This is a genomic window from Cohnella hongkongensis, from assembly GCF_042654645.1.
Classification (GTDB): domain Bacteria; phylum Bacillota; class Bacilli; order Paenibacillales; family Paenibacillaceae; genus Cohnella; species Cohnella hongkongensis.
The window spans coordinates 57,672-115,342 of the sequence record NZ_JBHSEP010000020.1; the positions used below are offsets into that span (position 1 = coordinate 57,672).

Below are 57,671 nucleotides of genomic sequence, written 5' to 3' on the forward strand. Positions count from 1 at the left end.
TGCGGCTATTATGGTTATCGCCTTCGTCATTCGCCGCTTGCCCTATACGATCCGATCAAGCGCGGCCATTCTGCATCAAATCAGCGGCGGCATCGAGGAGGCGGCGATCAGCCTGGGCGCGTCCCAGATGAAGACGTTCTTCAAGATCACGCTGCCGATGATGCTCGCCGGCGTCGTGTCGGGGGCGATTCTGAGCTGGGTAACGATCATTACGGAGCTTAGCACCTCGATCATCCTGTACACCGGCAATACGCGCACGATGACCGTCGCGATCTATACGGAGGTTGTAAGGGGCAATTACGGAGTGGCGGCCGCTCTGTCTTCGATCCTGACCGCCATTACGGTAGTCTCGCTGCTTCTTTTCCTGCGGATGACCGGGAAGAAGGAATTTACGCTATAATACGCTATAATACGGGGACGGGACGGGCAAGTCGGACTCGCGGCAATCGCGGGGCCGACTTGTTTTAGCATCTTCGCACGAGCGCTTGTCCGGGAGGGACCGCCATGAGGCCAGAGAAAAAGCGCAATTTTCAGGAATCGACCCGCCGGCTGTTCCGGCTGTACACGCTGATCCCGTTCGGGATTTTAATCGCGCTTTTCTTCGCCTTTACGATCGTCAACGGGAGGGTGGCGGTGGAGAAGCGCTCCGCCCAGGCGACGCAAGCGATGGCCGATTCGATCGGCGAGGTGTACCGGAATTACGAGGAAGAGACGCTGCGCATGGAGAATTCGCCCGCGGTGCTCGCCTATTTGCGCACGAAGCTGGGCAGCGAGAAGGTATATGCGGAGTTCTACGAGTTCAACAACCGGCAGAAGGTGAAGAGCGTCTTCCATCTCGTCAGCGCCAACGGTGTGTTCCTGGCGTCTTCCGCGCCGCCGGACGCGCTGGGCTCCGACCAGGCCTTCGGCAATCTGCTGCACCGCATCTCGGTTCGGCCCGAGTCGCTGCTCGCGGAGACGAACGGCTTTCGCTATTCGCACGACCGGGTCACGAGCTATACGTTCGGCAAGGCCGTCGTGGACGAAGGACGAACGCTCGGCTACCTCGTCTATCAGCTGTTCGAGACGGATTTGCAGAAGCTGATTTTCCTGCGCAACAACGAAGTGGCCGTCGTCACCGCCGAGCACAACACGATCGTCGCCACGACGAGCAATATTACCAAAGGCCTTCTAAACAAGTTCCAGCCCGGCGCGGAGGGAAGCGGGAAGGTGCTGCTGAACGGCGGAGAATACGGCATGCACACGAGAGAAATTGCCGGAACGCCGATCAAGGTGCATGCGCTGAACTCTCTGGAATCGGGCCGCGATACGGTGATCACGCTGTCGATTTTCGTCGCCGCCGCCAGCCTGCTGCTGTGGATCGTCATTCATTTTCTGGCGAAAAAAATGTCCTCCCGCAACGCCGAATCGATCGACAAGCTCGTTCACGCCTTTCGCCATCTGCGCGTGGGCAACCTGAACGAATACGTCGACATCCGGACGGGCGACGAATTCGAGACGCTGGGCGAGAAATACAACTATATGCTGGACCGCCTGCGGGAGCTGATGGATAAAAATCAAGAGCTGTCCCGCATCAGCAATCTGGTCGAGATCAAGCAGCTGCAATCGCAGTTTCATCCCCATTTTATTTTTAACGTGCTGGAGACGCTGCGCTATGCGATCAGGGCGGACGCCGGCAAGGCGCAGGAGATCGTTATGCTGCTTTCCCGGCTGCTGCGGTACAGCGTCGGTCACGAAAGAAGCGTGAAGCTGGGGGACGATCTGGGGTACGTGCGCGACTACTTGAAGCTGCAGCAGATCCGTTTTAACGAACGGCTGCAGTATCGGATCCGGATGTCGGGAGAGGTCGGCAATCCGTACGTGCCCAAGCTGATCCTCCAGGCGGTCATCGAGAACTCCATCAAGTACGGCTACCGAAGCCAGAGCCGCTTGCATATCGAGATCTCCGTCTTCACGGACGACGGTCGACTCGTGCTGGAGGTGGCCGACGACGGCCAAGGCATGACGGAGGAAAGGCTGGAGCAGGTGAACCGGATTCTCGCCAGCCGGGAAAATACGACGGAGCATATCGGGCTGTACAACGTTCATCGGCGCCTCGTGCTGCTCTACGGAGAAGAGTACGGAATCCGCATCGAGAGCGAGCCGGGGGTCGGAACGCGGGTGCTGCTGACCATACCCTACAAGGAGGGCGAGGAGCATGTATAAAGTGTTGCTGGCGGAAGACGAAGACATGATCCGCAACGGCATCAAGTACAGCATCGACTGGCTGGAGATCGATTGCGTCGTCGTCGGGGAGGCGTGCAACGGGGAAGAGGGGCTGGAGAAAATACGCGAGCTTCGCCCGGACATTGTGCTAACCGACATTAATATGCCGATCATGGACGGAATCGAGATGATCAAGCAGGGGCAGAAGCTTCACACGTTCAGCAGCATCATTATTTCCGGATACAACGAATTTCATCTGGCGAAGCGGGCGATCCATCTGGGCGTGAGCGACTTTCTGGTGAAGCCGCTGGAGGAGGAGCAGCTGATCCAAGCCCTCGAATCGGCCAAGAGCAAGGTGGAGCTGATGCTGAAGTACGAGAAGCTCGCCAGCCGCTCCGAGGAGACCGCTCGCGAGCTCCCGGCCGTCGCGCTGCTGGACGACAAGCTGAAGACGTCCAAGCACGTCGCCAAAATGATCGAGTATGTGCAGGAGAACTACCATCGCAAAATTAGCATCCACCATCTGGTGAACCTTCTGGACGTCAGCGCCTCTTACCTGAACCAGAAGTTCAAGGCCGAGACCAGCTACACGTTTAACGACTTTCTGAACCGCTACCGCATCCACAAGGCGATGGAGATGCTGAAGGCCGGCGACGGCAAGGTGTACACGATCGCCCAGGACTGCGGCTTCAGCGATTACAAATACTTCATCAGCATCTTCAAGAAGTACGCCAACTGCACGCCTAGCCAGTACCAGGAGTTTTGCGGGCGGTAGATCGTGGAGGTGGCCTTTTCTTCGATTATCCCCCCGCGAAACGGATCGCCCGGCTGATGAGTCCGGGCAGCAGCGAGACGTGATTGTCGTCCTCGAACGAGCGGAATTCTACGTGCAGATCAGGCCGCCCAAGAGCGGCCAGCCGTTCGCTAAGCTCTCTGGCGTGATCGACCATCCTGCTCTTGTGATTTTCCTCCAGCGACCCGACCGCAATCAGCAGCCGCAGCTCGTCCTCCGCATCGCCTCGGGCGGCGAAAGCCGCCTCTTCCGCCCGAATGGAGTCTTTATTCCAATGAACGGACGGGCTCCCGGCGATATAGGTGCGGAAGGTCCCCGGTGCGGCGAACAAGGCGTACAGCGTGAACAGCCCCCCGAGCGAATGCCCGAATAGCGTCTGCTTGCGAGCATCAACGGAAAAGTCTTGCGCGATGGCCGGTTTCAGAGAGTGCTCGAGAAACGCCAGAAATTGCCGGGCTCCCCCTTGGGGAGGCCATTGGGCGCCGCGTGGATGGGAGGGCAGCGCCGACGGGTCGCTCTCCAGAGTGAAATCGTAATGCCGGTCTGGAGGAAACGGCTCCTCCGACGGATAACCGATCCCTACGACGAGAGAGGGAGCTACTCCGGTCTTGTCCGAGCGGCGCCCTTGAACGTTCACGGCTTCCGCGGCCGTGCCGAACACGGCATTGGCGTCGAGCACGTAGAGGACAGGATAACCCGAAGGCGGGGGAGGCTGCGCCGGCCTGGCGATCCGGATCCGGTACGTCCGGGCGCCGTCCTCCGACTGCATAAGCTTCTCTTCGATGTGCATGGCTTACATTCTTCCTTTCCGGCGATACAGCAAATAGACAAAGCTCGGCACGCCGAGAATGGCGACGATGATGCCTGCGGGCAGCTCGACCGGACTGAAAATCGTCTTGCCGATGAAGTCCGCGGTCAGCACCAGCAGCCCGCCGACGATGGCGCAAATCGGCAAAATGCGCTGATGGGCGCTGCCGACCAGCCGCTTGGCGATATGCGGCGCGATCAGTCCGATAAAGCCGATGCCGCCGGCCACCGATACGCACGCGCTGACGAGTCCGATGCCGCTTAGCAGCAGAATCGCCTTCTGCCTCTCCAGACGAACGCCGACGCTGCGAACGCTGTCGTCGTCCAGCTGAAGCAGATTCAGCGTATGCGATCTGGCGTAGATGACGGGCATCAGCGCCGCGAACCAGGGCAAAACGGACACGATATATTTCCAGTTGGCGTTGTAGATGCTGCCGGACGTCCAGACGGCGACCATCTCGAAGTCCTGGGCGTTCATGCGCAGCGTCAGGAACAGCGAGATCGCGCTAAGGCCGGAAGCGATCGCGAGTCCGGTCAGCAGCAGTCGCTGAGGCTCCAAGCGGCCGTGCTTCCAGGCGAACAAGTAGATCAGCAGCGCCGCCAGCAGTCCCCCGAACAGACCGAACAGCGGCATGGCCATGACGGACAGCCAGGTGACCTCGCGGATTTGGCCCTGATAGAAGTACAGGAAAATGACAATCGCGACGCCCGCCCCGGCGTTAATGCCGAGCATGCCCGGATCGGCCAGGCCGTTGCGGGTCACGCCCTGAATGACCGCGCCCGCGACGCCGAGCCCCATGCCGACCAGCACGGCGATGACGATGCGCGGCAGACGGAACTCGAAGACGACGAGATCGTAATCGGGATTCGGGTTGACGCGCAGCAGGGTGCGGACGATGTCCTGAACCGTAATGTCGAATTCCCCGTTCGTCAGACTGACGTACACCATCGCCGCGATCAGTCCCAAGCCGGCGAGAAGCAGGATGGCGAAGGCTCCTTTAATTTTTGCGAGCACGCATACCGCCCCCCTTCGTTCGGATCAGATAGAGGAAGATGGGCACGCCGAAGATAGCCGTGACGACGCCGATCGGCATCTCGAACGGATAGTTCATGAAACGGCTGCCGACGTCGCACAGGACGAGAAAAAGTCCCCCGAACGCCGCGGACAGCGGCACGATCCAGCGATAATCGACGACGCGCGCGAGCATGCGGACGATATGCGGCACGAGCAGGCCGACGAACCCGATTCTTCCCGCCAGCGCTACGGCAATCCCGGTCAGGAGCACGACGCTTAGCATCGCCGTCAGCTTCACCGCGGTCGTCTTCACGCCCAAGCCGGCGGATACGTCCTCGCCCAGGGAAAGCATCGTGACCGACTTAGCGACGAGCAAAGCGAGCAGAAGGCCCGCGATGGCAAAAGGAATCGCCAGCTTGATCATATCGGGCTCCAATTGGTGCAGACGCGCGTTGTACCAGAAGCTGACGTTCTGGGATACCTGAAAATACATCCCGACCGCGGCCGCCACGCTGCTTAGGAAGGTGCCGATGACGGTGCCGAGAATGGCCAGAGACACCGGCGAGAGCCGGGCGAACACGGATGCGGCCAGTCCGAAAACGACGATGACGCTGAAGGCCGAGCCGAGCAGCGAGTAGAAAATCATCGTAAGCATCGGGGCGTTGGGAGCGACGACCATGCAGATCGTAATGGCGAACATCGAGCCGTCGGTTACGCCCAATATAGAAGGGGATGCAAGGTAATTCCTTGTCATCCCCTGCATAAGCGCACCGGATACGGCCAGGAAGGCTCCGATCAAGAGGGCCCCGGCCGCCCTGGGCAGCCGGGAGTGTCTGACGATCTGATGATCTACATTGTCCGGATCGAAGTGCAGCAAGGCGTCGCGAATCGTGTCCAGCGGAATGGCCTTGGATCCGTATGCGACGGACAGCGTCAGCGCGATCGCGATGGCGACCGGAGACAATGCGAGCAGCAGAACCGGCAGAGTGGCTTTGGATGTCATGTTGTTCTTCTCACTTGCCTTTGTAGAGCTTGGTTTGCTTCAAAGCTTGAAGGAAGGAAATTTTGCTGTAAGCCGTTCCGCCTTGAGCGAGCGGGTCGACGGTGTTGACGTAGACGTGGCCGTTTTTGACCGCTTTAAGGCTTTTCCAGATCGGATTTTTTTGCAGCTCTTCGAGCGCCTTCGGCTGATCCGCATTCTCTTCCGGAGAGAACTGAAGGAACAGATAATCCGGGTTGATCTCAGCGAACTTCTCCAGGGAGATGTTTTGCTGCGCTTTCGCTGCTGCAACTTCCTTCGGTACGGATGCGCCCAAATCTCTGTACAGGGAAGGGTTAAAGAAAACGTCCTTCGGGTAGATAAACAGATTTCCCGCACGGATGCGGACCGCCATCACCGTCTTGTTCTCGAGTTTCGGAGCGAGCGTCTTCTTGACCAGCGCCAATTCTCTTTGATATTGCAGAACGGCTTGCGTAGCCGCTTTTTTGTTGCCGATCAGATCGCCGAGCAGCTTCAAGTTGTTGACCCAGTCAGTCGAGATGTGCGAGACGGGAATCGTCACGGCGATTTTGCCCAGCTTCTCGTTCGTCTCGGCCGGGAATTTCGTGCTCGTCAGAATAACGTCCGGCTTCAGCTTAAGGATCTTTTCCAGATTAGGCTGCGTTTTCTCCCCGATGCCTTGAACGCCCTTCGTAATCCGGGAATACAGAGCCGGGAATTCGCCGCCGGTCGTCGGCGCGCCCAGCGGCTTGAAGTTCAAGACCAGCGCGTCTTCCATCGCCTCCAGCGCGCCTACGATGACGATTTTATTCGTTTTGACCGGTACGGTATAGACTTGACCTTTGTACGTAATCTCTCTCGTCTTCGTATTTGCGGCCGACGCCGCTCCCGCGACTGACACCAGGCTGAATACAAGCGCGCAGGCCATTGCCAGCGCGGTGATCTTTCTGAACATTGCTCGAACACTCTCCATTCCTTTGAACAGTAATGATAATCATTCTCAACAAAGATTATAGACGACACCCCGAACGGTGAACATGGATAATCTCCGGAATTAATCTGGACGATCTCCGCATAAGCGCCGCGCCAGATCGTCCGTCATTCGGCTTGCAGCATGGGCGGAATATTCGCGCCATGGATCGGAGGGGACATCGTAGACTTTGTTCCGGCGCACCGCCTTCAAATCCTGCCACAGCGAAGACGCCTGACGAATTCGCCACTCGGCGAGCGTCTCGGGCTCCTGGCAGACGTTCAGCAGGATGCGGTCGGCATCCAGCTCCGCGACTTTTTCCGCGGAGATCGGCGTATTATACCGAATCTCCTCGAAGGCGCAGATCAGATTCAGCTGCAGCTCTTGGCGCACGACTTCCGTCATTCCGCGAGTGGGGCAGTAGTAGAATTGCCCTTTGAAGAAGCTGAGCGGGAGAATCGTCTCGTCGCCGAGCTCCCGGCGAACGCTCTCTCGGACGGGCTTGAGCTTGCGTTCGAATTGCGCGAGCCAGGCTTCCGCATCTCCGTCGGCGTTCACGAACCGGGCGATCATCCGCAATTGCTGGCGCCAGTCCGCCTCCTTGGACGGGATGACGAGCAGCGGGCCGATGGCTTCCAGCCGCTGTTTTTCTCCCGGATGCAGGTAATCGAGCGTGATGATCGCGTCGGGACGAGTATCCGCCAACGCGGCGATGTTGGCTTCCCAGTCTTCATTGAAGCGGTAGGCGCTCAGATGAAACGGTATGTCCGTCCGGTAGATATTGTAATAGTAGGGCGTCCATTTCGGATGGAGAGGAGCGGCGAAAGGCATCAGGTTGAGCGCCAGCAGGTGGCCGATGACCGGCGACATGTAGGCGGCGACTTTGCTCCGGCGGTTTTTCGCGTAGGCGGAAGGCGTCAAACCGGTCGCCTGCTTGAATTTGCGGCTGAAGTAGAACTCGTCCTGATAGCCGACCTGATGCGCGATGTCGCTCAGCTTCATGTCCGATTGCGCGATCAATCGCTTGGCATGGTTCAGCCGCGCCTCCGTCACGTAATCGATCGTGCTGAGACCGTATGTCTTCTTGAACAGATCGGCGTAATATTTCGGGCTGAGCTCGGCGATTCGCGCAAGCTGCTCGATGGTCAGATTTTCGTGATAATGGCTGTCGATATAGGCTTTGGTGCGCTCCAGCGCCGCTCGAGAGCCGGCCGGGGATGTCCGCGGAATCGGCTTCATGAGCCAGTACAGCCACTCCTGGAGAACGGATTGTGCCCGGAATCGCTCCAGCGGACCGCCTTCCGTCCAATACTGGTGCAGCGCTTCGCAGCTCGTCCCGGATTCGGCGCGCAGGGGGGCGGTCAGCATGCCGTTCGCCGGGAAGCCCGCTTCGGAACCGTCCTCCCGCTTGACCCGGAACCGGATCAGATAGAGGGAGAATGCCTCCTCGCCTTCCGGATGGGCGGCAATCGTCTGGCCAGGGGATAGGACATAAGAGACGCCGGCATCCGCCCGGCAATGCTGCAGGTCGATCGTCAAGCGGCCCTTGCCGTGTTTGACGGCCAGGATCGCATGAGAATCGACAAGCTGCGGCGCGATTTGTCCGCGGGGAATCCACTCCACGTCGGTCAATTTGACCCAGAGGGAGTCCAGTTCGTGGAACGGCAGCAAGCTGCTCGGGCGGAGGTCGTGCACCGGAATCGTCCTTTCCCATTGACGTCGTTGAGAATCATTATCAATAACGTAGCATGAAGGCGATTGAGGGGTCAAGGGCTGGCGAAAATAGCGGTGCGGCAGATCGTAATCGGCTCGAAAATAGCGATGGCCCGAACCGGGACTGCGCAGAGGAACGCGGTCTCGGGTCCGGGCCAAGCCGGTCTAGTCCTTCTTCTTTTCCATCGCGGCCTTCAACAGGTCCCCGAGGCTCGTGCCGAGAGGCTCCTGCTGCTTGGAATACTGGCTGACAAGCCGCTGCTGCTCCCGCTTGTTCATGTGCTTGCTGTCCTTGTTCAGCGTCTCCGTCAAGCCGCAAGGCAGGCATTGCACGTATTTACCCGCCTTGCCCTCCTTCAGCACCATTTTCTTATGGCACTGAGGACAACGCCGGTTGGAGAGCTGCTGTCCGTCTGAGCGGCGGTAGCCGCAGTCGTCGTTGGGGCAGACAAGCAATAGACCGCGCTTCGTCTTCTTCTCCAGCATGCGAGTGCCGCAGTCCGGGCAGTGGCTGGCCGACACGTTGTGCGGCACATAGGAGGCGTCGCTGTTCTTGACGCCGGTGACGAGCTCGCGGGCCATGTCGCGAATGCCCTTCAGGAATGGATCGGGCTTGCCCTGTCCGCGGGCGATGCGCTCGAGCTCGGCCTCCCAGCGCGCCGTCAGCTCCGGCGTGCGCAGGTCGGAGGGGGCGAGCTCGATCAGCTGCTTGCCTTTGCCGGTCGGATGTAGCAGGTTGCCCTGCCGCTCGATCGTATCGGAGCTGACCAGCTTCTCGATAATATCCGCGCGCGTGGCGGGAGTGCCCAAGCCGTGCTTCTCCATCTGCGTCAGCAGAGCCGCTTCGGTATACCGCTTCGGAGGGGAGGTTTTTCCGGTCTGGATGCGGCACTGCCTCACTTCCAGCGTCTCGCCCTCCCGAAGCTCGGGCAGCAGCGTATCCTTGTCTTCGACGGCATCGTCGTTTTCTTCGTCCTCCATCGACTGTCCGTCATAGACGGCTCGCCAGCCCGCGTCTTTAATTGTCGTTCCTTTGGCCGACAGCGTCTCCCCGGCGGCATCGACGGTCACGGCCACCTGATCGAAGCGGGCCGGTCCGTAGAATAGGCTGATGAACCGCCGCACGATCAGATCGTACAGCTTCCTCTCCTCGTGGCTGAGCGCGTTCAGCATAACGACCTGCTCCGTCGGGATAATGGCATGGTGGTCGGTCACTTTGCTATCGTCGACCACCCGTTTGCTCAGAGGCAGCGGGCCGCGAAGCAGCGGCCGGGCCAGCGGCGCATACGGTCCGACGGCAACGGCGGACAACCGCTCCTTCAGCGTATCCGTCATATCGGAAGTCAAATAGCGGGAATCGGTCCGTGGATACGTGACCAGCTTATGCTGCTCGTACAGCCGCTGCAGCACGTTCGAAGTCATTTTGGCGGAGAAGCCGAGCAGCCGGTTCGCGTCCCGCTGAAGCTCCGTCAGGTCGTAGGCGAGCGGGTGCGGCACCGATTTCTCGCTTTTCTTAAGCGCGACGATTTTTCCTGTTTTACCGGCAAGCTTCTCCTGCAATACCTTGGCCCTGGCAGCGTCGAAAATCCGCGAATCCCCGTTCGGTCCGCGCCACAGCGCCTCGAACTTGCCGAGGTTCACGCGGAGCTGGCTGAACTCTTCCGAACGGAACGACAAAATCTCCTTCTCCCGCTGCATGATCATGCCCAGCGTAGGCGTCTGCACGCGGCCGGCGGACAGCGGCGAGCCGAACTTGCACGTCAGGGCGCGCGTGACGTTCAGCCCGATCATCCAGTCCGCCTCGGCGCGGCAGCGGGCGGACTGGTACAGCCGCTCGAACTGGCTGCCCGGCTTTAGCGAGGCGAAGCCCTCCTTGATCGCCTTGTCGGTCTGCGAGGAAATCCACAGCCGTTGGAACGGCTTTTTCCACTTGACCATGTCGATGATCCATCGGGCCAGCAGCTCGCCTTCCCGCGCCGCGTCGGTCGCCACGATCAGCTCGCCGATGTCCGGCCTGCGCATAAGCTGCTGCACCGCCTTGAACTGGTGGCTGCTCTCTCGCAGCACCTTCAGCTTCATGCTCTCGGGCAGGATCGGCAGATCCTCCAGCGCCCAGCTTCCGAGCTTGGCGTCGTAATCCTCCGGCTCGGCCAATCCGACGAGATGCCCCAGCGCCCAGGTCACGACATATTTCGGCCCTTCGATATAGCTCTTATTTTTATTATGGCTGCCCATCACCCGCGCGATTTCGCGCGCGACCGACGGCTTTTCGGCCAATACCAATGTTTTCATAGGTTCGTTGGACACTCCTTCCTGAGTCTATTATAACGATTCAGGAAACGAAATTGAAAAAAGTTATTGGGAGCGGTTGCAAAGACAGAAAGATCACACTATAATGTGGGTGTCGGGATATATAGGGGGTGGCTAAGCAATGCCGAAAAAGGTCACTATCCTCGACGTGGCCCAATTTTCGAACGTGACCAAATCAACGGTATCCCGCGTAATCAACGATTCGCCGCTCGTGAACGAGAGGACCAAACAGCGCGTGTGGCAAGCGATCAAGGAACTGGGCTACACGCCCAACCGCACTGCCCGCTCGCTGGCGCTGGGGAAAAATCATGTCATAGGGATGGTTGTCTCCGAGCAGCAGATCAGCGATGTGGTGCTCAACCCCTTTTTTCCGACGGTGCTGAAGGGAATTACTACGGTCGCCAATCAACAAGGCTACAATATTTTGCTGCTCAGTCTGAGCGGTCAGGATGCGCAGTCGTACACGGAAATTTTGCAGCGGCATACGGTGGATGGTTTTCTGATTTTGGGGGGGCCGTCGGATGTCAATCTCGGTCGCGATCTGGACAGGATGAAGGTACCTTACGTCTTTATCGGCAAGCATGATCCCGAGGCGCAGCACAGCTTTGTGAGCACGGACAACGAAGAGGGCGGGTATATTGCCGGAAAGCACTTGATCGATCTGGGGCATCGGAATATCCGCTTGATGGTCGGAGAAGTGAAGGGCAGCATCCTGGTGCATAACGTGGAGCGGATCGCCGGCTTCAGAAGGGCGCTCGGAGAAGCGGGCATTCCGTTCGAGGATCGGCTTGTGGTCAAGATGCCGACGGATATGGAAAACAGCTATTATTTTCTCAAAACCTATTTGGAGCGCGATCGACCAAGTGGCCTGATTCTGTCCAATGAAGTCACCTCCATGTCGTGTCTGAACCTGCTGTTGGACGAAGGCATCGCGGTGCCGGATGAAATTTCGCTGGTTTCGTTTGGCGATCCCCAGTTTTTTCGCAATACAAGGCCCAGCTTGACGACAGTTAGTCAAAGCGTGGAATGGCTTGGCCGAACGGCGATGGAGATGCTGCTGAAGCGGGTGACCGGAGGGGAATGGCTGCCGCCCAAAATTATTCGCAAGCCGGAGATCGTATTGCGGGGCAGCACTAAAAAATGCGGCGTATAAGAGGTTGTTCAAAAAGTCCAATTTTGATCACGAAGTGATTCAGGAAGCGGATTCGACGTCGAATCTTGAATTCAGCCGGTTCTTCCGGTACTCACGTAGATTTGACTACGCTCCGTTCCTCATCACCGGTCTTCATCCAACCTTCCCGGACGCATGGGCGAATGACCAGCCTCGGTGCTGAAAATCGGACTTTTTGAACACGCACTGTAGGTCCCCTTTTTTTTGAACCAATTGGGAACGTTCCCAATAAATCGCTTTCACAATACGGAAATTTTGATAAATTCCAGCAGTTTCATCCCATAATAAAAGAAATCAAATTTCATTTACAAAATATACAACCGGTTTCATTTTGTGAGTAATGAAAGGGGGGATTGCATGCTCATAACGCGAGTATGAAATCGGTAAAGGAAGAGCAAGGGCATGAGCAAGTCCATCAAAAGATGTTGGAGGGGATTGCTTTGCAAACAGGCTTTAGAAAGATATTGATGTGGATTGGCGCGATTATTGTCATTGCCGGCTGTTCCAATTCGGCTACCGAGCCGGTCGGCAGCACTCAGCCGTCTTCCGCGAGCGGCGGGCAGGCAGCGTCAAGCAAAGCGAACGATGGGGAAGCACAAACGGAAATTACGGTATTGTCCTGGAAGTTCGACCCTGAGAGCGATTTGTGGAATAACATTGTATCCGCCTTCAATGAAAAGCATCCGAATATAAAAGTTCACGCGGTCAACGCCCCGACTTCCGAGATCGATCAGAAGATTACGTCGATGATCGCGGGCAAGCAGCCGCTGGACGTGCTGTTTACCGATTCGACGCGTAACTTGTCGTTTTCGTCCAAAGGGCTGCTTGAAGACTTGGGGCCTTACTTAGAAAAGTCGGATATCGACCTGGAAAACGATTATTACGTCAAAAGCCTGTCCGATCACATGTACCAGGGAAAATTGCACGGTCTGCCGATTCTGAACATGTCCTATTTCGTTTTCTACAACAAGGATCTGTTCGATGCTGCGCAAGTGCCTTATCCGACGAACGACTGGACCATTGAAGAGTTTAGAGAAACGGCTTTGAAGCTGACGAATGCGGACAAAAACCAATACGGCTACAACCTGCGGCCGTGGGTAGGCACGCATTTCCTGGCTTGGGCTTATGCGATGGGCGGGGAATATTTCTCGGAAGACGGCAGCGAAGCTTTGGTCACGAGTCCGGGTACGGTGGCCGCCATGCAGTTTTTGAAGGACCTGGTCTATACGGATCGCTCTGCGCCGGCGCCTACCGCGCAAGCAGCGTCGCAGGCTGGAGGCGTTGCCTTCGAATCCGGTAATCTGGCGATGAATTGGTCCGGCTCTTGGGATATTGCGGGCACGGAGAAGACGCCTTCCAAGTGGGCGTTTAATTGGGGAGTGGCGATGCCGCCCAAAGGTGAAAGCGGTTCCTTTCCGATCGTCATCTCCAATGCGTGGGGGATTTACTCCAAATCTCCCAACAAGGATGCCGCCTGGAAATTTATTGACTGGTGGATGAGCGACGAAGGGCAAATGGTATTAGCCCGTAACGGAGAGTTCCCGAGCAAGAAGAACATTGCCCTGGAGCATGCATTCACGCATCTGGACGAGGAGACGCGGAGCACTGTCTTTATGACCGTCGATCAGGGCGTATCGCGCCCGACCCAGTTCCCGGCCATGCCGCGCAGCGAAACGACGTTCGGAGCCCGGATGGAAGAGGTTTTGGCCAGCAAAAACTCGGACGTAGCCGCCATTATGGAGACGGCCAATCAAGAGCTGAACCAATTGATTAAAGATATTGCGGCAGGAAAGTAAACCCGAATTGTAAGCGATGTCAATAAGCTTAGACTGCGGGCGCGAAGGGGGCGCCGAGCTTCGGCGCTCTTTCGCGGTCCGCCCAAAAGGGGCGACAGGTGATGAAGCGTTCCAAGCGTGCCCGGCGCGAAGAACTGACCGGATGGCTGATGGCGTCGCCGTGGATTATCGGTTTTCTGTTTTTGACGCTGGGAGCCATGTCTTTTTCCTTGGGGATGAGTTTTACCGATTACGATTTCTTTAATCCTCCGAGCTTTGTAGGGCTGGAGCATTACAAACAGATGCTGTTCGAAGACGATCTGGTGTGGCACGCCCTCAAGATCACGACGCTGTACGCCTTGTTCAGCGTGCCGCTTGCGCTCGTGCTGGGGCTTATGCTGGCGGTGCTGCTCAATCAGAAGCTGAGGGGGATTGCGCTGTTTCGCACGGTGTTTTATTTTCCGTCCGTATTGCCCGAGATCGCCACGATCTTCTTGTGGATTCTGGTGTTCGATCCGAGCTTCGGGCTGTTCAACTCCGTCTTGAAGTGGTTTCATGTCGCCGGACCCAACTGGCTCGGCAGCATGGAGTGGGCGTTGCCGTCCTTCGTCATTATGAGCTTATGGGGAGTCGGAGGGGGAATGCTCATTTATTTGGCCGGTCTGCAGGGCATTCCGACCGAATTGTATGAAGCGGCGACGGTGGACGGCTCCAACCGGCTCACGACATTCTTCCGCATTACGCTGCCGATGCTGTCGCCCGTCATTTTCTTTAATTTGGTCATGGGGGTAATCGGAGCGCTGCAGGTGTTCAATCAGGCTTACATTATGACCGGCGGCGGCCCGGCGCGCTCCACTTACTTTTTCATGCTTCATATCTTCTACACGTCCTTCCAGGAATACCGGATGGCTTACGCCAGCGCGCTGTCGTGGCTATTGTTCGCGTACATCGGCCTGCTGACCTTTATCGTATTCCGGTTTGGCGAGAGGAAAGTATTTTATGGATAAAAAGAGGTGGGGTTGTTGCGGGCATATCCGAACAACGGGACGGCGAGCGTGAGGCGAAGCAGGCGGATCACGAACAGCTTGCTGTACGCGCTGCTGACAGCGGGCGGATTTATCATCCTGATTCCGTTCGTCTGGATGATCAGTACCTCCTTGAAAATACCCAGTCAGGTGTTTGCCTGGCCGATTGAGTGGATACCGCGCCCGGTCCGCTTCAGCAATTATATCGAGGCGATGTCGATGCGGCCGTTCGGGCGTTACTATGCGAATACCTTTTTGATTACCGCGCTTGCCGTAGTCGGCCAGGTGCTGTCCTCGTCGATCGTCGGCTATTCCTTGGCTCGTCTGCGCTGGAGAGGCAGCCAGGTTGTATTTGCGCTGATCCTGAGTACGCTGATGCTTCCCGAAATCGTGCGCATGATTCCGACGTTTGTCATTTTCAGCAAGATCGGCTGGGTCGATACGTTTATCCCGCTCATCCTGCCGCACTTTTTTGCCGGAGCTTTTAACGTCTTTCTGTTTCGTCAATTTTTCCGCAGCTTGCCGAAGGACCTGGACGAGGCGGCGACGGTGGACGGGGCAACGCTGTTCGGAATCTATTGGAGAATCATTATGCCGCTGTCTAAACCGGTTATCGGCATCGTAGCGATCAATACGTTCCGCTACAGCTGGAACGACTTTCTGCATCCGCTCATTTATTTGAACGATACGAAGCTGTGGACGATCACCTTGGGTCTGCGGGCGTTCCAGCAGGAGTTCAATATTGACTGGAACCTGCTGATGGCGGCCAGCGCCACGGCAATGATTCCAATCATCGTGCTGTTCGTCATTGCTCAGAAGTACTTCATACAAGGCATTGTGTTTACCGGCGTGAAAGGATGATGAAATTGTTGTTGCATGAAGCGATCTATCATGCGCCCAAGGACGAATATTGCTATGCCCTGGATTCGGAAACGATTCGGGTTACCGTTCGGGTGCGCCGCGGCGACGTATGCCGCGGAGAAGTATGGCTCACCGACCGTTATTCGTATGAGGGTCTGGCTCCGCGTATGAGCGCAACGGCGCTGCGTTTGGCGGGGAATGACAGGCTTTACGACTATTGGTATGCGGACGTTTCCATCGAAACCAGGCGGCCCAAATATATTTTCCGGCTGTTTGAGGGCGAAGGCGAAAGCAGCGGCAGCTGGTTCGGCGAACTGGGCTTGACGGAGGCCAGACCGGAGGAGGGCTGGTTCGAATTTCCTTATATCGCAGCTGCGGATATCGTCCGGCATCCGGAATGGTTTCAGCGGGCGATCTTCTACCAGATCGGCGTGGACCGCTTCTATAACGGGGATAAGTCGAACGATCCCCCGGGCGTGCTGCCGTGGGGCGAGCCGCCGACGATGACGACATTTTTCGGGGGCGACCTGGACGGTATTGTCAGCAAGCTGGACTACCTGTCGGAGCTGGGGATCAACGCCTTGTACTTAAATCCGTTGTTTCTTGCGCCCTCCACTTTCAAATATGATACGGCCGACTATTATCAGATCGATCCGCATTTCGGAGGGAACGAGGCGTTCGACAGATTGCTTGCCGCATGTCGGGAGAGGCGCATCCGCATTATCCTGGACGCGGTATTCAACCACGCAGGCCTCCTGTTCGCGCCGTTTCGCAGCGTGGCGGAGCACGGGCCGAAATCAGCCTATTACGAATGGTTTCAAATCCGGGAGTGGCCGCTGGTCATGGAGGAGCCGCATCAGAGCTACCATACGTTCGCCTATACGGCGCGGATGCCGAAGCTGCGCCACGACCACCCGGAGGTTCGCCGCTACTTGCTGGACGTCGCAGCCTACTGGACCCGCAAAGGAATCGACGGCTGGCGGCTGGATGTCGCCAATGAGATCGATCACGCTTTTTGGAGAGAGTTCCGGCAAGTCGTGCGCGGTATAAATCCGGAGGCGTTCATTTTGGGCGAGGTTTGGCTGGACGGCACGACGTGGCTGCAGGGCGACCAGTTCGATTCGATCACCAACTATATGTTCCGCTCGGCGGTACTGGACTTTTTCGCTTACGGCAAGATCGGCGTCCGAGAGCTGGACGAACGGCTGTTTTCCGCGCGCGTTCGCTACAAGGAGCAGACGGGCCATGTTCTGTTCAATCTGATCGGCAGCCATGACGTGCCGCGTATTCTCGACTTGTGCGGCGATTCGGTGGACCGCGTGAAGCTGGCGACCGCGTTCCTGTTCGCGTATCCGGGCATTCCGATGATCTATTACGGCGACGAGGTCGGTATGAAGGGAGGTGACTTTGTACAGGCGAGACGCTGCATGGTCTGGGATGAGGAGCGGCAAAACCGGGAGCTGCTGGAGCTGTATCGCAGCTGCGCGCGCTGGAGACGGGAGTATGCCCCGTTGACGCAGGGTACGTTCCGCAAATTGTATGCCGACGAACGGCAGTCGGTGTACGGGTTTGCCCGGGAATGTCGGGATGAGGCGGTGTGGGCCTTTTTCCACAACGCGCCCGGCAAGGCGGCCGTTCATATGGAGGCTCCTGCAGGAGCGCGGCTTGTCGACATCGCCAGTGGGAAACAAGCGGTCGAACAAGGCGGGAAGATCAAGCTGGAGCTGGAGTCGTTCGGATTTACTTTACTTTATACGCAAACTACGGGAGGGCATCAATCATGACAACGGCAGACATGAAGGATACGCAGCTTTACGACAAAATTTTCGGCAGCATTGCCGCATCCAATATCGGTTCGTCAATGGGAGCCATGGTGGAAACCTGGAGCCCGGAGAGGATTAGGGAAAAGTACGGCGTGCTGGACAAGCTGGAGAGCTACAGCCACTATAAGGCGTACTTGCGCAAGCCGGGCACGACGGAGGACGGCATTGAACGGCAGCGCTTAATGGTATCCGCGATTCACGAGAAAAAGGGCCGCATCACGGCCGAGGATTTGAAGCAAATCTGGATCAGGGACATTAATCCGGACAACTTCAACGTGCAGATGGAGCCTTGCGACGAAATTCTGTATAAGCTGGCGGCGGCCGGGCTGCCTGCGGGTTATGTGGGCAATTATTCAGATTATATGGGCATCGTCTCGTTCGCTCGTTCCTGTCATCCGATCGGGCTGATCAACGCTTGCAACCCGTACCAGGCTTTCGTGGATACTTGGGACGTGGGCCGGCTGTATCAGCCGCTGCATGCCTACGGTCTGGACTGGGCCACGGTAACGTCGGCGGGCATTGCCGAGGCGATGCGCCCGAACGCGACGGTAGATTCGGTGGTGGACGCCGCGCTGCGCTACGTGTCGCAGCCGGTGCGCGATGAGTTGGAGCGGGCTTTGGAGGCTTCCAAGAACAAATCGAGCATTGAAGAGCTGATGCCGTGGTTCTACGAGCACTACAACGGGATCGGAACTCCTTATTGCTTCAGCATGGGCAATGAGATCGTGACGAAGGCGCTCTGCCTGTTCTATGTGGCCAAAGGCGATCCGGAGCAGTTGATTATCGGGGCGGTTAACTTCGGACGCGACACCGATTGTCTGGCCGCGGTGTCCTCGGGGCTGGGCGGTGCGCTGCGCGGCTCCTCCTCGCTGCGCAAGGAATGGATCGAGACGGTGGACGAGGCGATGACGACGAATCCGTACACGGTATCACGCCGCTCGCTTGCGGAAATGGCGCAGGTGATCTACGAGGGCGTGCTGAACGAGCGTGAGAAGGCGCTGGCCCATGCCAAGGAAGTGGCCGCGCTTATCGTTTGATGGAAACGGGAGACGCAAAGCCGATGAAGGTTGCGATAGGCTGCGATCATGCGGGCTATCCGCTGAAGTCGCATATTGTCGAGGCGCTCGCGCAGGCCGGGGCGCAGGTGAAGGATTGCGGCAGCTATTCGCCCGATCCGGTCGACTTCCCCGATGTGGCCGGACGGGTTGCCGCCGCGATACGCAGCGGGCAAGCCGATCGCGGCGTCATGGTGTGCGGCACCGGAGTCGGCGCCGCGATCGCCGCCAATAAAATACCGGGCATTCGCGCCGCAGTAGGCCACGACATCTACAGCGCCGCGCAATGCGTGGAGCATGACGATGTCAATGTGCTCTGCATCGGGGCGCAAGTGATCGGACCTACGGTGGCCGCCGCTTACGTGCAGGCTTTTCTGCAGGCGCGGTTCAGTACGGCGCCGGAGTTTCGGCGCAGAGTCGACAAGCTGGGACAGCTGGAGAAGTCGGCCGCGCTGGAATGGCTGACGATTGAGGGATAGGAGAAAGGGGAGATGGAGGCCATGACGACAAAACAGGTGCTTGGCTTTATCGGCCTGGGGGCCATGGGGTTTCCGATGGCGAAGCGATTGTCGGAGAACGGGTTTCGCATCCATACGACTGTGCATCGCCAAGCTGGGGCGGCCGAAGCGCTGGCGGCAAGCGGAGCGGTCATTCATCCGACGGCGGCGGACGTATTCGCGCAATGCGCCTGGGTGGTGACGATACTGCCCGCCGATCGGCAGATGGAGGAGGTGCTGCTTGCGGAAGAGGTGCTGCGCAACGTGCACGAGAAGACGGTGCTGCTGGAGATGACCTCCGGCTCGTCCGGGATGGTGCGGCAGGTTGCCGAACAATTCGCGGCGCGCGGGGGCAGAGTGCTGGACGCGCCGGTCAGCGGCGGAACGATGGGGGCAGCAAGGGGCACGCTTACAGTAATGGCCGGCGGAGATCGGGCGCTGATCGCGCAGCTGAAGCCGGTGCTGCGCCGGATTTCCGCGGCGGTTATTCCGGTTGGAGACGTTGGGGCGGGAAAGGCGGTCAAAGCGATCAATCAGATGCTGGCAGGCGTTCATATGGCCGCCGCCGCCGAGGCCGTCGCGCTTGCCGAGCGTCAGGAGGTCGACCGGGAAGCGCTGCGGCAGGTCATACGGAGCAGCTCTGGAAACTCGTGGATTTTCGAGAACAAAAGCGCCGCGATCTACGATCGGAGCTTTACGCCGGGGTTTCGGCTGCAGTGGATGAAGAAGGATATGGCCATTGCCGTCGAAGCCGCCGACGGGCTGGATCTGGAGCTGCCGCTGGCGTCGGAGGCGCTGCGCTTGTACGCGGCGGCTGCCGAGGAAGACGGCGAGTTGGATTTCGCCGCCGTCAGCAAGCGGATCGTGCGGCGACCGGCGGCCGAAGCTTAGCGACGGGAGGCGGATGAGATGTCTCAGCAAGGCTTTCGCATTTTCATGGCGAGAAAACGGCCGACGGCAGATTTGCTAACCCGCTACAAGGAGGTCGTCACTCCGCACATCAGCGACAATATGAGCCGTCTGCACGCGGTTGCCGCCGGGCTCAGCCCGCGGCACCGCGCCGGCCGGCTGGCCGGCGCCGCGTTGACGGTCAAGACGAGGCCCGGCGACAACCTGCTCGTGCACAAGGCCATCGATATGGCCTTGCCCGGCGACGTCGTTGTCGTGGATGCGGGGGGCGACGTGACCAATGCGATCGTCGGCGAAATCATGCTGCGTCTGGCTCAAAGCAAAGGCGTGGCGGGGTTTGTCATCGACGGCGCCATTCGCGATGCGGCGGCGTTCGCCGCCGGGGATTTTCCCGTGTACGCGCGGGGCGTTACGCATCGGGGACCGTACAAGGACGGTCCGGGAGAAATCAATGTGCCGATTTCCGTCGGCGGCATGCTGGTCCGTCCGGGAGACATTATCGTCGGCGACGAGGATGGCGTCGCCGTCGTGCCGCTCGACGAGGCGGAAGAACTGCTGGAGCGGATCGGCGATCAGCAGCTTCGCGAGGAAAGGATGCTGCGCGAAGCGGCCGTCGGGACGGCGGATCGCGCCTGGGTAGACGAGACGCTGCGGCTTAAAGGGTGTGAGTTCATTGAAGGCCGATATGAAGTATGACTGGCGCGAGCTGCGCCGCTTCTGCAGCGCCGTGCTGGAGGCGGCGGGCGTACGCTCCCAATGGGCGGCGGCGGTGGCGGATACTTTGGTGGATGCCGATCTGCACGGCGTGGACTCTCACGGCGTCGTGCGGCTCGACATTTATATGCGGCGGCTGGAAGCGGGAATGGTGGATGCGGATGCCGCCCCCGAGCTGCTGCGCGGTCAGACGCCGCTGCTGTTGGTTGACGGCAACAACAACTTCGGCGCGGTGGCGGGGGGCTTTGCGCTGGAGCAGAGCATGAAGGCGGCGAGGGAGTATGGCTGCGGCATTGCGGGCGTGCGCCGCTCCAATCATTTCGGCACTTGCGCCTATTATGCGCGCAAGGCTGTCGGCGAGGGTTTGATCGCGATCGTTCTGTCCAACGCCTCGCAGACGATGCCTCCGACAGGCGGCCTGCGTCCTTTTCTCGGCACAAACCCGCTGTGCGTAGGCGTCCCGGCCGGCCGGCATGCGCCGTATATTCTGGACATGGCGACGAGCGTAGTCGCGCGGGGCAAAATCATTGTGGCCGCCGAACGCGGCGAACCGATTCCGACCGGCTGGGCGATCGACCGGGAGGGGCGGCCGACGACCGACGCGCAAGCCGCTCTGGCCGGCTCGGTGCTGCCGCTGGGAGGTCCGAAAGGGTATGCCATCGCCATGTTTATTGATATTTTGTGCGGGGTTCTGACCGGAGCGGGGTTCGGTCCGTCGGTTCACAATATGTATGAAGACTGGGTGCGACCGCAAAATGTCGGCCATTTGTTCATCGCGATCGATGCGGAGCGATTTATGCCCAGAGCCGAATTCGCCGCGCGGATGGACCAATACATCGATTGGCTGAAAGCCGAGCCGACCGCTCCCGGGGTCGACGAAATTCTCGTTCCGGGAGAGCTCGAACGGCGCATATGCGAGCAAAGAAGCAGGCAAGGTCTCATCTTGCCTGCCAGCGTGGCCGACACTTTGCGGCGATGGGGCGATCGGTACGGCATCGATTTGGCGCACGCGGAGACGGGCTGAACTGGCTTGTACGGAGCCGTTATCGAGAAGTCGGCATACGTCATAGACCATAGCGAGGTGTGAACGAATGAACGCGAGCAACCGGATATTCCAATATGAATTGCCTACGAAAATCGTATTCGGCAACGGCGCCGTAGAGGAGCTGCCGGAGCATGTGTGGAGATTGGGCGGCAGCAAAGCTTTGCTGGTGACGGATCCCGGAGTGCTGCGGGCGGGCGTTGTCCGGCAGGCGCTCTCGGTGCTGGAGAACGAGGGAAAGGCTTGTGAAGTCTTTTCCGATATTGAATCCGATCCCGACATTCGCGCGGTAGCTGAGGGAGTTCGAATCGCCAGAAAAGCCGGCTGCGACATCGTCGTCGGCATCGGCGGCGGAAGCGCGCTGGACAGTGCCAAAGCCATTGCCCTGATGCTGGGCAATGAAGGCTCCATCGCGGATTACGTGGGGGTCGGCAAGGTTCCGCGCAAGGGGGCGCCGATGATCGCGATTCCGACGACGGCGGGAACGGGCAGCGAAATAACGATCTGGTCGGTGCTGTCGGACAAAGAAAATCAAGTCAAGCTGAGCGTGGGAAGCCCGTATAACTGTCCGGATCTGGCGCTGTGCGATCCGGAGCTGACGCTGTCTCTGCCTCCGTCCGTGACGGCGGCTACCGGGATGGACGCGCTCGTGCATGCGCTGGAGTCCTACGTGAACAAGGCGACCCAGCCGATCTCGGAAGCGATGTCGCTGCAGGCGATAAAGCTGATCTCCCGCAGCTTGCGTCATGCGGTGCTGCGCGGCGAAGACAGGCAGGCCAGATACGATATGCTGCTGGCCAGCCTGCTTGCAGCGATGGCGTTTAACGCGACCCGGCTCGGCCTTTCCCATGCTTTGGCGATTCCGCTCGGAGCCAAGTTTCATATTCCTCACGGAACGGTTAACGCGATTCTGCTGCCGGAGGTGATGGCGTACAACCTGCCGGCGCAGCTCGCCAAGTTTCGGGAAATTGCCGTTTTGTTCGGCGTGGATACCGCGGGCAAAAGCGACCGGGAGATCGCCGAAGCCGGAGTGGAAGCGATCAGGCAGCTCAAGCGCGACATCGGCATAACGCAAACGCTGTCCGATTACGGCGTGACGGAGGACGCTCTGGAGCCAGTCGTTCAGGAGGCTCTGCTTTCTGGCAATGTCCCGGTAAACCCTCGCCTGGCGGGCGCCGCGGATTTGCTGGCAATCTGCCGACGGGCGCTGGGCTGAGACGGACCCAATCGGGAGGGAAGAGGATGAAGCCAACCGTGTTTGTGGCCAGGCCGCTGCCGGGCAATCATCTGGAGCGGCTGGCGAAGCATGCCCGCGTGCGGGTAAATGATACGGGTAGAGACGTGAGAAAGGAGGAGCTTGCGAAGGCGATCGCCGAGGCCGACGGGCTGATCTCCATGCTCGTCAATCCGCTGGACAAATCGTTGCTGCGGCAGGCGCCTCGCCTGAAGGTGATCGCCAACTATGCGGTGGGCTTCGACAATATCGATGTGCCCGCCGCGACGGAATTGGGCATTATCGTCGCCAACACGCCCGACGTTCTGACGGAAGCGACCGCCGATCTGGCTTGGGCGCTGCTTCTGACGGCCTCCCGCCGGATCGTGGAGGGCGACCGGCTGGTGAGGGAGGGCGGATTTCGAGGCTGGCATCCCGGCCTTCTGCTGGGGCGTCAACTGTCCGGCAAGACGCTGGGCATTATCGGCATGGGCAGAATCGGCACGGCCGTAGCCCGGCGCGCCGCCGGGTTCGGGATGGACGTTCTGTATACGGGAAGACGGGCGCTTCGGCCTGAGCTGGAGGAGCAGCTGCGGGCAAGGCAAACAGGGTTAGAGCAGTTGCTGAGCATGAGCGATTTTATCAGCCTGCATGCTCCCTATACGCGGGAAAACCATCATTTGATCGGAGCGGAGCAGCTGCGGCTGATGAAGCGGGAAGCGATTCTGGTCAATACGGCCAGAGGGGCGCTCATAGACGAGCGGGCGCTGGCCGAGGCTCTTCGGCAGCAGGTCATTGCGGGGGCCGGATTGGATGTATATGAACGCGAGCCGCAGGTGGAACCGCTGCTGCTGTCTTGCGATAACGCCGTATTGGCGCCGCATGCGGGCAGCGCTACCTGGGAGACGCGCAGCGAGATGGCCGCGATCTGCGTCGATGCGGTAATCGCCGCGCTGCGGGGCGACGTGCCGCGAACAGCGTTGAACGGGCCGTTGCCGCGAAGGCAATGACGGTCGGCCGGATATGACGAGGAGGTTGTGCCTGTGACGGGTATGGAGATGAGAGCATGGCTCGACGAGCATGTCGGCGCCGCTTACGGCAATTTTATCGGAGGCCGCTGGACAACGGGCGAACACGGACAGCGGCAGCCGATATACAACGCGGCGGACGATCGACAGCTGCTGGGCTATTTTGTGCAATCGACGTCTGCGGATGCGGAACGGGCCGTCCAAGCGGCTTTTCAAGCTTTTGGCGAATGGGCGCGCACGCCGCCTGCGCAGCGCTCGGCGATTCTGCTTCGTTTCGCCGATTTGCTCGAAGACAGGCGCAAGGAATTGGCCTATCGGCTGTCGGCGGAACAGGGCAAGGTGCTGGTCGAAGCTCTCGGGGAGGTAAGCCGCGCGGCCAAAGAAGCCCGGTTTGCGGCCGGAGAGTGCTTGCGCGTGAACGGAGAGACGCTGCCCGGAGAGAACGGCTCCGGCTACAATGCGGTCGTGCGCTCGCCGATCGGGGTTGTGGCGGCCATCGCGCCCTGGAATTTTCCGGTGGTGACGCCCGTGCGCAAAATCGCTCCGGCGCTGGCCTACGGCTGCACGGTCGTGTACAAGCCGGCTTCCGCTACGCCGTGGGCGTCCGCGGCGCTGATGGAGCTGCTGCAGGAAGCTGGGGTTCCGGACGGAGCGGTCAACATGATAAGCGGGTCCGGCAACGTGGTGGGAGACGCGCTTGTCGATCATCCGCTGGTTAGAGGAATCACGTTTACCGGCTCGACCGCGCTGGGCATTCGCATTCAAACCCGCGCGGCGGATCGCCTGGCGCGCACTCAGCTGGAGCTGGGCGGGAAAAACGCCGCAGTGGTGCTCGATTACAGCGATGCCGGATACGTTGCCAGGCAAATCGTCAATGCCGCCTTTGCCTGCAGCGGGCAGCGCTGTACGGCGATCAGCAGGGTGATTGTGCTGGAGAAACGCCAGAAGGAACTGACGGCGGCTTTGCGGCAGGAGATGAAGAGCCTTGTCGTCGGCCCCGCCTGGGATGCCGCCGCCAACGTAGGACCGCTGATCAACCGGGCGCATCTGGATTCGGTGCAGGAGCATCTGCGGACGGCGCTTCGGGAAGGGGCCGCATTAAGCTGCGGCGGGCGCGTGCTGGAGGAGGGCGCGTATGCGGCGGGAGCGTACATGGAACCGGCGCTGCTGACGAACGTTGCGCCGGAAATGAGGGCGGCGCAGGAGGAAATCTTCGGTCCCGTTCTGGCCGTTCTGACCGCGAAGGATGAGGAGGAAGCGCTGCGGATAGCCAACGGAACGGCGTACGGCTTGGCGTCATGCGTATTTACGGAACGGACGGCCGTTGCCCGCGAGTTTGCCGACAGGCTGCAAAGCGGCATGGTGCACGTGAATTCGGGCACGGCCAGCGAAGCTCACGTGCCGTTCGGCGGCGTCAAGCTGTCGGGCTTCGGCGCGTATTCGATCGGCAGCAGTAACCGGGAGTTCTATACGGAACAGAAGGTGATCTACTTCTAGCCCTGTCGTCGATTCGGAAGGATAGGGATGCGCCTCGGACAAGTATGCTACAATTAAATTAAGGAAACGATCGAACAATAAAGCAAGGGAGCAACGATAGAGATGGAGCTTCCGCGTCTGCTGCGGCAAATCATCGAGTGGGAGAAAAGCGTCGAGGGCCGGCTGCCGGAATGGGCCAAACCTTCGGGCATGTATCTGGGAGTCCTCGGGAACGGAGACGGGGGCTACCAATGTACGCCGGAGCGGTCGATCACTTTCGGGACCACCGGGATGGACGGGATTCATTTCGCATGGATTGCGGAGCGAGAGGGCGGCGCCGACCTGAACGAGGCTCCGGTCATCTGCGTGTCCCCGATGGACTTCGACAACTGCGTCCGCCTGGTGGCCAGAAACCTTCGCGACTTCTTCTCGCTGGTCTTCCACGGCCACGACCTTCTGCTGCTCAATGACTTCGCCAACCGGGAGCATTACGAGAAGGCGTTGCGGGAACAGGAGCGGAACGACGCGAGGTCTTCCTATCTTCAACAGTGGGGGGAGGAGACTCGCAAGCTCGAGCTGGAAGCCAGAGAGAGATTCGGGCTTGCGCCGATCCCGGATCCGTACGGCTACATGCAGAAGATTCGATCGGAGATCGGTCTCCCCTGAAGAAGCTGCAAGTCGTATCGTCGGAGGCCGTCCGTTGAACCGGGCATAAGCAGAAGACCGGCCGCGGCTCCGATGCGAGCACCGTAATCCCGTCGAGCAGGAGTGAGCGGACGGTTCAGTTCGTCCCGTATAAATGTCACGGGTTTTTAAGTTCGCCAAACAAGCCCGCCCCGATGCCTGAGCACTCGGGGCGGGCTATTCGGCTTTCGACCTACAGGGCGCCCGAGTCCTGGACGATCTGCAGCGCCCGGTCGTAGTCGTCCTCTTCGACGATGGCGGTCAGGAGAATGTCCCAGCCGTTCACCCGGTTGTCGTCGCTGCCCGAGCTGTACCCGCTCGCGCTGACGCTGGCCGCGGCCAGCACGCCGGAATCGGGATTGAAATCCCCTCCGAGCGTCAAATAGCCGATCCCCGGAAAATCGGCGGACAGCGGATTCTCGATTTTGTCCCGGTGCTGCACGCCTTCGCCCGGATAACCGTCGAACCGGTCGATCGAATGCTCGATCAAGCGGAGCGCTCTCAGTCTGTCCACCGCTCGCTCCGCTTCCCACGGCGTTTTGAAATAAGCCATCAACGATCTTTCGGTCACGGGAGCCCCTCCCTTTCGCAATAAGGGTATATTTTTCCTGTAGTATGGGGCGAAGAGACGGAGAAATATTCGGGGACGATGGCAAGCCCGCAGAGCCAAGCGAGCTGCGCTGGCTGCGGGCTTTGTCTGTCGGACTCTAGGGTGCCTCGCGGCTATTCGAACGCATCGACGACGTCCATGAGAAGGACGAGCTCGTCATTGATCGGGATTGAGACGGTCCGAATCCAGAGATGGGTGTCCAGGTCGGCGTACTTGCCCGAAATTTTGGCTTCCGATTCGGGCGCGTCTTCGTGCGACAGGTGAGGGATGAAGTAGGGCCTCCAGCTCCAGTCGGCGAAGCGGTATTCCAGATCGACCTTCCAGCTTTCCGCATCGGTGCGGGAATGGTTGGCCGACAATTGAATGCCGGTCGTCCGGCACAGATAGACGCGCATGCAGGAATCGTCCAGGCGCGGCAGCAGAAGGCGGATCGCTTCGTCTGCGAGCTCGGCCTCTTCGCCGTTATCGGGCAGGCGCCGCTCCAGCAGCTCGCGAATGCCGGACTCGCGAACCAGCCCGATCAGACGGTTGCCGATGTTCTGCCACCGCAGACGGGTTTCCTTGATCAGAAGGCGGTGAGCGTCCAGCTCCGCTTCGATGAGAGGGGTGAAGGCATGCCGCTCCTGAAAGTCCGGCTGGGCCTGGGAGAACAGATAGCCCTGGACGTACCGGGCTCCGGCCTGGATCGCCCGCTTGAGATCCTGGCTCGTCTCCACGCCCTCAAGCAGCAGCGACGCCCCGATCTGCTCCGCGAGATTGGAGAACGAGCGGAGAACGCCCAAGTATCCGCTGTGAGTGGCGCTTTTTTTCATCAGATGTATGTCTACTTTAAGCAGATTAGGCTGGATCCGCGCGATACGGTCGAAATTGCTGAACCCCGTTCCGATGTCGTCTATCGCGATTTGACAGCCTGCCTCCCGGTAAAGCTCGACGATCCGGGTCAACTCCGACATCGAGTCTCCGAACTCGTCCTCGGTGAGCTCGATGCACACTTTTCGGGGGTCGACGCCGTATTGGCGGAGAAGCCGGAGCGTATGAAGCTCCCCGGTGCTCTTGTAATGATGATAGATCCATGAGGGCTTGAGGTTAACGAACAGCATCGGGGGGTCCGCCAGCTCGCTCAGTCTGGCGATCGCTTGCTCCCGTAGAAGACGATCTATCCGCACATGATCCTCTACGGACACGTTCTGGTCGGCAAAGAAAGGCCCGAGGCTGCGGACGGCCCCGTCGATCCGTTCTCTGCCAAGCGCCTCGTAACCGACAATGGCGCGGGATTCCATGGCGACAACCGGCTGAAAATAAGCCAGCAGCTGTCCTTGTGGATAATGCCGGGAGATGACCTTGCGATCTGGTTGGATACTCATAGAGGCCCTTTCCGCTTGTCTCATGTTAATTAAGATAACATCTACTTTTGATATTATAGAAGCGAAAGCGATCCTACAAGTAGAAATATTTCCGCTGGCGCGGATTTTGGCGAAGAGCTTCCGAAATCAGCCTCGTCCGAGAGTAACTTTTGGAGGATTTCAACGTCTATAGATTAGCTGAAGATTTGCTGAAACTTTCGGTCGCGCTATTGCGTCCAATTACCAAGATCATGAAAACCAGGGCTTGCCGCAGAAGAGAAGAAGACCAGGTTTCCCTCAGAGAGGATGAGTTCAGTGCGCAAATTATTTTCCTTGCTAGTCGCTTTCGCTCTCGTATTATCTTTCTTTCATCAACCGCAAGGAGCCAAGGCCGCTACGCCGATCCGGATTTTCATCGACGGCCAGATTCTTAAAACCGACCAGCCTCCCCTCCTGATCGGTGGGTATACGATGGTTCCGCTTCGCGGAATTTTCGAAGCGCTGAACGCTCAGGTGTACTGGAATCAGAAGGCGAAGACCGTCACCGCCAAAAAGCGGGATACGACGATCGTACTGACGATCGGAGCGAGGACGGCGACCATCAACAATCAGACCGTCACGCTGGATTCTCCGGCGCGCGTCCTCGGCGGGAGGACGATGGTTCCGGTCCGGTTCGTCAGCGAGTCTCTCGGGGACGACGTTCGATGGGATAAACTGTCGCAAAGCGTCCTCATTACGACCCAGTCGGTGAAGGAAGTCGGTCCGGTCGCTCAGTTGGGCGTAACGACAGCTACCCAATACGGCGACGGCCGGGACCTGGAGGTGAGCTTCGCGCCGCCGTCCGATCAGTCGAACGTGAGCGGCTACCGCATTCTGGTCGTGAAAGCGGAGAAAGCCTCGGCCTTTAATCTGGCCCAGGCGCTGTCCGTCCGTTCGGCGAATTACACGTCGGTGTCCAAGAGCGGCTCCTTCCATCGCGTGAAGCTGACCGCGCAAAGCCGGGACGTCGACGGCGCGCTGCTGCGCGCAAATCAGTCTTACCGGGCGTTCGTTCTGACGGTAGGGCAGGATACGAACGCGCTGTCCGGGGCTTCGGTCACGTTTACGCTGAAAGCCGATCCGTCCGTAAGCGCGGCCGCCAACGTGAAGATCGAGGACATCTCGGATTTCGGGGACGGTCGAGACCTGCGGGTCACGTTCTCCAAGCCGTCCAACGAAAGCAACATTACCGGTTACCGGGTCATGATCGTCAAGACCGCTAACGCTTCCGGCTTCCAGCTGGCTCAAGCCAGCGGGGTGTCCAGCTCCTATTATACGAATGTATCCGCGACGTCGGGAACGGGAACGCTCAGCGTCACGCTGAGCTCGTCGGCGCGGGATACTTCCGGCGATTTGATTCGCAACGGAGTGGCGTATACCGCCTTCGTCATGGCCGTCAGCTCGAATACGGCCAACTGGAAGCACTCGCTGTCCTCCGGCTCTCCATCGGTTACGCTGAAGGATTCGGGAGTTCATGCCGTTACCAATCTGTCGGTGAGCGACGTGGCGGATTATAACAGCGGCCGGGATCTGCAGGTGTCGTTCACGAAGCCTTCCAGCGAGTCTCTGATTCGGAATTACCGGGTGTTCGTCGTTAAAGAGGCGAAAGCCGGCAGCTTCGGCCTGACGGCCGCGAACGCGGTCACGAACTCGAACCATTATACGACGATCAGCAAAACGAGCTCGGGCTCCAGCATCGTTCAGACGTTGTCCGCCAACGCCCGCGACGTCGACGGAGCGGCCATCCGGAACGGCGTCGCCTACCGGGTGTTCGTCCTGTCGGTCGGCACCGCGAACGGCAACAACGCCTTGTCTTCTCCGTCGAACTCGATCGTCTTGAGTCCCAACAACGTGACGGCGGTCACGAACGTCACGGCGAGCGATGTTTCGGACCACAATAACGGCCAGGATCTTCGCGTCTCGTTCACCAAAGCGGCGAACGAGAACAACATCGCGCACTACCGGGCTTATGTCGTCAAGGAGAACGCGGCTCCTTACTTCAATCTGGTTACCGCGAACGCCGTGCAGAACTACACGGTGATCTACAAGACCGGAGCGAACATCAATCAGACGCTGAACGCAGACTCCCGCGACATCGACGGCGCGTTGATCCAGAACGGCGTCAAATACAAGGTGTTTATTTTGTCGGTAGGCGTCTCGAACGCTTACGGCAATGCGCTGTCGGCCGCATCTCCGACGCTACAGCTGGAGAACAAAGGGATGGTGACGGCCGTTACGAACGTCACGGCGAGCGACGTGGCGGACAACGGCAACGGTCAGGATCTGAACGTGTCGTTCACGAGGGCATCGGTGGAGACGAACATCAGTCATTACCGGATTTTCGTCGTCCCGGAAGCGGCTGCCTACCAGTTCAACCTGAACCAAGCGAACACGATCTTGAATCCGGCGCTGTACACGACGGTCAACATCGGCTCGAACTACAGCCAGGCGCTGGCGAGCAGCGCTGTGGACATCTTTAACCAACCGATCAGAAACAATGTTCCTTATCGCATCTACGTCCTGTCGGTAGGCATCGGTCCTTCCTATGGCGTGAACGCGCTGTCGGCCGCATCGCCGACGATTACTCTAACCAGCAATACGGTTCCGGCCGCAAGCGGCGTTAGTGCAGCGGACGTCGGGGATGCGGGCAACGGATCCGATCTGCAGGTGATCTTCGGCAGGGCGGGCGACGAGACGAACCTGAGCCACTATCGCGTATTTGTCGTCAAGGAGGCTCATGCGGCGGGCTTCCAATTGAGCACGGCCAATGCGACGTCCGCGCCTTCGCTTTACACCGTCGTCGCTAAGAACGGAGGAGCGCAGTATTCGCTCCGGCTGGCCGCCAATGCGGTCGACGTGAACGGGGAGCCGATCCGGAACGGCGTCGGTTATCGCGTCTTCGTCCTGTCCGTGGCCAACAGCGGCGCGAACGCGCTCTCCCAGGCGTCCAATCCGCTGACGCTCGCCTCGGCGGCAGCGCCTGCGCCGGTCGTGTCGGGCATCGCGGCGGCCCATGACGGAGCGGGGAACATTACGGTGAGCTACGCCGTTCCCGCCGGAGAGCCGGGCATTTCCCAGTATGCCGTCTTCGTCGTGAAGGCGACCACTCCGTGGTCCGAGGCTCAAGCGATCAGCAGCTACGTGAACAATGCCGGCAATTTTGTCGTCGCCGGCAGATCTCAAGGCGTTGTCGCCTTGAACTTGAGCAACAAAAGCGCGGACGGGGCGCTGTTAACCTACGGGGAGACTTACGCCGTCTATGTGCTGTCGGTGGCAGACGGAGTCGCGGCTAACGCACACAGATTGTCGGGGCCAAGTCCGTATTTCCTGCTGGCCGCGGGCACGCCTTCTACGACCTAACCCGCCGAGTCTTCGGATGGCCGGGACCGGGAGCCTTCCTTCGGGAGCTCCCGGTCTTTTTCAGTGTTTTAGAAATTATAAAATTCGCTATCCTTTTCTGAGTCGCCTCCGACAAAAACGCGATTCTGCGTCTAGAGGACGCCGAAGGCGTTTTTGCTTGTTCGCAGCGGTTCGGAGAACATGCTAGAATAATAGAAAAAGGCCAAAGGAGTGTCCGCGTGAAGCTGTTCAGAAAAATTCGCGGCTGGATCGGTTCGCTGGCGATTGCTTACGTTCTGTCGCTCCTGATCGGGATCTTTGTCCTGCAGCCCTACCGGGTGGACGGGCACTCTATGGACCCGACGTTGCGCGACAGCCAGCGGATGTTCGTCTCCAAGCTGTCTCATACTTTTTCCTATATGCCGGACTATGGAGATATTGTCGTCATTGACAGCCGGGTGAGCCGGGACCGCAGTTTTATGGACGATATTCTGGAGAATCCTCTGATCCAGCTGTTGACGGGGGACGAAGATCGCGTATATTACGTGAAGAGAGTGATCGGCAAGCCCGGAGACGTCCTGGAGATTAAGGACGGTAGCGTGTACCGCAACGGAGAGCGGCTCGAGGAGCCCTATATTAAAGAAGAGATGAGCGCCTACTCGGGAGGCAGCTGGAAGGTGCCGGACGGGCATGTGTTCGTCATGGGCGACAACCGCAATCATAGCGACGACAGCCGGTCGATCGGGGCCATACCGCTGAATCACGTGCTGGGCAAGAAGCTGTAGCGAAATCGTAAAAATGTCCACCCTCTCCAAAAATGTTCGAATATCTCGCAGAGCGCCTATGAACTATACTGAAAGCGATATTCCGACATTACGGGGAGGGAGTTCCTATGAGAGGCTCAAGGGCCGGCATGCGGACGGCGGCTGTTCTCGCGATGCTTCTGGCGCTCGTCATCGGCGGAGAGGAACGCGCCGAGGCGGTCGTGCCGGAAGAGAGCACCTTTTTTGCAACCGCTTTCGTGGATGAAGGAAGCACCTACAATACGAACAGCGACGGCGATCTGTGGCCGTCGGCGTGGTCGGACGACGATTATCTGTACTTGGCGAACGGAGACGGTTGGGGCTGGACTCCGCAAGGGTGGAGCGATATCGTCTTCAATCGGATTACGGGCGGCCACCCGGACAGCGGCAATCTCGTCGGCAACCGCGTGAGCGCAGGCTTCGGACCGGTATGGAACCGGTCGACGTGCCCGGACGGCTCGCCCCGGTACAACCGCAAGCCGACCGGCCTCACCTCCAGGGGAGGCACTCTATGGCTGGCCGTTCAGGATTTGAACCGCTGCCCGGGAGCGCAGTTCTACGGACCGGCTTTCAATGACGCGCCGAACGCCACCATTCTGAAATCGACGGATAAAGGCGCGACCTGGACGTGGAACGCGGCGTCCCCGATGTTTCCGAATTCGGTGTTCACGACGATTTTTTTCCTCGATTGGGGCAAGGACGGCGTCGACAACGATCCGACGTCGAACTGGGACGATTACATCTATGCCTACGGCACGGATTACAACTGGCGCGACTCGTTCAACAACGCCGTTCCCGATCCGACGAAGCTTTATTTGGCCCGCATTCTGGCGACGGATAACGTGCAGGACCTGTCGAAGTGGCAGTTCTGGACGGGCGGCCTGAACGGGGGACCGCAGTCGTGGTCCGGCTACGGCGACATCGCCGCCAAACGGCCGGTGCTGCAGGACGACAGACGGATCTACCCGTCCGTAACGTCCGGTTTTCCGTCCGGCCATATCCGCGACATGACGCCGATCTCGCAAGGAAGCGTCACGTACAATCGGGCGCTTAACCGTTATATCTATCTGTCCTGGACGGAGTACACGTTCGAGTTCTACGAGGCTCCGGCACCGTGGGGACCTTGGAAAAGATTTCTGTCCAAGGATTTCGGAACGTATTCCTCGCCCTGGACGACCGGCAAGAACGGCGGGTATACGACGGTGATGCCGTCCAAGTACATTAGCGCGGACGGAACGCGAATGTGGTTCAACGCCAATACGTTCGAGGGGCCGGTCAACAACTACCGGTTTTCCTTGCGCAGATTGTACGTCACCCTGTACGACGCTTCGTTGACGCCGACTAACGCGAGGAGCGATACGAACAATCTGGCCGTGACGGGCGAAGCGAAGACGCCGATCGCAGCCGCAAGCTTTCACCAAGGCAACCCCTGGGCGCTTAACGACGGGGTGAAGAACGTCAACGCCGACGACTGGAACGGGGAATCGAAGGCGCAAAGCTTCTGGGGATACACTTGGTCCAGACCTTACAATATGAATAAGGTCGTCTATACGTCGGGCGCTTCCTTCCCGGACGGCGGCTATTTCTCTTCCGGGCTTAAAATCCAGGTTCGGCAAAATTTCCAGTGGGTCGACGTGACGGGCTTGTCCGTCACCCCGGACTACCCTTATAACGGCACGGCCGCACCGTACAAAACGTTCACGTTCACATTCGACGACACGTGGGGAGACGGCGTTCGGATGATCGGGGCGACAGGAGGCACGCAGAAATTCACGGCGATCAGCGAGCTGGAGGTCTACTATGCCAACGGCTTCGCGTCGGCGGTTACCGATCCGTTCGACGGGCCGCTTGATTCCGCCTGGACGTGGAGCGCGCCTCTGGCGGGACCGGCTTATTCGTTCGCCGGCGGGAATCTCCGGATGACGCTGCCGAATTCGAGCGCGTACGACAACTGGGATTTCATCGACCAGTCTCCGAGGCTGATGCGCGCCGACATGGGCGGGGGGGATTGGACGATCGAGACGAGGATGAATCTGGCGTCCTATACGGCGGGCGACAACTTCCATGCGGGTTTGGCCGTGCGGTTCGGCGCGAACAATGCTTTCCTGTGGGGGAATTTGCAAGGGAACGGCCTCGAGCTCTCCCGTTCGGGGTACCCCGCCCTGGCCGCCGTCACTCCGTATACGAGCTCTGCCGTTTCCCTGCGCATCCGGAAGGTCGGAACGCGCTACTATGCCGATTATAAGCAGAATCCGGGCGACGCATGGATTCATGCGGGCAGCGACAACTATCCTTTCGCGGCTCCCGTCTCCGTCGGCCTGATGGCCAAGACATGGTCGGCAGTTCCTCTGACGGCGGACTTCGAGTATTTTACCGTGAGGAGATAACGAGAAGACGCTCCGCAAGGCTCTTAACGCCCTGCCCAAGGGGCGTCTTTCCAGTTGTCAAACTGTCGGCGATCCCGTACACTGTGCGTACGGAAGCGGTTACAGACGTTCCATGAACCGGAGGACAGACCGAATGATTCCATCCCTGCTACGCAATCGGAAGCTGGGAAGCAAGCTGATGCTTCTGCTGCTTACGGTGATCCTGGCGCCGCTATCTCTGCTGGGCTTGCTGTTCTACCACAACTCGGTGGAATGGGTCGAGGAGAAGAGCGACAAGGAGTCGCTTCAGGTGCTGAGCCTCGTCATGCAGAACGCGGACGAAACGCTGCGAGGCGTGGAGACGCAGCTGCTCGATATCTACAATCAGGACGACATAATCGCTCAGCTCTCGGAGGCGAGGGCGGACGAGGCCGGAAGAAGCGAGAGCCAGGCCGCGGAGGACCGCATCAGCCGGTATTTACGGGATTTTCTGCGGGGGAAGGACGACGTGGACTCGGTCTACTTCCTGGCCGAGGCGGGCGCGACTTATTTCGCCGACTTCCGCGGCTCCAGCCTGTTTCTGAACCAGATCGAGCGGAATCCGCAATGGCTGGAACGGATTGCCGAGGAGAACGGGCGGATCGTATGGATCCCGACCTACGAAGTTCCGCCGAACCGTTACTCTCCGGACAATTCTTATTATTTTGCCGCAGGGATGAGCATTCGGGACGTGACCGACGAGCTGCAAACGTTGGGAACGCTTATTCTTAACGTCAAGATTGCCGCGCTCGACCGGCTCATCGGCCGGATCGACGTGAGCCCGAACGGTACGATTCTTGTGGCGGACGACTCGGGGAACCTGATCTGGCACCCTAATCCCCAGGCCTACGGCACGCGCATGAACGACGTTCCGTTCTATAAGGCGACGAAGCCGGGCGAGTTCGTCCGATTCGAGCTGAACGGGGAGAGATACCGCATCGGCCGCGTCACCTCCGGCTTCAATAGCTGGTCCTACTACGCGATCGTCCCCCAGCTCGATCTGGACGCCCAGACAGAGAACCAGAAGCGGTTCCTCGTCGTGACGATCGTCGCCTTCTCCGCTCTGTTTCTGCTGCTCGCCTGGCTGACGACCCACTATATCACGAAGCCGATCCGCCAACTGGTCGTCGCCATGAAGCAGATTCAGAAGGACTCGCAGGGCGTGAAGCTCCAAGCGCAATCGAATGACGAGATTGGCATGCTTCAGACGGCGTTCAACGGGATGCGCGGACGGATCAACGATCTGATCCAGGAGGTGCGTATCGTCTCGGACAAGGAGAAGGAGGCCGAGATCCGGGCCCTTCAGGCGCAGATCAATCCTCATTTCGTCTACAATACGCTGGACGCGGTCAACTGGCTGGCGATCGAGAAGGACGAGAACGAGATCAGCTCGATGATTACCGCCCTCAGCGACATGATGAGGTACGCGATCCGGCCTGGAGCTCCCTGGGTCAACGTGGAGGAGGAGCTGAAATGGGCGAGGAACTACGCGTATCTCCAGGAGATGAGGTTCGAGGCGAAGTTCGCGGTCGAATTCGATGTCCCTCCTGAGCTGCTCCAGTACAAGGTTCCGAGGCTCCTGCTGCAGCCTTACATGGAGAACGCGATCGTGCACGGGATGGACAGCCTGGAGGGCGGGGGGCTTATCCGGGTCGGGCTGGCGCTGGAGAGCGGCGACAAGCTGCGTCTAGTCGTGGAGGACAACGGCGTCGGGATGACGGCCGAACGGATCGACAAGATCCGGTCGCGCCAGTCGCACGGCATCGGCATTACGAACATGGACGATCGGCTGAAGCTGGAATACGGTCCGGGCTACGGCGTGAGGGTCGAGTCCGAGCCGGGGCAAGGAACCCGCGTCACTGTGGTCCTTCCGGTGATCCGGGACGGCGACGGGGACCATCTGTGAAAGGGGAAGAGAGGGAGCTATGGCGTACAAGGTGCTGATCGTGGACGACGAGCCGAAGGTGAGGCGCGGCTTGTCCGCTCTCATTCCCAAGATCGATCCCGAATGGGAGGTCGCCGGAACGGCGGCGAACGGGGAGGAGGCGCTGCAGCTCGTGAAGAAGCAGCTTCCGGATCTGGTCATTACGGACATCCGCATGCCCAGAATGAACGGTCTCGACCTGCTCAGCGAGCTGAAGGAGTATCCGCTTCAGGTCGTGATTTTATCGGGATACGGTTATTTCGAATACGCCCGCACGGCGATTCAGTTCGGCGCGTTCGATTTTCTGCTGAAGCCTCTGAAGCCGGATGCGATCCGCGACGTGTTAGGCAGGCTGTCGGCGCAGATGAGCGCCGCGAAGCGGGAGGCGCCGGAGGGCGTGCCGGAGCTGAAGTATTCCAAGCTGTGGAAGGAGTGGATGCTGTCGCCGGAGGACGAGCACGGGCATGCGGCCAAGCTCCGGTCCCTGCTGCCGCCGGAGGCGGGCTTGCTGCGGCTGGCCGCAATCGAGATCGACTCCTTCGACAAGGTGATCTCGGAGGATCAATGGGGCGACCGGCAGCTGGTGGCATTCGCGGTGCGCAATGTGCTGCACGAGCTGTTGTCGGCCCAGGCTCCCGACAGGTTCCGGTATTTGTTCCAGAGCGGGTCGAGAATCTATTATTTGCTTGCGGACGGAAGCTTCGGACGCGATTTCTGGGAGGAGGCGATCCGTACGATTGTCCGCTCGGTGAAAATATCGGTGTCGGTCGGGCTAAGCGGAGAGAGCGCCGACTTCACCGAGCTGCCGCAGCTGCTTGCGCACGCCCGGGAAAGCTTGGAGAACAAGTGGATTTACGGCGAAGGCACGGTCGGCGACTATCGCGATTTTCATCTGGAGGATCTGGTCCGAATCGGTTACCCGGAAAAGCTGGAGGAGGCCATCTCCTGGGCGGTCAGAAGCGGCGACGCGGACGCGGCGATCCGAAGCCTGGAGGCATTCGTCGGGCAGCTTCGCGATGCGGAAGTGCCCTTCCGGCTGTTCCAGCGCTATTGTCTGCAGCTGCTGACGTCCGTGCTTCGCATCGCCTGCGAGCAGAAGGTGTCGGATCTGGTGTTCAGCCGGATGACCAGGCCGACCGATCTGTTCGGGAGGGGATTCTCGGCGGACGGCTTTCTCGGCTTCATGAAGGAGTTCGTGGAAGAGAGTCTGTGCGCGCTCGAATGGAGCCGCAGCCAGAAGCAAGGCCGAACCCTCGACAAGGCGCTGACGTTCATGAAGGCCAACTATGCGCGCGATATCTCTCTGGACGACGTGGCGGGGCATGTCGGCATGAGCAGCAGCTATTTCAGCACGTACTTCAAGCAGGAGACGGAAGTGTCTTTCGTCGAATATTTGACCCGTCTCCGGATGGATGCCGCGAAGAAGCTGATGAAGGATACCGACCTGCGGCTGTACGAGATCGCCGCTATGGTCGGCTATCAGGACGTCAAGTATTTCTCCCGGCTGTTCAAAAAAACGATGAACGTGACTCCCGGCGAGTACCGCCAATTTTTCGACCGAAAGGACGAGGGCTATGTCAGATAAGCGCCCGCTGCTGCGGCTGAGTCGTACGATCGCGCTGCTGGGGCTGGCTGCGCTGCTGGCCGCGGCATCCGGGTGCGGAGGGAAGTCCGTCACGGTAGACGAGACGCTGCATACGCTGATCGGCAGGCAAGCCCCGAAGGAGCCGGCCGCTGCGGACAGCACCGTGCTTCGCATCTGGTCGTTCCATCAAGGAGAGGAGTTCACGTTCTGGCAGCGGCTGGGCGAGCAGTACGCGAAAGAGAACCCGGGCGTGGAGGTCAAGGTGGAATATATCTCTAGCGACGACTATTTCACGGGCAACCGGCTGGCGTCCTCCTTCGCCTCCGGTCATGGCCCGGACGTGTTCTTCGTATCCGCCGGGACGATCCGCAAATATGCCAACGCCGGCATTCTTCAGCCGTTGGACGACTACTTCACCCCGGACATTCGCCGGGATTTCTTCAAGCCGGCCCTTGATTCCGTCACGGTGAACGAGCGGATCTACGCCATCCCTTTCGAGACGGAGCTGCTGGCGCTCTATTACAATGAGAAGCTGTTCCGCGACAGGGGCGTCGCTCCTCCGGAGACGTGGGAGCAGATGCGCGAGGCGGCCCGGCTGCTGAAGAGCGGATCGCGCAGCGGCTTGACGGTGGAGACGTTCGGAAGCGTCTATCAGACGTTCTCCTGGCTGCCGTTCCTCTGGCAGGCGGGCGCCGACCTCGTAGCCGAGTCGGGCGACGGGTCGGGGCTGACGGAGCCGGGAGCCCGGCTGGCGTACGAGTTTTTCCGGGGGTTGGCCGACGAAGGCCTGCTGAACATGCATCCGTCGCGTCCGACGACGGATATCGGCATTCTGGCGGGCGGGGAGACGGCTATGCAGGTGAGCGGATCCTGGAACATTCGCTTGATCGAGGCGGATTACGCCGATCAGGCGATCGGCGTCGTTCCGCTGCCCGTTCCCCCGGGAGGCAAAGAGGTGACGGCGGCGGGAGGCTGGAAAATCGGCGCGAACCGCTTCAGCGCCCACGCCGACGAAGCTGCCCGGTTCATTCTCTGGGCGTTCGCCGAGAGCGAGGACATTCCGCTGCAATGGTGCACCGAGGTCAAATTCGCGTACCCTTCGCGCATCTCCGTCATGTCGGCGGGGGAGGAGCTGTACGACCGCGGACTGCGTTCCGTCTTTACTTCGCGCATATTCGGCACGGAGCGGCAGGAGCCGCAGCTGCCGGAGAATGTGACGAGAATTTTTATCGACTCGTTGAACCGGCTCGTCTTCGGAGAGGAGTCCGTCGACGCCCTGCTCGCCGATACGAACGCCCGGCTGAACGCCTATTTCGAGAACGTCCAAAAATAGTCCACCCCGCCTAAAACATTTCTCGTTACGGACCCGCGTTTCTCCCCGCTATACTCGAGGTGACTTCAACCATCACCAGTCGAAAGGGGAACCTCGAGTATGCAAAGCTTCAAATGGAGACCGCTGCTGATTGCTTCGCTTGCTGCCATACTTCTGCTGCAGATCGGCTGCGGCTCGAACAACGGCGGCAAGGAGGCGTCCGGCAGCCCGTCCTCCGCTCCTTCAAATTCCGGCAACGCCAACAAAGAGAAAGTCACGCTGAAATTCTGGGACTTCCACACCGAGGCGGAACAGCAGTTTTTCGAGGATCTGGTTGCCGAATACAATCAGTCCCAGGATCGGGTCACGATCGAGTATTCCACCTCCAACCAGCAGGATTACACGACGACGAAGCTTCCGACCGCCTTCGCTTCGGGCGACGGACCGGATATCTACATGATCAGCCCGGGCGACTTTATGAAATTCGCCAAGAGCGGCCTGATGGCGGACTTGACGCCGTACTTCCCGCCGGGCGCCATGGAAGATTTCCTCCCGGCTTCTCTGGAAGCGGTTACGGTGGACGGCAAGATTATGGCGCTGCCGTACGAGCTCGAGCTGCTCGGACTGTATTACAACGAAGAGATGCTGACGAACGCCAACGTCGAAGTGCCGAAGACGTGGGACGAGCTGCTCGCCGCTGCCCGCAAGCTGACGACGGACAAGGTGGCCGGACTCGTGCTTCCGCCGGACAAGGGGCCGTACCTGAACTTCATCTGGTACCCGTTTCTGTGGCAGCAGGGCGGCAACGTGCTTAACGCGGAGGGAACGGAGTCGACGTTCGACACTCCGGAGGTCGCCAAGGCGCTCGACTTCTACGGCTCCTTCTTCCAAGAGAAGCTGGCGCCCTCCAAGCTGCAGTTCGGTCCTTGGGAGATCGACAACCTTGGCACCAAGACGGCCGCGATGCAGGTGCTGGGCACTTGGGCGATCAACCGCGCCGAGGAGAATTTCGCCGACGTGCCGATCAAGGTCGCTCCGCTGCCGCTTCCCGAGGGAGGCCAAGCGGCGACGGACGCCGGCGGCTGGAAGTTTGCCGTTAACGGCAAGAGCAAGCATGTCGAGGAAGCCGCGAAATTCGTCATGTGGGCGTTCGCCGAGGATCCGGACCGCGCGCTGAAGTGGTGCACCGAGATCAAGTTCGCTTACTCGCCGCGCCAATCGGTCGTCGATGCGGGCAAGGAGATCTACAGCAAGGGCATGCGCCAGGTGTTCACCGAGGAGATCTACGCTTCCGCGATTCCGGAGCCGACCTATCCTTCGGAGATCGTCGATATTGTCGGAGACGCGATGCAGTACGTTATGTTCGGCAAGATGGACGGAGCCGCGGCCGCCAAGGAAGCGGACGCCAAGATCCGAAGCTTCTTGAGCAAATAAAGGCCGCAAGGCGGGGATCCCGGCCGGAGGAGCAGCCGGGGTTCTCGCTTGCCGACAGAGGAGGCACATACTCATGTTACCGAAACGGCCGTCGGCGCGAACTTGGCGGGAATGGGGAACGGCATACGCCTTCCTGTTCCCCAATCTTATCGGTTTGTTCGTGTTCGTATTTCTGCCGATCGTATACGCTTTATACGTCAGCTTGTTCGACTGGAACGCCCTAAGCCCGAAAGTGTTCGTAGGCTTGGACAACTACAGGCTGCTGATGGACGACTCGGGCTGGTGGCGGTCTGTCGGGAAGACGATCACCTTCAGCGTCGTCTACGTTCCGCTCTTGTTCGTCTCGTCGCTGCTGTCCGCCGTGCTGATTCATGCGTTGAAGGGCCGGGTCAGCGGCTTGGCGCGAACGATGTTTCTGATGCCGTTCGCCATCACTTCCGTCAATTCGGCGATTATCGCCATGTATTTGCTCGACCCGAGAAGAGGGCTGATCAATTGGATTTTGGGGGGCTTTCGCATTCCGCCGCAGGATTTCCTCGGTTCGACGAGCCAAGCGATGCTGTGCGTCGTGTTCGTTCTGCTGTGGATTAACGTGGGGTACAACATGATCATTTTCCTGTCGGCGATCAAGGAAATTCCCAAGGACTACTACGAGGCCGCGCATATGGACGGGGCCAAGCGCGGTCAGACGTTCTTCCGCATTACGTTCCCGCTGCTTAAGGAGACGAATACGTTCATTCTCATCGTGACGACGATCGGCTCGTTCCAGGTGTTCGACCAGATCATGGTCATGACGAAGGGCGGCCCGGCGGGGGCGACGGAAGTCAGCGTATTGTACATTTTCAAGCATGCCTTCGAGCTGCTTAACATGGGATATTCCTCGGCGATGGCCTTCGTGCTGTTTCTGATCATTTTCGTGCTGTCGCTGTTTCAATTGAAATTATTCTCCGGAAGCGAGGGGCGCTGATCTCATGCTTACGTTAAGGCGCGCGGCTTTACCGGCGCTGGCCGTGCTTCTCGGACTGGCGCTCGTATTTCCGATCTACGTGCTCGTCATCGGCTCCTTGCGTGCCGAGGAGCGGATCTTCGACGTCACGCTGATTCCCGTCGAAGCGGTCTTCGCCAACTTCACCAAGGCGGTGCAGGGGACGGGGCTGCTCCGCTCGATTCTGAACTCGCTGCTCGTATCCGCGACGGTAACGGTCGTGGCGATGATTTTTCACTCCATGTCCGGCTATGCGCTGGCCCGGTTCCGGTTTCCCGGGAGAAGCCTTGTGTTCGCCTGGATGCTCAGCACGCTCATGGTGCCGTTCGCCGTCATCATGATCCCGCTCTATCTGATCACGAAGCAGTTTCATATGATCAATTCTTACGCCGGGTTAATCGTGCCGTCGATTTTTAACGCCTACGGCATCTTCCTGTTCCGGCAGTTTTACCGGGATTTTCCCCGGGAGCTGGAGGAGGCGGCCTATCTGGACGGGCTGTCGCTGGGAGGGACGTATTTCCGGATCGCGCTGCCGCTGTCGGTGCCGATTATCGTGCCGCTGACGATCGGGTTCTTCCTGGCCAACTGGAACTCGTACCTCTGGCCGCTCATCATTACGCAGGATTCGAAGCTGTGGGTCATACAAGTCTTTCTGGCGAGCCTCGTCGGCGGGGGGTACTACACGCCTTGGAACGTCGTGCTGGCGGCCGCGGTCGTGTCGACGATTCCGACCTTCCTGCTGTTCTTCGGAGCGCAGCGGTTTCTCGTGGACGGCATCAAAATGTCGGGCATCAAATAGCGAATTTAAAAGGGTGGAGGATGACAGCATGCTGGGAACGTCGTTAAGGGATTTGTACAGGGAAAGGGAAGGCAAGCGCAAGCGCGAATCCAGCTACGATACGACAGGGGGCAACCGGGATTACCGGGTGATCCGGCCGGGGGAAAGAGTCGATCTATGCGAACTGAGCGGAAGCGGGTGCATCACGCACATCTGGATGACGATGGCGCCGACGGACGATACGCTGGAGCCTTATCTGCACCGCAAGGTCGTCCTCCGCATGTATTGGGACGGGGAGACGAATCCGAGCGTGCAGGCGCCGATCGGCGACTTCTTCGGCATCGGCCACGGGGAAACGCGCAATTTCAGCTCCGCCCCGCTGGCGATGAGTCCGGAGGACGGAAGAGCGCTGAACTGCTATTTTCCGATGCCGTTCGGCTCGTCGGCACGGATCGAGATCGAGTCCGGCGCCGACAAGGCGATCAAGTTCTACTACTACGTCGATTACGAGGCGTACGACCGGCCGATCGACAGCCCGCTCCGGTTCCACGCGATCTGGCGAAGAGAGCTGACGGACGGCGTCGACGATCAGACGATGTCCAACACCCTGTTCGAATTCGGCGGGAAGAACACGACCGGAGACGGCAATTACGTGCTGCTCGATGCGGTGGGCAAGGGACACTATGTCGGCTGCAACCTGAACATTCACAATCTTCGAATGACGCGGGAATGGAACTGGTACGGCGAAGGGGACGACATGATCTTCATCGACGGCGAGCCGTGGCCGCCTTCGCTGCACGGAACCGGCATGGAGGACTATTTCAATACCGCATGGTGCCCGACGCAGGAATACCACTCTCCCTACCACGGATTGACGATGGGCGGCGGACCGAACTGGTCGGGCAAGATCTCGGCCTACCGGTTTCACATCGAAGATCCGATTATGTTCGACCGTTCGATCCGGGTGACGATCGAGCACGGACACAACAATCACCGCAGCGACGACTATTCGAGCACCGCTTACTGGTACCAGACGGAGCCGCACAAGGATCATCCGCTCATCTTGCCCGTGAACGAGAGGATGCCTCTGCCGGACTATCTTCCCTTTAACGCGCAGGATATGAAAATATGCTTTGACTACTAGTTGCAAGCAAGGAGCCGCGAACGGTCTCGCACCGCGAACGGCTCCTTGCTGCATGAAAACGGGAAAGATCGCATTTCGTCCGCATTAGGCAGCAGGGGAAGGCAGGACTGTCAGCCGCTAGGGGAGCGCGTCATGAGAGTGAGCGCACAGGCGAAGGAGATGCGGCTAGAGCCGAATGCTGGTCCGACGTCAGGAGGGAGGGCGGTTCCTCCAACCGCTCGGTCGATCTTGTCATCCCCGAGCTGCAAGGCCGCGGCCTGTTCCGCAAGGAGTAAGAGGGCCGTACGCTTCGCGAGCATCTCGGTCTGTCCCGGCCGCAATGAAAAATATTTCCGCTTTTCCTCTCATCCGGTCGCCCCTCGGGGGTATAATAATATGGCCATGCTGTGCACGGTTAAAAGCCAATTGGGAAGCAAGGTGACAAAATGGAAAAGAAGAACGGGCGTAATGCGGGATGGAACTTCGACAACAGCTATTCCAGACTTCCCGAAATGCTCTTCACTAGAATGAACCCGGCCCCGGTGCGTTCCCCGGAGCTGGTCGTGCTGAACGGACCGCTGGCGGAGTCGCTCGGTTTGAACGCCGACGCGCTGCGCGGCGGAGATGCGGCGGCCGTGTTTGCCGGCAACCGGGTGCCCGAGGGCGCTTCGCCTCTCGCCCAGGCTTACGCGGGGCATCAGTTCGGGCATTTCAACAAGCTCGGGGACGGTCGGGCGCTGCTGCTTGGCGAGCAGATTACGCCTGCGGGCGAGCGTTACGATATTCAGCTTAAGGGCTCCGGCAGAACGCCGTATTCCCGAGGAGGCGACGGCCGGGCGGCGCTCGGGCCGATGCTGCGCGAATATATCGTCAGCGAAGCGATGCATGCGCTGGGCATTCCGACGACGCGCAGCCTGGCGGTGGTCTCGACCGGGGAGTCCATATACCGCGAGAAGGAGCTGCCGGGCGCCGTTCTGACCCGCGTAGCGGCCAGCCATATTCGCGTCGGGACGTTCCAGTACGCGGCGGCATGGGGAGGCGTCGAGGAAGTCCGGACGCTGGTCGATTACACGCTGCGAAGGCACTACCCGGAGGCTGTGTCCGGAGCTGCCGGCAGCGCCCTTGTTCTTCTGCAGGAGGCCATCCGCCGCCAGGCCAGGCTGATCGCCCAGTGGCAGCTGGTCGGCTTTATCCATGGGGTCATGAATACCGACAACATGGCGCTCAGCGGCGAGACGATCGACTACGGCCCTTGTGCCTTCATGGATGTCTACGACCCGGCGACGGTATTCAGCTCGATCGATACGAACGGCCGATATGCGTACGGCAATCAGCCGCAGATCGCCGTCTGGAACTTGGCGAGATTCGCGGAGACGCTGCTGCCTCTGCTGCACGACGACGAGGAGCGGGCGATCTCCGCCGCGGAAGGCGTCCTTGGAGAGTTCGGCGGGCTCTATCACGGCCATTGGCTGGCGGGCATGCGGGCGAAATTGGGAATCTCCAGCGCGGAGGACCAGGATGAGGAGCTCGTTAAAGATCTCCTTATTCTGATGCAGAAGCATCGCGCGGACTATACGAACACCTTCCGCTCGCTGACCGCGAACGCGCCGGAGGAGACGCCGCTGCACGGCGTCGAGGAGTTTGATCGTTGGCAGGAACGGTGGCAGGCAAGACTGGGCAGGCAGTCGGCGAGCCGGGAAGAGGCCCGGCAGCTGATGCGTGTCAGCAATCCCGCCGTCATCCCGCGCAACCATCGGGTGGAGGAGGCGCTGGAGGCGGCGGAGCGGGGAGAATACAGCGTGATGGAACGGCTGCTTGCCGTCCTCCGGCAGCCTTACGCGCACTCCCCCGAGCAGGCCGAGTACGCCGCTCCGCCCGAGCCGTCAGAGTTCCCCTACCGGACGTTCTGCGGCACTTGACGGGGAAGCGTAGCGTGAAAACAGCCGCCAGATCAGCTCTCGGCGGCTCGACACCCCCGTCTTGGAGAAGATGGATTTGAGATGATCCTGAACGGTGTGCGTCGAGATGAAGAGCTCCCGCGATATTTCATGGGTCGACAGCCCGCGGACGACCGCGCCGAGCAGCTGTTTCTCGCGCTCGGACAGTCCGTAGGCTTCGGCAATCATCGGAAGCCTGTCGGCAGGAGACGCCCGTTCGAACGATACGGCGAGCCGGGTACCCGAAGCCGGGCCGAGCAGCTTGGCGGCCCGAATCGTCACATACGAGCCGTCCGGAAGCCTGACGCAGGTACGGGCGGCTTTGCCGTGCGCCGGCTTCTCGCTTGGTTCTTTCTCTTCGGAGAGCGCTCGAACGCATACCGCCCTGACCGGTCTGGGCAGCACGCCACCGTCGATGCCTTCGGCTTCCCGAATCGCCGCCAGCCAGCGGCTAGCCGCATCGGTCGCGGCCAGCTCGGAGAGCAGAACGCCGTCGGCGGCCACGACGAGAACGCCGAGCTCCAGATCCGGCTCTTCAACGGACTCGGCATCCAGCGCGAGGCTCGTTCGCCGCAAGGCGGAGGCGATCGCCGGCACAAGCGACGTCAGAAGCGCCAGCTCTTCCTCCGCGAACAGAGGCTGATTCTCGCCGCGCAGCAAAGTCAAGAACCCCCAGCATTTCCTTCCGCTCACTAGCGCCGCTCTCATCTCGTCTCCGAAGCCTGCTGGCCGGAGCACCTCCCGGAAGCGGGCGCTGCGCGTCAATTCGCCTTCCGTCGTCATTCCCAGCGTTGCCGCCGGACGATCCGCTTCGGCCAAATCCTCGAACCGGTTAAAGTCCCGGTGTCCATACTCGTATTCGAACAGGCGATGATGAATCGCCTCCACGCCGTCCTCGGTGACGGCGCCCGCCGAGAGAAGCGTGCGCGGATCGACGACGGTGCAGCATGCGCCCTCGAAGGGAAACGCTTCGCGCAAATGCGCCAGCAGCGCCAGTCTGAACTCCTTGGAAGAAACGGCTTGCTCGGCCAGCCGTTCGATCCGTTGCTTGACGTTGTTCATATTTTTGCACGCGACGGAGATCCCATCTTTCTGGGATGGCGCCGCAGCTCCTTGTTCGTCTAATGTGAGAATAAATCTTACTATCTAGAATAAGCAAGGGAGCTGGGAAGGGCAATATGGACAAAGATCGGATCGTCGTCGTAGGGGGATATGGGGCGGTTGGCAGCATCATATGCAAGGAGCTCGGACGCAGGTTTCCCGGTAAAGTCTACGCGGCGGGCAGAAGTCTGGAGCGTGCGGAACGGTTCAGCCAGGCGACGGAGGGGCGGGTTCTGCCTATGCAGCTGGACATCGACCGGCCCGTCGATCCCGGGGCGCTGGCCGATGTCCGACTGGTCGTCATGTGCTTGGATCAGCGGGACGTTTCCTTCGTCCGCTTCTGCTTCCTGAGCGGCGCGCATTATATCGATGTATCGGCCAATATGGCGTTCCTGGCCCAGGTGGAAGCTCTCCGGGAAGAAGCGGAGAGGAACGGGTTAACGGCTGTAATGAACGTTGGACTCGCGCCGGGCGTAACGAATTTGCTGGCGCTGGAAGCCCATCGCTCTCTCGATCGGACCGAGGCGATCGAAATCACGGTCTTGCTCGGACTCGGAGACCGGCACGGCAAAGCCGCGGTCGAGTGGACCGTGGACCATTTGGGAACAAGCTTCGAGATTACGCGACTTAACCGCACGGAGACGACAAGCAGCTTTACGGATGCGAGGGCGGCGGATTTTCGGGGCACGATCGGCAGGAAGCGAGCTTATCGCTTTCCCTTCTCGGATCAGCGCTCCCTGCCCGGATCGTTGGGCGTGCCCAGCGTATCGACGAGGCTATGCTTCGACTCGGGCATCGTGACGGCGATGCTCGCGGGAGCGCGCAAGCTAGGCCTGCACCGTCTGCTGAGGCTGAAGCCGGTTCGCTCGGCGGCGATCGCCTGTTTGGGCCGGGTTCGTCTCGGCTCGGAGCGCTTTGCCGTACTGGTGGAAGCGATCGGCGAGAAAGACGGCCGGGCGGCCATCGCCGAATATCGTCTGCAAGGTCGCCAGCAGTCGGAGCTGACGGCTAAATGCGCGCTCGATGCCGCCGAAACGGTCTATGCGGGAGAAACGCCTGCGGGCGTTTTCCCGATCGAGCGACTGCTGGATTGGCGGAAGATGGGCCGGCTCCGGCGGGAGAAGCTGGAGGTGGATATCCGCTCTTAAGGCGTTCAGTTCGCAATAGATTAGCTTGCAGATCGATGCTATAATAACCGGACGAAATGGGGGAGTGAAGATGTCAGAACATGAGATCGAGCGACTGTATGCCAGGACGCTGTGGATCGTCGTCATCTCGCAAATCTTCGGAGGAGCGGGGCTGGCGGCGGGGATTACGGTCGGAGCGCTGCTGGCTCAGGAGATGCTGGGAGCGGACAGCTACGCGGGCGTCCCGGTCGCCCTGATTACGCTGGGCTCGGCCGGAGCGGCTTACGGAGTGGGGAGGCTTACTCATCGGCATGGCCGAAGGGTCGGCTTGTCGGCGGGCTTCCTGGCTGGCGGCGCGGGGGCAGTAGGCGTCGTCCTGGCCGGAGCGACGAATCAGCCGGTGCTGCTGCTGGCTTCCATGCTGCTCTACGGTGCGGGCACGTCGACGAATCTTCAGGCGCGTTATGCGGGGACGGATCTGGCCAAGCCGGAGCAGCGGGCGAAGGCGGTCAGCCTGTCGATGGTGTCGACCACGTTAGGGGCCGTGGCCGGGCCGAACCTGGTCAAGCCGATGGGCGAATTCGCCGTGTCCTTCGGCCTTCCCGAACTGACGGGCCCTTTCCTGCTGTCGGGTGCCGCGTTTTTGCTCGCAGGACTGATTCTGCTCGTCTTCCTTCGGCCCGATCCCTATCTGAAGGCCAAAGCGATGGCCGCAGAGCGGGAGACGAGCCGGCCTCGGCCTTCCTCGCCGGACGTTCAGGGCGCCGTCGATCCTTCGTCGCCATTCCGCCATCGCGGACTGATCGTCGGCGCGACCGTCATGGTGCTGACGCAGATGGTGATGGTCGCGATCATGACGATGACGCCGGTCCATATGCAGCATCACGGGCATGGACTGAGAGAGGTCGGGCTGGTCATCGGCATCCACGTCGGGGCGATGTACTTGCCTTCCCTGGCGACCGGGGCGCTGGTGGATCGATTCGGCCGCCACGCGATGGCTGTCGTGGCTGGGGTTACGCTCCTGCTGGCCGGCATTCTGGCCGCAGCGGCTCCCGCAGACTCGCTGCCGCTGCTGATCGCGGCGCTGGCCTTGCTCGGGCTGGGCTGGAACATCGGTCTGATCAGCGGCACGGCCCAGATCGTCGACGCGACCTCGCCGGCCTCCCGCGCCAAGACGCAGGGGACGATCGACGTGCTGATCGCGCTGACCGGGGCTTCGGGCGGCGCGTTGTCCGGCATGGTCGTCTCCGGGTCCAGTTATTCCGCTCTTTCGCTGATCGGCGGCGCGATGTCGCTGCTGCTCATTCCCGTCGTTCTATGGGCGAGAAAATCTCGGCAGGGCCGCCGGGAACAATCGTCTCTCCCGGGCTGAAGCTCTGCCGAACGGGTATACGAAAGACGGTCTCCCGCGCCGTTCGACGACGCGGGAGACCGCTAAAATTCGAAGATTAGACCGAAGGAATCTGCCAGTCAATCTCCTGCTGGCCGGTTTGCCGGAGGAAGGCGTTGCTCTTCGAGAAGGGCTGGCTTCCGAAGAAGCCCGCATGGGCGGACAACGGGCTCGGATGAGCGGAACGGATGACGCAGTGTCGATTCCCGTCGATAAAGGAGGCCTTCTGCTGGGCGTGCCGCCCCCACAGAATGAAGGCCATCGGCTTCTCCCGCTCGTTCAGGCACGCGACGATGCGATCGGTGAAACGCTCCCAGCCGAGAGACTTGTGAGAGTTCGCTTCCCCCTGCCGAACGGTCAGCACCGCATTGAGCAGCAGTACGCCCTGCTTGGCCCAGTGCTCCAGATTGCCGTGATTGGGAATGCGGCATCCGAGGTCGGCCTGCAGCTCCTTAAAAATGTTTTGAAGCGACGGCGGCTGCCGGACGCCCTGCTGCACCGAGAAGCTGAGTCCGTGAGCTTGTCCCGGGCCGTGGTACGGGTCCTGTCCGAGAATGACGACTTTCACGTCGGAGTACGCCGTCCAATGCAGCGCTTGAAAAATCTGATACGGGTTCGGGTATACGACGCGTTCCCTGTATTCCGCCGCCAGTCGCTTCCTCAGCTCCTGATAGTAGGGCAGCTCCATCTCCGGAGTAAGAAGCTCGCCCCAGTCGTTATGAAACTGTACGGCCATGCCAAGCCTGTCTCCTCTCTAGAAAATGTCCAGGACGACCGGGCAGTGGTCGCTTCCCAGAACGTCGCAGTGAATGGCGGCATCCTTAATCGAAGGGGCCAGCCGGGCGGAGGCGACGAAATAGTCGATTCTCCAGCCGACGTTCCGTTCCCGCACGCCCGGCATATTCGACCACCAGGAATAGACATCCGTCCGATCGGGATACAAGTGCCGGAACGTATCGATAAATCCGGCGTCCAGCAGCCGGCTCATCTTCTCCCGCTCTTCGTCGGTGAAGCCGGAGTTGCCCCGGTTCGACTTGGCGTTCTTGATGTCGATCTCCTGATGCGCGACGTTCAAATCTCCGCAGGCGATGACCGGCTTGCGCTTGTCCAGGTCGGACAAGTAGGCGCGGAACCGGTCCTCCCACTCCATCCGGTAGCCCAGACGGGACAGGTCCCGTTTGGCGTTCGGGGTATAGACGGTGACGAGGAAGAAATCCTCGAACTCGAGCGTAATAATTCGTCCTTCCGGCTCGGAATCCTCTTCGATGCCGTAGCGCACGGACTGCGGCTTGATCCTCGTCAGAACGGCCGTTCCGGAATAGCCTTTTTTCTCCGCGTAGTTCCAGTACTGCTCGTATTCGTCCCCGATGGCGAGATGGAGCTGTCCCTCCGACAGCTTCGTCTCCTGCAGGCATACGATATCGGCGTCGACCTCCCGGAAGTAGTCGAGGAAGCCCTTGTTCACGCACGCCCTCAGTCCGTTTACGTTCCACGATACCAATTTCAAGCCTTCTCGCCCCCTTGCCGAGTCCTTTTCTTCCAGTGTATCACAGATTGTCTTTGCGGCCAGACTTTCCGATTGTTTTTTGTTCCGAAACTGGCTATCCTTAAAGAGAATTCGTTCGGTCCATGAGGTCGGGCAGGAGCTCTTTCAATTATACGAAACTAGGAAAAGATGACAGATGACAATCGGATTTTTCGACTCGGGGATCGGCGGATTGACGGTGCTGGAGGAGTCGCTTCGCAGGCTTCCGGCGCAGGATTACGTCTATATGGCGGATACGCTGCACGTCCCTTACGGGACGAAGCCTCAAGAGGACGTGAGGAACTATATTCTGGAGGCCGTCGGCACGATGATGCAGGAGGGGCTCGAGGCGCTGGTCGTCGCCTGCAACACGGCGACCAGCATCGCGGTGAACGAGCTGCGCGAGCGGTACGACATCCCGATCGTCGGCATGGAGCCGGCCGTCAAGCCGGCCGTGGAGATGAACCGGGCGACCGGCAAGCGGGTTCTCGTCTTCGCAACGCCGCTCACGTTGAGCCTGCCGAAGTATTACGCGCTCGTCTCGCGGGTGGACGAAGGGGGCATCGTCGATTCTCTGCCGCTCCCGGAGCTGGTTCATTACTGCGAGGCGCTCCAGTTCGACAGGGACGTCATGGGAGCGTATTTCCGCGAGAAGCTGGCGGACTACGATCTCGACCGTTACGGAATCGTTGTCCTGGGCTGCACGCATTATCCGTATTACCGCAGCATACTGCGCGAGCTGCTTCCTCCGCACATCGGGATCGTGGACGGCAACGCCGGGACGATCCGCAGGCTGGCGTCTCTGCTCAGCCGTTACAGCGTAATGGCGGGAAGAGGCAGCGGTCAGGTCAAATTTATGTGTACCGGCCGCGAACCGGCTTACATCGACAAGATGCAGACCGCCCTCCAATGGCTTCGGAATCATCATCGTTAGAACGGCAAGGGCCGCACGGCTTCCTTCGGGAGCTGCGCGGCCCTTGCGCGTCTGTTAGGGGCTAGTCCTCCGGCGCAGCCGCATTCTTCCTGTCCGCAGATTCGGCGGACGGGTCCGCAGCGGGGCCGATCTTCCCGATCGTCCGCAGAAGCGAATCCAGCTCCGTCTCGACCCTGCCGATCATCGCTATGCTGCTGCTTAGCGCCTCGCCTATCCGGTCGAGCTCGGCGAGCGCCGCCTGCCGTCCTCCGAGAGCCGCGAACGTCCGGGGATTTTTGCTCGAACCGACGACCTCGTCCATGCGGTCGTGCGCTTGCCGGATCAGCTCGTCGATCTCCCGGGCGGCCGCCGCCGTATCCTCGGCCAGCTGCCGCACCTCCTGCTCCGAGAACGCAAAGCCCGCGCCGGAGTCGGGCCCGGCGGCTTCTACGGCAGCATCCAGCGCCATGCTGTTTGTCTTGCCGGCGATGTCCCGCACGATGCGCGCGATCGAGGTGATCTGTCCGGAGGACTGGGAGAGCAGCGCCAGTCCGCGTTCCGCAGCGGCCGCTTGTCCGTCGGGGGCGTTGTCGCTGGCGGCGGCCGGCTTCCGATTGGCTTCGAAGATCATAAAGGCAGTCCCCCTGTCAAATATCGAGATTCGAGCAGCTCCGACGGCATCGGCGGGTCGATGAAGAAGCCTTGCACGATATCGCAATTCATCGATCTCAGTTTCTCCAGCTGCTCGGCGGTCTCGACGCCTTCCGCAACGACGCGAAGATCCATGCCCCGGGCCATCTCGATGACGGCCTTCGCGATGACGGCGCTCTTCCGGTCGCACGTCAGCTCCCGCACGAAGCTTTTGTCGATCTTCAGAATATCGATCGGGAACTGCTTCATATAGCCAAGCGCGGAGTAGCCTTTGCCGAAGTCGTCAATCGCGATCCGGAACCCGAGCGACTTGAAAGCCCGAAGCACCGGGAGCACCGACTCGATGTCGCTCATGCTGCTGCTCTCGGTAATCTCGATTACGATCTGCTGAGGGTCGCACGGCGTTCTGGTGACGATATTCCGAAAGGAGGAGACGAGATCCGCCGCCCGGAATTGCCGGGCCGACAGATTGACGGCCACCGGGGGGACCGCCCTTCCCTGTGCGCTCCAGCTGAGCAGCTGCTTGCAGACCTCGGCGAACACCCATCGTCCGATCTCCATGATGCTCCCGGTTTCCTCCGCGATCGGGATGAACTCGCCGGGGGGAACTTGGCCAAGCGTCGGATGATTCCATCTCAGGAGCGCTTCTATGCCCTCTATCCGGCCGGTGACCGCATGGACCTGAGGCTGGTAGTGCACGAGAAGCTGGTTGCTGTCGATGGCCCGGCGCAGCTCGTTCTCCAGCGTCAGCTTGCGCTGGAAGATGTCCCGAATGCCGGAGTTAAACAGCTGGTAGCCGATCTTGCGAATCTTCGCTTCGTACATCGCCAGATCGGCATGCTTCACCAGCGTCTCGAAGTCGTCTCCGTGCTCGGGAGACAGGCAGATGCCGATGCTTGCGCTGACGTAAAGCTCGTTGTCGTCCACCAGGAAGGGCCGCTTCAGGGCGGCAAGCAGACGCTCCGCATAGCCGAGCGCGTCCTCCGGGGAACGGGCGTCCCGGCGGACGAGAATGAACTCGTCCCCTCCGAGCCGGGAGACGATGTCCTGGTCGGCTGCCGCCGAGCCGAGCCGCTCCGCGACCTGCCGAAGCAGCTTGTCGCCGATCGTATGGCCCAGGGAATCGTTAACCGTCTTGAACCTGTCCAGATCGATGAAGAATACGGCGAGCTTCCGTTCCGCAGTCTGCGGCTCGCCGGTCGCCTCCCGGACGAGCTCGTAGAGCAGCGTGCGGTTGGGAAGGCCGGTCAGCTTGTCGAAATGGGCCAAATATTTCAGATGCTCTTCGGACTGCTTGCGCTCCGTAATGTCGGTGAACATGCCGATGTAATTCGTGATCAGCCCATTCTCGTCCTTGAGCGTCGTAATGGAGAGCCACTCGGGGTAGACTTCGCCGTTCTTACGGCGGTTCCAGATCTCGCCCTGCCAATGGCCGGCGGAATGGATTCTTTCCCACATTCGGACGTAGAAGGACGGGGGCTGCACGCCGGAATGCAGCAGTCGCGGGGTCTGTCCGACCGCTTCCTCTTCCGTATAACCGGTCACGGCCGTGAACGCCTGATTGACGGACAGGATGTTCAACTGCTGGTCCGTAATCATGATGCCTTCTCCGGCATTGCTGAAGACTTGCGCGTGCAGACGCAGCTTGGAGAGAGTGGTCTTGCGGGAGGTCATGTCCGTGAACATGGCTACATAATTGAGGACGGCGCCGCGATCGTCTTTCACGGAGCTGATGGACAGCCATTCGGGGTAGACTTCTCCGTTTTTGCGGCGATTCCAGATCTCGCCCTGCCACCTCCCGTCCTTGTGGATGGACGCCCACATCTCTACGTAGAATTCGGCGCTTTGGACATGCGACTTGAGCAGCTTCGGAGTGAGGCCGATCACTTCCTCCTCGGCGTATCCGGTCACGGAGGTAAAGGCGGGATTCACGCAGATGATGTTGGAGTACGGGTCGGTAACCATAATGGCTTCCTGAGAGTCCCGGAAGATTCTGGCATAAGGGAGCGCCAGATGTTCAGGTGTCGGACGAAGGTTCAGGGAATAAGAATGCTGATTCATGGGAGAGCCCCCCTCTGCTGTTCTCTTCGCCCCGATCAGAGCAGAATTCCGGTCAGACGAAGACGTTCCCGGAGCCAGGCCGGAGCATCGTGGAAGGAGACGCTGGAGCGGCAGTCGGATGCGATCTTCTTGACAGCCAGCAGCAGTCCGAGTCCCGAGCTGTCGATTTCCGTCACTTCGCCGAGATGAAAGGAGATGGCGGCGGAGCTCGCCTGAATGAGCGGGAACAGCTGCTGACGAATCGAGGTTGCCTCTTGAACGCCGATCGCTCCGGATAGAGTGACGGTGATTCGTTCATCCTGATCGGTAATTTCAAAGCCCATTCGCGCACCTCCAAATCGACGGCAACGATCATACCTATCTATACCGTATCCGCCATTATTTTTCTGTGACATTCCTCACAACGCGCCCGGGAAGCCGAGTATCCGCCGGCATTCCGTCTTTGCCGATTGACGAATCGCCCGTCATGATGGATGATATTCTTATTTATAAGCGCGAAGGAGGAGCTGCCGTGAAGGAGCTGCTGAAGGCGGACGGCTTCGAAAGCGAGCTGCTGTTCGTCCTGCCCGAGTATTGGCAGAAGGAGCTGGCCGAGTCCGAGCTGACCCGACAGCTGTTCGTGAGCGACATCGGATATTTCCCCCGGGCTCTTTACCATTATCGGGAAAGACCGGAGGGCTGCGACGCGCATATCGTCATGCTGTGCGCCGAAGGGGAAGGAGAGATCGTGCTGACGGAAAGCGGTTCCAGAACGAGGCTGACCGCGCGCCATCTCTACGTGATTCCGGCCGACACGCCGCACCGGTACGGCGCTTCGGAACGCGATCCATGGAGCATATACTGGTTTCATGCGAAGGGAGAGCATGCTGCGGCGCTCATCGGCCAGTACGAGCTGGACCGCGGGGCGCTGCCGCTGCCGATCGGCGCGTACGGTCAATTCGTCGAGACGTTCCGGCAGTGCTACGATCTGCTGGTCGACCGGACGTACGCCATGGGCGTGCACACTCACGTCAGCCAGACGTTCCGGCATCTGCTCAGCGGCATCGGCATCGCGACGGAGTCGGCGGCGAGGGGACGGAGGAAGGACAACGGCCTCGAGAAGGCGCTTCTGTATATGTCCGAGCATCTGGGCGAGTCGATCAAGCTGTCCGACCTGGCCAGGCAGGCCGGCGTGTCCAAGCAGCACCTGATCTATCTGTTCAATCAGGAGACGGGATTTCCGCCGATCGAGTATTTTCTGCGGATGAAAATGCAGCGCGCCGCCCGGCTGCTCGATCTGACCGATCTGGGAGTGAAGCAGATCGCAGGCGCGGTCGGGCTGTCCGATCCGTATTATTTTTCCCGGCTGTTCAAGCAGATGATGGGACTGTCCCCGACGAAGTATCGGCAAATTCCGAAAGGTTAAGAGAATGGCGAGCAGCAAGAAGGGAAAGGAGGGGCCGACGGATGAATCCGGTAAAAGTGATGCTGGTGGACGACGAAGTGCTGGCGATCGAGCATATGAGGGGATTGATCTCCTGGCCGAGTCTCGGCTACGAGATCGTCTGCACGGCTACGAAGCCGGCGGAGGCGCTTCGGCTTGCGCGGGAGCATCGTCCGGAGCTGGTCATTCTGGATATCGTCATGCCCGGGATGGACGGGCTGGCTCTCGGCAAGGAGCTGATTGCGGAAGGAACGGTGCTGAAGGTCGTGCTGCTGACTTCCTATAAGGAGTTCGAGTACGCCAAGGAAGCGTTGAAGTTGGGAGTGTCGAACTACTGGGTCAAGCACGAGATGGACGGGGAGGCGGTCAAGCGCGAGCTGGGAGGCTTGCGGGAGGAGATCGAAAGGGAACGGCGCGCCAGGAAAAACGACAGGGGCAGATTGCTGGTCGACTGGCTGGGCGGCAGAGAGCTGTCGGACGAGCAGTGGAGGATGGCGACGAGCGGGCTCGGCAGCAGGTTCGACCGTCTGCATCTGCTGGTGCTGCAGCCCGATCGGCCGTTCCCGGCGCTGCCGGAGGCGTCTTCGGCAGCGCCCCGGCTGCCTTCGGAATGGCCGGAGGAGGAAGAAGAGGGGCTGCTGGCCGCGGTCCGCTTCCTGGAGGGGCATTATGTTCTCGTCTATGGGGACAGCGGCTCCAGGGGAGAGGGGAAAATGCGGGAGACGATAGAGCGGAGAACGGCGGAGGGCCAGCGGATGCTGGAGCGTCTGACCGGCTCGACGGTATCGGCGGCGACGGCGTACGGGCTGACGAGCCGGACGGAGGTGCCGGGCAAGCTGGCCGATGCTTTGAAGCTGCTGGAGCGGACGATCTTCTACGGTCCGCGTACCCTCTTCCGGCTTAACGATCTGTGGCGGGAGGAGCCGGCGGCCGGCTCCCGCTGGGATTGGGAGGAGGAGGCTGCGGGCATTCGAGAGCGAATTGCCGCTCGGCAATATCGTGAGGCGGCCGAACGGCTTGCGGCTTCTCTCGCTCGAGCGGCCGAGGAGAAGGACCCGGCCGCCCTCGCCGGCCTGTGCCGGCAGACGGCCGCCGCTCTGGATCGCGGCCGCGCCGCCAGAGGACTCCCCTCTCTCGCGCAGGCCCGGACGGGAGAGCCGGGCGAGAAGACGGATTGGACTTCGCTGGAGGGTCTTCGCGACTGGCTGCTCGCGGAGACGGAGGCGCTGGCCGCCGCGGACGCTCCGCGCTCGTCGATGTCGCGGAAGGTCCGGCAGGCGCTGGAATATCTGGAGAGACACTATGCCGATCCCGATGTCGATACGGATACGGTCGCGCGCGATATCGGCCTGAGCAGGGACCATCTCCGCCATGTGTTCAAGGAGGAGACGGGCAGCACGGTGCAGGCCCGGCTGACCGACATCCGCATGGATCGGGCCAAGCGGCTGCTGGACGAAGGAGCTTTGAAGGTGTATGAGGTCGCCGAGCGGGTCGGGTACCGCAACGGTCAATATTTCAGCCAAGTGTTCCGCAAGACGACGGGCATGACCCCGCTCGATTACATGGAGAAGCGCAGGTGAACGGACGATGCGCATGAAAATCCGCACCAAGATTATCGCCAGCACGGTGCTCGTCGTTTCGCTTTCGCTGATCGTGAGCGGCTTTTTCATCTACGACTATGCCAAGGGCATCATCCGCGAGCAGTCGATCAAGGACAGCCGCACGAAGCTGGCGCAAATCTCGTTTCAGCTCAAGAAGATCCAGGAGCAGGTCGTCA

The 57,671-nt window shown here is 60.0% G+C and carries 48 protein-coding genes (2 of these 48 cut by a window edge); 34 read left to right on the plus strand and 14 right to left on the minus strand.

Annotation, left to right across the window (positions count from 1 at the left end; all coding sequences use genetic code 11):
• From ACFO3S_RS21785 to ACFO3S_RS21795, 3 genes are all read left to right on the plus strand, one after another.
• Positions 1-400: the end of an ABC transporter permease gene (locus tag ACFO3S_RS21785; protein WP_378100392.1), read on the plus strand. The gene continues 1,256 nt to the left of window position 1, outside the view; the window shows 400 of its 1,656 coding nt (coding positions 1,257-1,656); the start codon falls outside the window, past its left edge; the stop codon is at positions 398-400.
• 104 nt (positions 401-504) lie between these two features.
• Positions 505-2,205, plus strand: a complete 1,701-nt coding sequence (locus ACFO3S_RS21790; RefSeq protein WP_378100394.1) for a sensor histidine kinase — start codon at positions 505-507, stop codon at positions 2,203-2,205.
• On the plus strand, positions 2,198-2,980 hold the full coding sequence (locus ACFO3S_RS21795) for a response regulator transcription factor (RefSeq protein ID WP_378100396.1): 783 nt from the start codon (positions 2,198-2,200) through the stop codon (positions 2,978-2,980). The genes ACFO3S_RS21790 and ACFO3S_RS21795 overlap by 8 nt, the downstream gene beginning before the upstream one ends.
• A 25-nt stretch (positions 2,981-3,005) precedes the next feature.
• On the opposite strand, the gene ACFO3S_RS21800 is transcribed toward ACFO3S_RS21795, so the two are convergent.
• The 6 genes from ACFO3S_RS21800 to ACFO3S_RS21825 form a co-directional block, all read right to left on the minus strand.
• The gene (locus tag ACFO3S_RS21800) at positions 3,006-3,788 is read right to left on the minus strand and encodes an alpha/beta hydrolase (RefSeq protein WP_378100398.1); all 783 of its coding nucleotides are present in this window, start codon (positions 3,786-3,788) and stop codon (positions 3,006-3,008) included.
• A 3-nt stretch (positions 3,789-3,791) separates the two neighbouring features.
• Entirely contained in the window at positions 3,792-4,820 is a 1,029-nt protein-coding gene (locus tag ACFO3S_RS21805) for a FecCD family ABC transporter permease (protein ID WP_378100400.1), read from the minus strand.
• Positions 4,804-5,823, minus strand: a complete 1,020-nt coding sequence (locus ACFO3S_RS21810) for a FecCD family ABC transporter permease (RefSeq protein ID WP_378100401.1) — start codon at positions 5,821-5,823, stop codon at positions 4,804-4,806. The genes ACFO3S_RS21805 and ACFO3S_RS21810 overlap by 17 nt, the downstream gene beginning before the upstream one ends.
• 10 nt (positions 5,824-5,833) lie before the next feature.
• On the minus strand, positions 5,834-6,775 hold the full coding sequence (locus ACFO3S_RS21815) for an ABC transporter substrate-binding protein (RefSeq protein WP_378100403.1): 942 nt from the start codon (positions 6,773-6,775) through the stop codon (positions 5,834-5,836).
• 99 nt (positions 6,776-6,874) lie between these two features.
• Positions 6,875-8,485, minus strand: coding sequence for an AraC family transcriptional regulator (locus tag ACFO3S_RS21820; RefSeq protein ID WP_378100405.1), 1,611 nt, complete (start codon positions 8,483-8,485; stop codon positions 6,875-6,877).
• Positions 8,486-8,668: 183 nt separating this feature from the next.
• Complete coding sequence (locus tag ACFO3S_RS21825) at positions 8,669-10,795, minus strand: DNA topoisomerase 3 (protein WP_378100407.1); 2,127 nt, start codon at positions 10,793-10,795, stop codon at positions 8,669-8,671.
• A 139-nt stretch (positions 10,796-10,934) separates the two neighbouring features.
• On the opposite strand from ACFO3S_RS21825, the gene ACFO3S_RS21830 reads away from it, so the two are divergent.
• The 14 genes from ACFO3S_RS21830 (at position 10,935) to ACFO3S_RS21895 (ending at position 26,068) form a co-directional block, all read left to right on the plus strand.
• The gene (locus ACFO3S_RS21830) at positions 10,935-11,966 is read left to right on the plus strand and encodes a LacI family DNA-binding transcriptional regulator (protein WP_378100409.1); all 1,032 of its coding nucleotides are present in this window, start codon (positions 10,935-10,937) and stop codon (positions 11,964-11,966) included.
• A gap of 458 nt (positions 11,967-12,424) precedes the next feature.
• The gene (locus ACFO3S_RS21835) at positions 12,425-13,780 is read left to right on the plus strand and encodes an ABC transporter substrate-binding protein (protein WP_378100411.1); all 1,356 of its coding nucleotides are present in this window, start codon (positions 12,425-12,427) and stop codon (positions 13,778-13,780) included.
• Between the two features lie 101 nt (positions 13,781-13,881).
• Positions 13,882-14,766 carry a carbohydrate ABC transporter permease gene (locus tag ACFO3S_RS21840; protein WP_378100413.1) on the plus strand — a complete coding sequence of 295 codons (885 nt, stop codon included), beginning with the start codon at positions 13,882-13,884 and terminating at the stop codon, positions 14,764-14,766.
• Between the two features lie 15 nt (positions 14,767-14,781).
• Complete coding sequence (locus tag ACFO3S_RS21845) at positions 14,782-15,645, plus strand: carbohydrate ABC transporter permease (RefSeq protein WP_378100415.1); 864 nt, start codon at positions 14,782-14,784, stop codon at positions 15,643-15,645.
• The gene (locus ACFO3S_RS21850; RefSeq protein ID WP_378100417.1) at positions 15,645-17,429 is read left to right on the plus strand and encodes a glycoside hydrolase family 13 protein; all 1,785 of its coding nucleotides are present in this window, start codon (positions 15,645-15,647) and stop codon (positions 17,427-17,429) included. Before ACFO3S_RS21845 ends, ACFO3S_RS21850 begins: the two co-directional genes overlap by 1 nt.
• Positions 17,426-18,505 (plus strand): ADP-ribosylglycohydrolase family protein, encoded by a 1,080-nt coding sequence (locus tag ACFO3S_RS21855; RefSeq protein ID WP_378100419.1) that lies wholly within the window; start codon positions 17,426-17,428, stop codon positions 18,503-18,505. The genes ACFO3S_RS21850 and ACFO3S_RS21855 overlap by 4 nt, the downstream gene beginning before the upstream one ends.
• A gap of 23 nt (positions 18,506-18,528) precedes the next feature.
• Entirely contained in the window at positions 18,529-19,002 is a 474-nt protein-coding gene (gene rpiB, locus ACFO3S_RS21860; RefSeq protein WP_378100421.1) for a ribose 5-phosphate isomerase B, read from the plus strand.
• 21 nt (positions 19,003-19,023) lie between these two features.
• Positions 19,024-19,911: an NAD(P)-dependent oxidoreductase gene (locus ACFO3S_RS21865; RefSeq protein ID WP_378100423.1), complete on the plus strand. Its 888-nt coding sequence runs from the start codon at positions 19,024-19,026 to the stop codon at positions 19,909-19,911.
• Positions 19,912-19,929: 18 nt separating this feature from the next.
• Positions 19,930-20,625 carry an RraA family protein gene (locus ACFO3S_RS21870; protein ID WP_378100425.1) on the plus strand — a complete coding sequence of 232 codons (696 nt, stop codon included), beginning with the start codon at positions 19,930-19,932 and terminating at the stop codon, positions 20,623-20,625.
• Positions 20,603-21,667 (plus strand): Ldh family oxidoreductase, encoded by a 1,065-nt coding sequence (locus ACFO3S_RS21875; protein WP_378100427.1) that lies wholly within the window; start codon positions 20,603-20,605, stop codon positions 21,665-21,667. Before ACFO3S_RS21870 ends, ACFO3S_RS21875 begins: the two co-directional genes overlap by 23 nt.
• Before the next feature lie 67 nt (positions 21,668-21,734).
• Positions 21,735-22,901, plus strand: a complete 1,167-nt coding sequence (locus ACFO3S_RS21880) for an iron-containing alcohol dehydrogenase (RefSeq protein WP_378100428.1) — start codon at positions 21,735-21,737, stop codon at positions 22,899-22,901.
• A gap of 26 nt (positions 22,902-22,927) precedes the next feature.
• Complete coding sequence (locus ACFO3S_RS21885) at positions 22,928-23,908, plus strand: 2-hydroxyacid dehydrogenase (RefSeq protein ID WP_378100430.1); 981 nt, start codon at positions 22,928-22,930, stop codon at positions 23,906-23,908.
• Positions 23,909-23,950: 42 nt separating this feature from the next.
• Positions 23,951-25,423, plus strand: coding sequence for an aldehyde dehydrogenase family protein (locus ACFO3S_RS21890; RefSeq protein WP_378100493.1), 1,473 nt, complete (start codon positions 23,951-23,953; stop codon positions 25,421-25,423).
• A gap of 102 nt (positions 25,424-25,525) precedes the next feature.
• On the plus strand, positions 25,526-26,068 hold the full coding sequence (locus ACFO3S_RS21895; protein ID WP_378100432.1) for a hypothetical protein: 543 nt from the start codon (positions 25,526-25,528) through the stop codon (positions 26,066-26,068).
• Positions 26,069-26,279: 211 nt separating this feature from the next.
• Here the strand turns inward: ACFO3S_RS21895 and ACFO3S_RS21900 are convergent, their stop codons facing one another.
• Together ACFO3S_RS21900 and ACFO3S_RS21905 are read right to left on the minus strand one after the other, a co-directional pair.
• Positions 26,280-26,657 carry a hypothetical protein gene (locus ACFO3S_RS21900; RefSeq protein WP_378100434.1) on the minus strand — a complete coding sequence of 126 codons (378 nt, stop codon included), beginning with the start codon at positions 26,655-26,657 and terminating at the stop codon, positions 26,280-26,282.
• 152 nt (positions 26,658-26,809) lie between these two features.
• The gene (locus tag ACFO3S_RS21905; RefSeq protein ID WP_378100436.1) at positions 26,810-28,060 is read right to left on the minus strand and encodes an EAL domain-containing protein; all 1,251 of its coding nucleotides are present in this window, start codon (positions 28,058-28,060) and stop codon (positions 26,810-26,812) included.
• Positions 28,061-28,354: 294 nt separating this feature from the next.
• Between ACFO3S_RS21905 and ACFO3S_RS21910 the strand changes: the two genes are divergently transcribed.
• The 11 genes from ACFO3S_RS21910 (at position 28,355) to ACFO3S_RS21960 (ending at position 45,685) form a co-directional block, all read left to right on the plus strand.
• Positions 28,355-31,438, plus strand: coding sequence for a stalk domain-containing protein (locus ACFO3S_RS21910; RefSeq protein ID WP_378100438.1), 3,084 nt, complete (start codon positions 28,355-28,357; stop codon positions 31,436-31,438).
• A 218-nt stretch (positions 31,439-31,656) separates the two neighbouring features.
• Positions 31,657-32,202, plus strand: a complete 546-nt coding sequence (gene lepB / locus ACFO3S_RS21915) for a signal peptidase I (RefSeq protein ID WP_378100440.1) — start codon at positions 31,657-31,659, stop codon at positions 32,200-32,202.
• A 107-nt stretch (positions 32,203-32,309) separates the two neighbouring features.
• Positions 32,310-34,607 (plus strand): hypothetical protein, encoded by a 2,298-nt coding sequence (locus tag ACFO3S_RS21920; RefSeq protein WP_378100442.1) that lies wholly within the window; start codon positions 32,310-32,312, stop codon positions 34,605-34,607.
• A gap of 133 nt (positions 34,608-34,740) precedes the next feature.
• Positions 34,741-36,531 (plus strand): sensor histidine kinase, encoded by a 1,791-nt coding sequence (locus ACFO3S_RS21925; RefSeq protein ID WP_378100444.1) that lies wholly within the window; start codon positions 34,741-34,743, stop codon positions 36,529-36,531.
• Positions 36,532-36,550: 19 nt separating this feature from the next.
• A complete protein-coding gene (locus ACFO3S_RS21930; protein ID WP_378100446.1) occupies positions 36,551-38,134 on the plus strand; it encodes a response regulator in 1,584 nt (527 codons plus the stop codon).
• Positions 38,124-39,467 (plus strand): ABC transporter substrate-binding protein, encoded by a 1,344-nt coding sequence (locus ACFO3S_RS21935; protein ID WP_378100448.1) that lies wholly within the window; start codon positions 38,124-38,126, stop codon positions 39,465-39,467. Before ACFO3S_RS21930 ends, ACFO3S_RS21935 begins: the two co-directional genes overlap by 11 nt.
• Positions 39,468-39,566: 99 nt before the next feature.
• On the plus strand, positions 39,567-40,880 hold the full coding sequence (locus tag ACFO3S_RS21940) for an ABC transporter substrate-binding protein (protein ID WP_378100450.1): 1,314 nt from the start codon (positions 39,567-39,569) through the stop codon (positions 40,878-40,880).
• A gap of 73 nt (positions 40,881-40,953) precedes the next feature.
• Positions 40,954-41,847, plus strand: coding sequence for a carbohydrate ABC transporter permease (locus ACFO3S_RS21945; RefSeq protein ID WP_378100452.1), 894 nt, complete (start codon positions 40,954-40,956; stop codon positions 41,845-41,847).
• Between the two features lie 4 nt (positions 41,848-41,851).
• Positions 41,852-42,664 carry a carbohydrate ABC transporter permease gene (locus ACFO3S_RS21950; protein ID WP_378100454.1) on the plus strand — a complete coding sequence of 271 codons (813 nt, stop codon included), beginning with the start codon at positions 41,852-41,854 and terminating at the stop codon, positions 42,662-42,664.
• A 28-nt stretch (positions 42,665-42,692) separates the two neighbouring features.
• Complete coding sequence (locus ACFO3S_RS21955) at positions 42,693-43,787, plus strand: glycoside hydrolase family 172 protein (protein WP_378100456.1); 1,095 nt, start codon at positions 42,693-42,695, stop codon at positions 43,785-43,787.
• Between the two features lie 425 nt (positions 43,788-44,212).
• Complete coding sequence (locus ACFO3S_RS21960) at positions 44,213-45,685, plus strand: protein adenylyltransferase SelO (protein WP_378100458.1); 1,473 nt, start codon at positions 44,213-44,215, stop codon at positions 45,683-45,685.
• On the opposite strand, the gene ACFO3S_RS21965 is transcribed toward ACFO3S_RS21960, so the two are convergent.
• A complete protein-coding gene (locus ACFO3S_RS21965; RefSeq protein WP_378100460.1) occupies positions 45,650-46,765 on the minus strand; it encodes a helix-turn-helix transcriptional regulator in 1,116 nt (371 codons plus the stop codon). The genes ACFO3S_RS21960 and ACFO3S_RS21965 overlap by 36 nt on opposite strands.
• A 116-nt stretch (positions 46,766-46,881) precedes the next feature.
• On the opposite strand from ACFO3S_RS21965, the gene ACFO3S_RS21970 reads away from it, so the two are divergent.
• Positions 46,882-47,952 carry a saccharopine dehydrogenase family protein gene (locus ACFO3S_RS21970; RefSeq protein ID WP_378100462.1) on the plus strand — a complete coding sequence of 357 codons (1,071 nt, stop codon included), beginning with the start codon at positions 46,882-46,884 and terminating at the stop codon, positions 47,950-47,952.
• A 70-nt stretch (positions 47,953-48,022) separates the two neighbouring features.
• The gene (locus ACFO3S_RS21975; protein WP_378100464.1) at positions 48,023-49,303 is read left to right on the plus strand and encodes an MFS transporter; all 1,281 of its coding nucleotides are present in this window, start codon (positions 48,023-48,025) and stop codon (positions 49,301-49,303) included.
• Between the two features lie 76 nt (positions 49,304-49,379).
• On the opposite strand, the gene ACFO3S_RS21980 is transcribed toward ACFO3S_RS21975, so the two are convergent.
• Both ACFO3S_RS21980 and ACFO3S_RS21985 read right to left on the minus strand, forming a co-directional pair.
• A complete protein-coding gene (locus ACFO3S_RS21980; RefSeq protein ID WP_378100466.1) occupies positions 49,380-50,057 on the minus strand; it encodes a uracil-DNA glycosylase in 678 nt (225 codons plus the stop codon).
• Between the two features lie 18 nt (positions 50,058-50,075).
• Positions 50,076-50,828, minus strand: coding sequence for an exodeoxyribonuclease III (locus tag ACFO3S_RS21985; RefSeq protein WP_378100468.1), 753 nt, complete (start codon positions 50,826-50,828; stop codon positions 50,076-50,078).
• A gap of 175 nt (positions 50,829-51,003) precedes the next feature.
• On the opposite strand from ACFO3S_RS21985, the gene murI reads away from it, so the two are divergent.
• Entirely contained in the window at positions 51,004-51,780 is a 777-nt protein-coding gene (gene murI / locus ACFO3S_RS21990; RefSeq protein WP_378100470.1) for a glutamate racemase, read from the plus strand.
• A gap of 61 nt (positions 51,781-51,841) precedes the next feature.
• Here murI and ACFO3S_RS21995 read toward each other — a convergent pair whose 3' ends face one another.
• From ACFO3S_RS21995 to ACFO3S_RS22005, 3 genes are read right to left on the minus strand one after another with little or no spacing between them, the layout of a single operon-like run.
• A complete protein-coding gene (locus ACFO3S_RS21995) occupies positions 51,842-52,390 on the minus strand; it encodes a methyl-accepting chemotaxis protein (protein WP_378100472.1) in 549 nt (182 codons plus the stop codon).
• Complete coding sequence (locus ACFO3S_RS22000) at positions 52,387-54,471, minus strand: EAL domain-containing protein (RefSeq protein ID WP_378100474.1); 2,085 nt, start codon at positions 54,469-54,471, stop codon at positions 52,387-52,389. The genes ACFO3S_RS21995 and ACFO3S_RS22000 overlap by 4 nt, the downstream gene beginning before the upstream one ends.
• A 35-nt stretch (positions 54,472-54,506) precedes the next feature.
• The gene (locus ACFO3S_RS22005) at positions 54,507-54,794 is read right to left on the minus strand and encodes an STAS domain-containing protein (protein WP_378100475.1); all 288 of its coding nucleotides are present in this window, start codon (positions 54,792-54,794) and stop codon (positions 54,507-54,509) included.
• 188 nt (positions 54,795-54,982) lie between these two features.
• Between ACFO3S_RS22005 and ACFO3S_RS22010 the strand changes: the two genes are divergently transcribed.
• The 3 genes in view from ACFO3S_RS22010 to ACFO3S_RS22020 are tightly spaced (at most 41 nt apart) and all read left to right on the plus strand, a layout consistent with a single transcriptional unit that may run on beyond the window.
• Positions 54,983-55,876 carry an AraC family transcriptional regulator gene (locus ACFO3S_RS22010; RefSeq protein ID WP_378100477.1) on the plus strand — a complete coding sequence of 298 codons (894 nt, stop codon included), beginning with the start codon at positions 54,983-54,985 and terminating at the stop codon, positions 55,874-55,876.
• A 41-nt stretch (positions 55,877-55,917) separates the two neighbouring features.
• Complete coding sequence (locus ACFO3S_RS22015) at positions 55,918-57,474, plus strand: response regulator transcription factor (RefSeq protein WP_378100479.1); 1,557 nt, start codon at positions 55,918-55,920, stop codon at positions 57,472-57,474.
• A gap of 7 nt (positions 57,475-57,481) precedes the next feature.
• On the plus strand, positions 57,482-57,671 hold the 5' end (the start) of the coding sequence (locus ACFO3S_RS22020) for a sensor histidine kinase (protein ID WP_378100481.1). The gene runs 1,556 nt beyond the window's last position; only the first 190 of its 1,746 coding nucleotides appear in the window; it begins with the start codon at positions 57,482-57,484; its stop codon lies beyond the right edge, outside the window.

Excerpts from the sequence above, each read along its gene's own strand:
- ACFO3S_RS21950 (WP_378100454.1), top strand. The coding sequence starts at position 41,852 with ATGCTTACGTTAAGGCGCGCGGCTTTACCGGCGCTGGCCGTGCTTCTC.
- ACFO3S_RS21965 (WP_378100460.1), bottom strand. The coding sequence starts at position 46,765 with ATGAACAACGTCAAGCAACGGATCGAACGGCTGGCCGAGCAAGCCGTT.
- ACFO3S_RS21970 (WP_378100462.1), top strand. The coding sequence starts at position 46,882 with ATGGACAAAGATCGGATCGTCGTCGTAGGGGGATATGGGGCGGTTGGC.
- ACFO3S_RS21850 (WP_378100417.1), top strand. The coding sequence starts at position 15,645 with ATGAAATTGTTGTTGCATGAAGCGATCTATCATGCGCCCAAGGACGAA.
- ACFO3S_RS21930 (WP_378100446.1), top strand. The coding sequence starts at position 36,551 with ATGGCGTACAAGGTGCTGATCGTGGACGACGAGCCGAAGGTGAGGCGC.
- ACFO3S_RS21920 (WP_378100442.1), top strand. The coding sequence starts at position 32,310 with ATGAGAGGCTCAAGGGCCGGCATGCGGACGGCGGCTGTTCTCGCGATG.
- ACFO3S_RS21825 (WP_378100407.1), bottom strand. The coding sequence starts at position 10,795 with ATGAAAACATTGGTATTGGCCGAAAAGCCGTCGGTCGCGCGCGAAATC.
- ACFO3S_RS21870 (WP_378100425.1), top strand. The coding sequence starts at position 19,930 with ATGTCTCAGCAAGGCTTTCGCATTTTCATGGCGAGAAAACGGCCGACG.
- ACFO3S_RS21795 (WP_378100396.1), top strand. The coding sequence starts at position 2,198 with ATGTATAAAGTGTTGCTGGCGGAAGACGAAGACATGATCCGCAACGGC.
- ACFO3S_RS21800 (WP_378100398.1), bottom strand. The coding sequence starts at position 3,788 with ATGCACATCGAAGAGAAGCTTATGCAGTCGGAGGACGGCGCCCGGACG.
- ACFO3S_RS21890 (WP_378100493.1), top strand. The coding sequence starts at position 23,951 with ATGGAGATGAGAGCATGGCTCGACGAGCATGTCGGCGCCGCTTACGGC.
- ACFO3S_RS21885 (WP_378100430.1), top strand. The coding sequence starts at position 22,928 with ATGAAGCCAACCGTGTTTGTGGCCAGGCCGCTGCCGGGCAATCATCTG.
- ACFO3S_RS21935 (WP_378100448.1), top strand. The coding sequence starts at position 38,124 with ATGTCAGATAAGCGCCCGCTGCTGCGGCTGAGTCGTACGATCGCGCTG.
- ACFO3S_RS21810 (WP_378100401.1), bottom strand. The coding sequence starts at position 5,823 with ATGACATCCAAAGCCACTCTGCCGGTTCTGCTGCTCGCATTGTCTCCG.
- ACFO3S_RS21925 (WP_378100444.1), top strand. The coding sequence starts at position 34,741 with ATGATTCCATCCCTGCTACGCAATCGGAAGCTGGGAAGCAAGCTGATG.
- ACFO3S_RS22000 (WP_378100474.1), bottom strand. The coding sequence starts at position 54,471 with ATGAATCAGCATTCTTATTCCCTGAACCTTCGTCCGACACCTGAACAT.
- ACFO3S_RS21905 (WP_378100436.1), bottom strand. The coding sequence starts at position 28,060 with ATGAGTATCCAACCAGATCGCAAGGTCATCTCCCGGCATTATCCACAA.
- ACFO3S_RS21960 (WP_378100458.1), top strand. The coding sequence starts at position 44,213 with ATGGAAAAGAAGAACGGGCGTAATGCGGGATGGAACTTCGACAACAGC.
- ACFO3S_RS21830 (WP_378100409.1), top strand. The coding sequence starts at position 10,935 with ATGCCGAAAAAGGTCACTATCCTCGACGTGGCCCAATTTTCGAACGTG.
- ACFO3S_RS21955 (WP_378100456.1), top strand. The coding sequence starts at position 42,693 with ATGCTGGGAACGTCGTTAAGGGATTTGTACAGGGAAAGGGAAGGCAAG.
- ACFO3S_RS21975 (WP_378100464.1), top strand. The coding sequence starts at position 48,023 with ATGTCAGAACATGAGATCGAGCGACTGTATGCCAGGACGCTGTGGATC.
- murI (WP_378100470.1), top strand. The coding sequence starts at position 51,004 with ATGACAATCGGATTTTTCGACTCGGGGATCGGCGGATTGACGGTGCTG.
- ACFO3S_RS21865 (WP_378100423.1), top strand. The coding sequence starts at position 19,024 with ATGACGACAAAACAGGTGCTTGGCTTTATCGGCCTGGGGGCCATGGGG.
- ACFO3S_RS21895 (WP_378100432.1), top strand. The coding sequence starts at position 25,526 with ATGGAGCTTCCGCGTCTGCTGCGGCAAATCATCGAGTGGGAGAAAAGC.
- ACFO3S_RS21995 (WP_378100472.1), bottom strand. The coding sequence starts at position 52,390 with ATGATCTTCGAAGCCAATCGGAAGCCGGCCGCCGCCAGCGACAACGCC.
- ACFO3S_RS21945 (WP_378100452.1), top strand. The coding sequence starts at position 40,954 with ATGTTACCGAAACGGCCGTCGGCGCGAACTTGGCGGGAATGGGGAACG.
- ACFO3S_RS21790 (WP_378100394.1), top strand. The coding sequence starts at position 505 with ATGAGGCCAGAGAAAAAGCGCAATTTTCAGGAATCGACCCGCCGGCTG.
- ACFO3S_RS21855 (WP_378100419.1), top strand. The coding sequence starts at position 17,426 with ATGACAACGGCAGACATGAAGGATACGCAGCTTTACGACAAAATTTTC.
- ACFO3S_RS21980 (WP_378100466.1), bottom strand. The coding sequence starts at position 50,057 with ATGGCCGTACAGTTTCATAACGACTGGGGCGAGCTTCTTACTCCGGAG.
- ACFO3S_RS21815 (WP_378100403.1), bottom strand. The coding sequence starts at position 6,775 with ATGTTCAGAAAGATCACCGCGCTGGCAATGGCCTGCGCGCTTGTATTC.
- ACFO3S_RS22005 (WP_378100475.1), bottom strand. The coding sequence starts at position 54,794 with ATGGGCTTTGAAATTACCGATCAGGATGAACGAATCACCGTCACTCTA.
- ACFO3S_RS21880 (WP_378100428.1), top strand. The coding sequence starts at position 21,735 with ATGAACGCGAGCAACCGGATATTCCAATATGAATTGCCTACGAAAATC.
- rpiB (WP_378100421.1), top strand. The coding sequence starts at position 18,529 with ATGAAGGTTGCGATAGGCTGCGATCATGCGGGCTATCCGCTGAAGTCG.
- ACFO3S_RS21840 (WP_378100413.1), top strand. The coding sequence starts at position 13,882 with ATGAAGCGTTCCAAGCGTGCCCGGCGCGAAGAACTGACCGGATGGCTG.
- ACFO3S_RS22015 (WP_378100479.1), top strand. The coding sequence starts at position 55,918 with ATGAATCCGGTAAAAGTGATGCTGGTGGACGACGAAGTGCTGGCGATC.
- ACFO3S_RS21940 (WP_378100450.1), top strand. The coding sequence starts at position 39,567 with ATGCAAAGCTTCAAATGGAGACCGCTGCTGATTGCTTCGCTTGCTGCC.